Below are 56265 nucleotides of genomic sequence, written 5' to 3' on the forward strand. Positions count from 1 at the left end.
GCTGGATCGCCTGGGGCTGATTCGCGGCTTGCCCAAGACGATCCGCACCGACAACGGCAAGGAGTTCTGCGGCAAGGCGATGGTCGCCTGGGCGCACGAGCACGGTGTGCAGCTGCGCCTGATCGAACCGGGCAAACCGAACCAGAACGCCTACATCGAATCATTCAACGGCCGCCTGCGCGACGAATGCCTCAACGAACACTGGTTTCCCAGCCTGCTGCACGCCCGCACCGAGATTGAACGCTGGCGGCGGGAATACAACGAGGAGCGACCGAAGAAGGCGTTGGGCGGGCTGACACCGGCCGCCTACGCGAAGCAGTTAAAGTAATTCCGGACTCTAAACCGACCCGCTACTCAAAGCGGGGGGACGTCGGGTGGTCAGAAATCCTGGCCGTACTGCGCCTATAGTGCGAACGGTTTAGACGCAAAGCAGAGCTATTCAGGGGGGGGCGGTGAAAGTCATCAGCTTGATCAACATGAAGGGGGGCGTTGGCAAGACGACACTTGCCGTCAACATTGCTGATTGCCTGACGAGACAGCACGGTGCGTCAGTGTTGATGTTGGATGTGGATCCACAGTTCAACGGCACGCAGTGTCTTATGACGCCGGAGGACTACGTTGCGCATCGAACGGCGGGCAAGGACACCATGCTTGACTTGTTCGATAGGAAACGAGTTAAGGCATCTACTGTGCAAGGTTCGGCGGAAGTCAAGCCCAAGACGCTTGATGAAATTGAACTCATAGAGGCCCGAGGCAACTTCTACTTGCTCCCCGGGAGCCTCGACCTCTACCGGCTAGAGATGGCGCCCGGAGAGGGGCGGGAGAATCGCATCAAAGCCTACTTGTCAGCGATTTCTGCAGATGCCGACTATGACTACGTCGTTATCGACACACCGCCGACGCCTTCAGTCTGGATGACTAGTGCGCTCATAGCCAGCGATTACTACTTGATTCCGGTTCGCCCTGATCCTCTGTCTTTGACGGGCCTCGACCTTTTGAAAAGTGTCGTGGAAGACCGCAGGGAGAACTATGGGCTGTCGGTGCGATGCGCGGGTGTCGTCCTGACGATGACTAGGCAAGGCACTAATGTTCTCAGTGATGCTCGGGCTTACCTCTCCGGCGATAGCTACTGGAAAGACAAGGTCTTCACTACTGACGTGCCGCAGCGGGTGAAGTTTGCAAAGCAGCAGCTGGAGAATATTTTCATGCTTGACTCCGATGCTCCAGACATGAAAACAGCGATAATCAGCGTGACCAACGAGTTGGTGGTAAGGACTGCGTGATGGCGACGAAGAAGACAACCCGATCAGAAACCGAGGTGGCACTAAAGACGCTTGACCTGCTCCAAGAGCTTGTGTGGGCCATTCGCTCAAGAGAGGCGAATGAGCTTTCTAGCGGCGTGTCGTACCTCCGGAACCTCACGCTGCAGGAAAAGATGGAGAGGCGGAAATCGGAAAAGGGCTCCAAGGCGTCGCTTGTCGATAGGCGTCGCGACCTAAAAGCTCTAGTCGGATCGATGTCCCTCGTTCTTGCTGACGCTGAGCTGTTTCCTTCAAACGAGGACATCGCCAAGTTTGCGGAGGAAGCGTTGCGGATTCCCATTTCGAGGTGGGAGAAGCGTTCCCGCTACGAAATGATCGGTATGTTGGTCATGGAGTCGATGAGCGCGAGTCCTGCTCGGTTGAGGGAGGTGGCCGGTCTGCTAAATAAGATCAGCGAGGAGTCTGATTCGATGGATGAGATCAAGAGGAGCGCTCGTCAAACAGGATTCTCTTGGAACGAGGCTATTCGCAAGCTGTCGACATCCGTTGAATGAATGCGGCAACAAAACAGGATTTTGGGGCGTTTCTTGCCTACATTGATAGCTACTCTCTGAGTGCTGTCGGGCACGATCCCGCTAAAGTCGCGCACGTAAGATTGGCTCATGCGCAGTTTCTGGCGCTACTCACCATAGCCGCCGAGCTACTCTCGGATTCGGGTTCGGTGCGCGATGAGTTTGAGTCGTCGTATGGTGAGGCCGGAAAACGCTACTTCGGCGAGGTCGTTTCCGATTGCTCAGAGTTCGTCATGTGCATGTTGCAGGGGCTTTGCCGTTCGGCTGGTGGAACGCTGCGGTCAGGGATTGAATCCTACTTGAAAGCATTCTCAGCTGTTGAGAAGCCATCGATTCTTCAACGCACATCGGTGCCAGATGTATTCAACGATGCTGCTGGAACATTTTTCTTCTCAACTGTAGTGGGTAAGAAGGTTCTCGGCGACCTCAAAACGGTTTACGGCGAACTGAACTACTATGTTCATACCGTTTCGCCAGCGCAAATGTTTGGTGCGTTGGCTGTCGGTAGTTTCCCCCGCTGGTCTGACAAGAATGAGAGGCTGATTGACTTGTTTGTTCGGACAGTTCGTTTGTTCCTATATGGAGTGATAGGTGCTCGGCGAGACGTCTTTGACCAGTTCGATCATCGCAACAAAGTGATCGTGAACAGGTCGATGACTAGACAGCAGCGCCGGTCGGCGATGGGTGTTGACGACTAAAAGCTAACTGGGTCAGAGCCACTTAATTTCTTTCAGCTAACTGGGTCAGAGTGCACTTTACCCGCTGGTTGGGTTCTTGCGTGGCCGCCCGATCTTGAGCGGTCCGGCCGGCCGGGCGAGCTGGGCCTCGATGGCGGCACGACATCGATGGAATCCAAGCGCATGCTGTCGCTGCAGGTGCTGACAGATGGCTTCGGTGCCCTGTTCGGAGAGTGCGTCAATGATGGTCGGCGCGGGTGAAGAAGTGGAGCTGGCGATCGTTGCCGCGTTGGACGATATGCAGGGGGAATACAGGTAGGTCGATCCGGGGGCGGTGTGCCATGAGCGGCTCCTTGCGAAGGACGCTTACCATGCCGGGTTTCATCGTTCCGTCTGCCGTCGCAGGTTGACGAGACACTCAGGAAAATGCACTCCGTTTCCTGCAGACCCTTTGTGTCGATGTTTCTCGGTGTTGCTGTGTTCTTGGCCTTTTAGCCGAGTCCTGCTTCAAGGTCGTGTAGAGTGCTGTTTCCAAACTCACAGGGAGGAGAGTATGCGCATCTGTCTATTTGCCATGGCGATCTTGTTTTCGGTTGCCGCCTATGGGCAATCCATTTTCAAGTGCAGGCAGCCCAACGGAGTGACGGCGTATCAGGACCACCCGTGTCCTGGCGCGAAGAATAACCACCCGAACATGATCATCAAGCCGCTATCCGGTGATGGTTCGGACCCCGATTCAAGTTCAAGGCTATCTCCCCAGCAGCGAGCGCAGCTGATGGCTGGTCTGGAGCGTTTGCGGGCAGCACTCCAGAAAATCGATACCAGCCGCGCGGCAATGACTCGCTATGAAGCGCAGAGAATGGCGCAGCTTAGACAGCAAGAGCGCCAGCAACAGCTGGATAGGCGTCACGGAGGGACTTGACGCCGAGGCTGCCGTGCGTGTCGCAAGGTGGTGGCCTTGCGCAAGGAAGGCCGCATAAGGGGCGATCAGGCTGCAAGCTGAGGTTTGCGGAAGAACGATGCCCTGTCAGACAGGTGCCACGCCTTACCAGGTCAAGTCGTCCGGCACCTGGAACTGGGCGTAGTAGGCATCGTCTTCGCTGACGGGCGCGTCGGGGTCGCGGCGGCCGTGATCGAGGACGATGGTCTCGGCGTCGCGCTCGTAGATCTTCTCGGCGGCGCTGCGGGGGACCAGTTCGTAGCCCTGGTCGAATCGCGCGATCACCAGGGTGCCGTTGGCCAGCTGGCTGCGCAGGGTTTCGTTCACCAGCAGGCTCTTGATCGCCTTGCCGTCGCTGAAGCGGTAGTCGATCTCGCCGCTGCGCTTGATCTTGTGCGTCTCGACGATCTGGCGGACCTGCGCACGCAGCTCGGCCGCGCGTGCCTGGGCATTGCGCTCGGCAGACAGCGCGCGGTCGCGTTCGGCGCGCTCGGCCTGCAGGCGTTCGACGTCCACGCGCTCCTCGCCCGGCGCCGCCGCTGTCTGCTTCGCGTGCTTCTGCTTGTTCTGCTCGCGCGCCACCTGGTTGACCTTGGCTTTCTTGACCAGGCCGGCCTTGAGAAGTTGATCCTGCAGGGGATTGCGCATGGGCGGAACGTGTCGTGAGTCGGTCCGCCATTGTAGCGCCGGGGCCGGACGGAGCGGTGTCCGGTCCGGCTGACGCCCACGACGCTGGCGGGCACGGGATGCGCGAGGCAGGGCGGGTTGGATGTCCGGCACGGTTTCAACCTGTCGTTGCACCGGCCACGCCCGATGTAGCCGGTCCGTTTACGGCTCCGGCGATAGAGCCGGGCTGCACAGCTCGGCCAGCGACAGGTCGCACAGTTCGCCGATGTGGTCGATGACGCGGTCCGGTGGCGGCTCGATCACCGTATTGCGGACCGCGGCGGCGTAGTGGCCCTGGCGTACGAACACGCTGGTGAGCCGTGTGCCGAGTTCCCGTTTCATCGCGGCCAGCAACTGCGGTTTGTCGTCCACCATCACGTAGTGGTCGGCCGGCAGGCGGTGCTGCACGGCATGCAGCATGCGTTCCTTGTGCACGTAGACCAGCACGCGCCCGTCGACGGCCTGCCACAGGCCCGAGCGCTGGATCTTGCGCGGCTGGAAGATGATGTCGCCGTCGGAAAGGATGCCGGTGGTGCCCAGGCGGCCCAGGTGCGCCAGGGCTTCCAGCGCACGCGGATACAGGCGGTCGGCGAACGGGTAGTCGAGCAGGAAGGCGGACAGCCGCAGCAGGGCTGCTTCGTCGTCGCAGCCTTCGCGGAAGGTCTGCGCGGCGCCCAGGTAGTCGGCATAGCCCAGCTCGGTTCGCCGCGCTTCGTAGATGGCCTGGTAGCGCGCTTGTCCATCCGGGCCGAAGTCGCGTGTCAGGTGCGCGGCCAGGTCGGCGCCGAAGCGGTCGTTGTCCAGCAGGGTATCGTCCACATCGAGCAGGATCACCACCTTCGACGGCGTCGGCCCCTTCGATGACGTCAGCATGCGCGCTGTCCGGTCGATGGCGAGGTCGGACGCGATCTGCGGCTGGACGTGTGGATGTCGGTCATGGGCGCTCCTTTTGCGGCCACCCTAACCGATCGCGGGTGAATGGCGGTCGGCATGCCCGGGCCCGAAGCGGATCAGTGGCCGGGTTCGACGCGATGGACGCGATGCTTTGCAGGACTGATACGTCGACCGGGCATGCGCCTGGACCGCACAGAATTGCCTACCGGGCCGGCCCTTGCCCACCTGCCGCCAGAACGTAGTAGTCTTGCCGGATAGCTGTCGGTCTGACGGCTGTTGGTCGCTGAATCTGGTTCATTCTTGTCCATGTCACGAGCGGCGGAGTGCCGCGTGGTGTCAATCTGACGCAAGGGATGCGCAGTCGGAATGGGGTGCTACATGAACAGTCAGTTGCGCGCGTTGCTCGATCGGTTTGGTGCGATGGAAACACCGGCCTTGTTGTTGCGTTACCGCGCGGGTGGATTGGTCCCGATGGCCGAAGAGGCCCTGCTCGAAGTGCTGTCGGACCGCGGCTACGCCGGCGAGCGATTGCAGAACAGCGTGGCCAGGCTCGACGTGGGGCCGCAGCCGTCACCAGCCTGGCGCATGCCTTCGCATGCCGGGCACTCGCATCAGGCACTGCACGGATTCAACCTGGCACTTTGGCTGCCGGTCGCCCTGGTGGTGGCTTTCGCGGTGCTGCTGGCGATCCGTTTCTGGGCCACCGGCGGCGGCTGATTCGCACGGCTGCGACGGCGGCCCTGCGCAACGTGCTGTCAACGGACTCCGACTGAATCGAAGCGGTTTCTGGCCGGGCTTTGCCGTCCAGGGCAACATGCCCCGTCCGCGCGCCATGCGCGCGCAACCAGCACAAACCCGTGTTACTTCGCCGATAGTGCGATATCCCTGCGCGCCGCACTGGCAACGCATGGCTGAAAGGGTGGCCCGTCAGCGCCGCGTGCTGACAGTTGTCACTGCCGCGCCACGCGGCACTGGCCTATCGTGGCGTCAACGCAAGGGAAAAGGAGAAGTCCCGTGAATCAAGCTGATGATCGACCGCCCTACAGTGGCCCGCGCAGCATCTGGTCGGCCGTGCTGGTGATCGCCATAGGCGTGGCGCTGCTGCTGTCCAACTTCGACATAGGTTTTCCCTGGCTTCCGCTGCACAACGCGTGGGCGTTGTTCATCCTGCTGGGTGCAGTGCCGGCGCTGATCTGTGCGGTACGACGCTACCGCGCCCAGGGCCGCATCGACGGTGCGGTGTTCCATGACTTGTGTACTGCCGCGATCGTGGTGACGGTGGCGCTGTTTTTTCTTTGCGACCTGTCCTGGCAGCGCTGGTGGCCGGTGTTCGTGATCTACGGTGGGGTGTGCATGCTGGCGCCCCGCGGCCGGTGGCAGCGGGTGCGCTGAGGCGGTCGCCAAAAACTGGCGTGCCGGCGATCGATGGATGTCGCCGGCACGTTTCTGTACGGTGTCGCCGCCCCGGTCGGGGAGCGGCTTCAAACTGCGGTCAGGCCCAGAGTTGGCGACCGAAGAAGGTCAGGGTACGGTCCCATGCCTGCTCGGACCACACGGGGTCGAACTGCGTGCCGGCAATGCGGTGCGGTCCCACGGCGGTTTCGTTGGCGAAGGCATGGTGCGCCAGGTAGCGGTGGAAGTCGGTGGCCACGCCGGCCTGCTTCAACATGGCTTCCAGTGCGTCCACATTGGCGATCGGGAAGAACGCGTCCTGGGTGCCCCAGTGAGCCTGGATCGGCGCCTTGAACTTGCCGGGGTCGAGGTATTCCAGCGGCGGCGCGCCGTACCACACCACGCCGGCGGCCAGATCCGGGATCTGGTTCAGTGCCAGCAGGGCGAGCGCACCACCCATGCAGAAACCGGTGATGCCGACCTTGGCCGAATGCTGCTTGAGGTAGGCCACGGCGCCGGCGATGTCCTGCGACACCGCATCGCCGAAGTCCAGGCCGTCCATCAGGTGGTGGGCTTCCTCTTCCTCGACGGTGCTCTTGCCGCGGTACAGGTCGGGCACCAGGGCCAGGTAACCGCAGCGGGCGAGCCGGTCGGCCACGCCGCGGATCTGGTCGTTCAGGCCCCACCATTCCTGGATGACGACGATGGCCGGTGCGCCCTTCGGCTGGGCGGGGCTGGCCAGGTAGCCGTGGACCTCTTGGCCGTCCGGACGCTTGAAGCTGACCATGGATGAGTTGTTTGTCACGGGAATTCCTCGTTGCTTTGAAAGACCGAAGGCTGCCGGAGGCGATGACCCGGCACGGATCACGTCCGGCGGCATCGCCTGACCAGGCGGAACAGTCGGCACGGAGCAGTATGGGGTGCCCGCACCGCACCACAAGGACTCCGAATATACGGCGATGCGGACATTCCAGATGCATCACCTGCGGCCGGGTACCGGTCCATCGGGCCTGACCCGATCGGGCCTGATTCAATCGGCCCGATCCAACCGGCCTCATGTCCGGTCATGCATCGGTGGACTTTAGCAGGGCGCGCATCCCGGTGACCGGCACCGGGATGACCGGCCGGAGTGGTCGTAGTTTCCCGCTCGGATAAAACGGGGACAGCGGTTCGTGCCCGCTGTCCCCTGGGGGGCTTCTGCAGCCGTGGGGATCAGGGCACCAGCGAGCCGCTCACCTGATGGATGTCCGGTGGCGGTGGCAGCCACGAGCCGGAGGCCTGGTGGCCGTAGTCATACGTCGTGCTGTCGTGCATGGTGAACGAGTGCATCGGTGCGGCCTGGCAGACCACGTCCCTGGCCGGCATGACGCCGTAGTTCAGATAGGCGAACTCGACGTTGGCGGCACAGGCGTTGTGATCGAACATCACGCCATGCGTGGCCCCGTTGTTGATGTAGACCATGCGCACGGTGTCGCTGTTGACCCGCCGGTCCCTGAGCGCGCCCGAGTACGGCGTGGACGGATCGAACCCGTTCTGCACCATCAGCGCATGCACGCGGGTGCGCGACTCCAGCTTGCGATCGATGGCGGGCCGCCACGGCCAGTGCTGGCACTTGTCGATCAGGGTGGATGTGCCGATGGCCCAGTAGGTGTGCACGTCCTTGATCTTCTGCGCGATGCTGCGGCGATCGGTGGAGCCCGAGTCGTTGCACATCAGCACGTCGGACATGGGGTTGAAGCTGGTCTGGGTGCGCAGATCGGTGAAGGTCATCGCGGCCATCTGCTCGGCACTGGCAATGTCGGCCGGGCTGCCATCCAGCGCGGTGGACATCGCGCTGAGCGATGGAGACACCAGCAGGTCCCAGAAGATCCAGATGCCGGTCCCCTGCAACGAGCCCAGCGCCTGGTCGGGGGTGACGCTGCCCATGCGGTGCTGGGACGTGGCCAGATAGATCTGCCGGAAGGTGTCCAGCACCTCTGCGGGCGTGCTGCCCATGTGGAAGTGGTCGTCGTGCCTGGCGATGAACGGAATGAACGCCTGCTGCAGGTTGAGCTGGTCCATCTTCATCTGCCGGATCGCCTGCTGCTGCCAGTCCAGGTGTACCCAGTCCATGTTGCTGTCCAGCACCACGCGCTGGAAGCGGTCGGGAAACATGCGGTCGGCATAGGCCATCAGGCTGCTGCCGCTGGATACGCCCAGCAGGTCGGCATGCCGGTAGCCCAGCACGGCGCGCACCAGGTTCAGGTCGCGCACGTGGTCGGGCGTGTTGATGCCCTTGAGGAATGCCGCGTGCTGCTTCAGGCAGGCGCTGATGGTCCTGTTCCACCAGGCCTGCTGCGCCTGCACGCTCTGCACCGTCGGGTTGCGGCTGTCGCCGTCCATGAAGTTCTCGGCGCCGGTGCGGGGCGCGTCACTGCAGCTGACCTGGGTGCCCAGGCCGTCGCTGATCCCGCGCAGATCGACGCCGACCACCAGATGGTCCTCCTCGACCTGCGGCTGGTACTGCTCGAGCATCTCCGCCATGGACGCGCTGGAGTTGTCCGGGCCGCCCAGGTTCACCAGCAGCAGGCGGGCAGTGGAGGGCGCATTGCGCGGACGCGAGATGCCGATGGTGATGTCGCCGCGGGCAGGGTCGGACCAGTCGACCGGCACGGTGATCAGGGCGCACTCGATGGTGCTGCCGTTGGTGAACAGCGACTGCGGGCAACTGCCCCAGTGCACGGTCTGATGGTAGTACCGGGCATACGCCGGGTCGCCGCTGTGATCGTCGATACCCTGGGCGTTGGCCAGTCCGGTCAGCGTCACGCAGCCGATGATCGCCAGCAGTTTGCATCCAGACAACATTAGGCGCTTCATGCCGATGCCTCCTTCGTCAGTGGTGATGTGTCGAGCACATGCGGTCGGCCGGGTCCGGCGACCGGCAGGCGTAGGCGGGTGCAATGGGTTTCCCGAAGCCGGAGATTGCGGTGGGGCGCCGCGTGATCGGCGTCATGCCAACCGTGGCATCATGATTCGACAGGATGGGCCGGACGGTAAATGACCGGTTGTGGGCTTTTTCGATGTGACCACTTCGATTCACCACGGGGGCTGGGGATGCCGGGTACTCGGCAGGGCGACGAACCGATGTACGTGCAGATCGCCGGGTCGATCCGGCGGGACATCGATTCGGGGCGCTTCCAGATGGGCGCACGCCTGCCCGGCAGTCGTTCGATGGCGGTCGCGCTGGGGGTGTCGCGCACGGTCATTCTGATGGCCTACGACCAGCTGGAAAGCGAGGGCTACCTGGAGTCTCACTCCGGCAGCGGCACCTATGTCACGGTGCGTGACAGCGACCGGCCCGGACCGCAGGAACCGATCGCGGAACCGGCCACGGCACCGCAGGCCCCGCGGTTGTCCAGGCTTGCCCGCAGAGTCGGGTTACCTGCTGCCGCCGAGGCTCCGCTTGCTGCGCCGGGCGCGGATGTGATCGACCTCGCGCAGCCCCGCGTCAAATCCGACCCGCGCAGCCTGAAGGCCTGGGTGCACAACCTGATGGCGATGCTGCGTCGTCGCAACACGCCGCACTTTCCGGAAGTGCAGGGGGCGGTCGAACTGCGTCGGGCGGTGGCCGGCTACCTGGGCGTGGAGCGGGGCATCGAGATCGATCCGGACGACATCCTGATCGTCAGCGGCGAACAGCAGGCACACGACCTGATTGCCCGGGTCCTGCTCGACGAAGGCGATGCTGTCGCCGTGGAGGAACCCTGCCACTGGAGCGTGCGGCATACCTATGCGGCGGCAGGTGCGCGGACCGTGTGTTGCGAGGTGGGGTCACACGGCATGGACATCGACCGTCATGCGGCGGCGCTGGACGGTGTGCGGCTGGTTCACGTGGCGCCGTCCTTCCAGTTTCCGACCGGCGTGGTCATGCCGGAGGAACGGCGCCGTGCGCTGCTGCAATGGGTTCATGCGCACGATGCGTGCATGGTGGAGGACGACTTCGACAGCGAACACCGCTTCGGCGTGCACAGCCCGCCATCGCTGTGGTCGCTGGATCGCCACGGCCGGGTGATCCATGTGAGCAGCTTTGCGCGATCGATGTTTCCGGCCCTGCAGCTGGGCTACATGCTGGTGCCGCGTTCGCTGCGCGAGCGGTTTCTCGCGGTCAAGTGGCTGGCCGATCGCGGCAGCATATCGCTGCAGCAGCACGTGCTGGCCGCGTGCATCGCCAGCGGCCAGTACCTGCGCGACCTGCGCCGCATCGCGCATCGTCTGGCGCCGCGACACCGCGCCTTGCTTGGTGTGCTGCAGGCGCGCCTCGGCAGTGCCATGGAGGTGACCGGTACGGTGGCGGGCGGATCGCTGTTCGTGCACCTGCTGCGCTTGCCACGCAGTGACACCGGGGCATTGCTGGGCGAGGCGCTGGCGCGTGGCGTGCGGGTGCGTTCCGCCGAGCACTTCCACCAGCAGCCCCCGGACCACGTCACCCTGGTGCTGAGCTATGCCGGCGTGCCCGAGGCCAGCCTCAAGCGTGCCGGGGCGCGACTGGCGGAAGCGTATCTGGCGCTGATCGCGGAAACCGGCCGCCAGCAGGCCGTTTCCGGGTAGGCCGGCAGGCCTGTGCTGGCGGCGACGGGATGATGCAATACTCGACGAGGCGGACATCGTGCCGTCCCATTTCCTTGAATGCCTTGCCAGAGAACGCATCACCATGAATGACCGACTCATCCGCCGCATCGCCATCGTCGGTGGCGGCTCGGCGGGCTGGATGGCCGCCGCGGCGCTGGCCAATGCGCTGCAGGGCAGCTGCCGCATCGAACTGATCGAGTCCGAGGAGATCGGCACGGTCGGGGTGGGCGAGGCCACGCTGCCGCCGATCAAGGGTTTCAACCGCATGCTCGGCATCGACGAGAACGCGTTCCTGGCGGCCACCCAGGGCACCTTCAAGCTGGGCATCGATTTCCACCACTGGAGCCGGATGGGGCAGCGCTATTTCCACCCGTTCGGCGAGATCGGCGTGCCGTTCGATTCGGTGCCGTTCCACCAGTACTGGCTGCGCGAGCGCGCCCGCGGCGACGCCACACCACTGCAGGACTACGCCTTCGCCTGGGCCGCCGCGCGGCAGGGGCGTTTCGAGCGTCCGTCCGCCGATGCGCGCTACGTGCAGTCGAAGTTCGATTACGCCTACCACTTCGACGCCTCGCTGTACGCACGCTACCTGCGCGGCTATGCCGAACAGCGTGGCGTGGTGCGCACCGAGGGCAAGGTGGTGGATGTCGCGCTGCGCCCGCACGACGGCTTCATCCAGTCATTGACGCTGGCCGACGGCGGGATGGTGGAGGCGGACCTGTTCATCGACTGCTCGGGCTTCCGCGGCCTGCTGATCGAAGGCGCACTGCAGACCGGCTACGAGTCGTGGACGCAGTCGCTGCCATGCGACCGCGCGGTGGCGGTGGCCAGCGAGCATGCCGAGGCGCCGGTGCCATACACCCGTGCGACCGCGCGCGAGGCCGGCTGGCAGTGGCGCATTCCGTTGCAGCACCGCATGGGCAACGGCATGGTCTATTGCAGTCGCTACATCGGTGACGATGCGGCCGCGGACCAGCTGCTGGCGAACCTGGAAGGCAAGCCGTTGGGCGATCCGCGCCTGCTGCGTTTCGTGACCGGGCGCCGACGCCGATTCTGGAACCGCAACTGCGTGGCGCTGGGTCTGGCCGCCGGCTTCATGGAGCCGATCGAGTCGACCAGCATCCACCTTGTGCAGTCGTCGCTGCTGCGCCTGCTGGCGCTGTTTCCGGATCGCGATTTCGATCCGCTGGTGGCGCAGGAATTCAACCGCCTGACGAATGCCGAGTACGAGCGCATCCGCGATTTCCTGATCCTGCACTACCACGCCACCCAGCGCGACGACGCGCCGTTGTGGCGCGAGACCGGCAGCATGGCGATTCCCGACACGCTGCAATACAAGATCGACCAGTTCCGCAGCAGCGGTCGTACCGTGGCCAAGTCGCTGGAGCTGTTCCAGAACCCGAACTGGCTGGCGGTGCTGGTCGGCCAGGAAATACTGCCGCAGCGCCATGATCCGCTGGCCGACATGCGTACTCATGTCGATGCCGGCAAATACCTCGCCGATCTGCGCCAGGTGATCGGGCAGGCGGTGCAGGCGATGCCTACGCATGCGGACTACATCCGGCAGCATTGCGCCGCTGCGCCGGCCATGCCGGAACGGGCCTGAACCCGTAGCGCGTCACCGTGGCGCACTGCCTGCCAGCGAGGCGGCCGCCGATGCCGAGGTCGATGTGACGATCGCTTTCCGCGAGGTCGGCATCGGCGGGGTCATGCGATTGACCGTGCAGGTGAGCACGCAGCGTCGCGTGCGGGTGGCTCGCTCGCGCTGGGAGCCGCTCCGGCAACGGGTGCTGGAGAAATCGTGACCCTGCAGCCGGAATTGCCGCGGCTGGTGCGCGAGGCGCAGCTGGACTGCGCAGGGCCTGTGGTTTTCCGCAACGGCACGATGGTGGACTGAGAGCCAGTGCCGGGCGCGGACCGGCTCGCCGGCTCAGGCGGCCGGGCCTGCCGGCGCGCGTTGCGCCTGCACGTGCAGCAGCCAGGTCAGCGCCACCGCGAGCAGGGCGGCGACGGCGGCGAAAGCGTAGATGGCGGCGAACCCCATGCCGGCCGAGACCCAGCCGCCGAGCGGCCCGGCGATGGCCATGGCAACGTCCAGGAACACCGAGAACACGCCGATGGCGGCACCGCGGCTATGCGCCGGAATGCGCTGCACGGCTTCCACGCCCAGTGCCGGAAATACCAGCGAGAAGCCCAGCCCGGCCAGCGCGGCACCGGTCGCGGCGATCAGGGCGCTGCCGGCCAGCCACAGCACCAGCAGGCCCAGTGCTTCCACCACGAACGAGATCATGGCGACCCGGTAGCCGCCAAGCCTGGGGATGCTGCGGGCGAACACGAAGCGGCTGCCGACGAACATGATGCCGAACACGCTGAGGCTGCCGGCGGCGCCGGCCCAGCCGCGTTCGGCGAAGAACAGCGTGATGAAGGTGGCAATGCAGCCGAAGCCGATCGAACCCAGCGCGAGGCCCATGCCGTAGGGCACCACGTGCGCGGCCACCGCACGGAACGGTGAACGTTCGCCCACCGCTACCGCAGTGGCCGGGCGCCGGCGCGCCAACGGCAGCGCCAGCAGCATCAGCAGCACGGTGGTGGCGCCGATCGCGTCGAAGCCGAAGCGCTGCGCGATCAGCACGCCCAGCGGGGCGCCGGCCGCGAGGCCGCCATAGGTGGCCACACCGTTCCAGGAAATCACCCGGGCCGTGTGCTGGTGACCGACCTGGCCCATGCCCCAGGTAATCGCGCCGGTGCCCACGCAGCTTTCGGCGCAGCCCAGTGCCAGCCGCGACAGCAGGATCACGCCCAGGCTCAATGCCGCATGCTTCGCCAGCAGTGCGCCGGTCAGCAGCAGTCCACCACTCACCGCGCACAGCACCAGTCCGCTGAGCACGGTGAGCTTGGGGCCGAGCGAATCGGTCATGCGCCCCACATGCGGACGGCTGAGCAGGGTCGCCAGGTACTGCATGCTGATCGCCAGGCCGGCCAGGGTGGCGCTGTAGCCGAGCGTGTGATGGACGAAGCCCGGCAACACCGCCAGTGCCAGGCCGATGTTGATGTAGGTGGCGAAGCTGAACGACACGGTGCCGAGGATCGGCGCGATGACCGCGCCCCGACGCTGGGGCAGCGTCGCGGTGGAGGAGCAACTGTCGGACATGGGTAGCGTGACGATGGGACGTGGATGCGGGGAGGCCGATATCCGCCGCTTCCTGCAGCGGATATTGCGGCGCAGCATAGCATGCGCGGAGGCCGGAGCCGCTGCGCACGCATCGGCTCCCGACAGCTGGGGTTAACCCGGCTGTGTCAACCCAGGCCGCGCACGCGGAAGTTGCGTCCCTTGATCTTGCCGGCGCGCAGGCGTTCCAGTGCCTTGTTCGCCAGCGCACGGGTAATGGCGACGTAGGCGCGGGTGGCGAATACGTCGATCTTGCCGATGTCGCCGGCGGACAGGCCGGCGTCGCCGGTGAGCGCGCCGAGAATGTCGCCGGGACGCAGCTTGTCCTGGCGGCCCGCGTCGATCACCAGGGTCTTCATCGGTGCCAGGTGCAGGGTCTTGCCGCGCGGTGGGGCCAGTTTCAGCGGGCGCCACGGTAGCGCCTCGCCCAGCGCCTGTTCGATGTTGGTGGCCTTGGGCCGCTCGCGCGGCGTGCACAGGGTGATCGCCAGGCCGGACTGGCCGGCGCGGCCGGTGCGGCCGATGCGGTGGGTGTGGGTGTCCGGGTCGTGCGCGATGTCGTAGCTGATCACCTGGGGCAGCGCGGCGATGTCCAGCCCGCGTGCGGCCACGTCGGTAGCTACCAGCACGCCGCAGCTGCGGTTGGCGAAACGCACCAGCACCTCGTCGCGGTCGCGCTGTTCCATGTCGCCGTGCAGGGCCAGCGCGGAGAAACCGCGGCGGTCCAGCTCCTGCGCCACCGCATCGACGTCCTTGCGCATGTTGCAGAACACCAGCGCGTGCTGCTCGCGGTTGCTCGCCAGCAGCTGCGCCAGCGCGTCGAGCTTGTGCGCCGGCTCCACCTCGACGAACTGCTGCTCGATCGCCGGCAGGGCTTCGGCCGGTGTTTCCACGGTGACCTCGACGGGGGCCTTCTGCAGCCGTCGGCTGGCGCTGCGGATCGCGTCCGGATAGGTGGCGGAGAACAGCAGGGTCTGGTGGTGCTTGGCGATGCGTCCGATGATGTCGTCGATGGCCTCGCCGAAGCCCATGTCGAGCATGCGGTCGGCCTCGTCCAGCACCAGTACCTTGATGCCGCCGCCATGCAGGCTGCCGCGCTTCAGGTGCTCCTGCACGCGGCCGGGCGTACCCACCACGATGTGCGGGTCGTGCGAAAGCGATGCCAGCTGCGGCCCCAGCGGCATGCCGCCACAAAGGGTCAGCAGCTTCACGTTGGGGATGTTGGCGGCGAGCCGGCGGATCGCCTTGCTGACCTGGTCGGCAAGCTCGCGGGTGGGGCACAGCACCAGCGCCTGCAGCCGGATGGTGTCCACGTCCAGCGCCTGCAGCAGGCCGAGGCCGAACGCGGCGGTCTTGCCGCTGCCGGTACGCGCCTGGGCGATCACGTCGTGCCCGGCCAGGATCGGCGGCAGGCTCTGCGCCTGCACCGGAGTCATCGCGGTGTAGTCGTGTGCCTGCAGGCTGGCGAGCAGGGCGGGTTTGAGCGGTAGCGTGCTGAAATCGGTCATTCGCCATGATCGCACCAAATCGGCGTGCGAGCCCGGTTTGTCGTGATCCGTGCGTGGATTGCGAGGTGTCCGGCGCTTCGTTGTTGCTTTCCCGACCGTGCGCGGTTACACCTTTTTCGTGACATGGGGCGGAGACGGTGCGTGGACGACGAGGGCGGGATGCGACGTCATGGCGGCAGCCTGATGCATGGCAAGTGGCGCAGCCTGCTGGCCGTATTGCTGCTGACCATGCTGGCCGCGGGCTGCCTCGCGGGGCCGCCGTTCTTCACCGACGATCCGGGGCTGCTGCCGCTGCATACCGGCGAGGCCTACCTGTTCTCGGCCGGTACGCTGAGCGCCGGCGGCTTCGGCGCCGGCGCGTACCCGGGCGTGGAGGTCAATTACAGCGCCTTCCGCGACACCTTCTTCCACCTGGTCGTGCCGATGGCCTACAGCGCGCCCGACCAGGGCCGTTCGGCCTACGGTCCGGGCGATGTCGAGCTGGGCTTCAAGTGGCGTTTCATGGACCAGGCCGACGATGGCGTCGACGTGGCCACGTTCCCGCTGGCCGAAATGCCGACCGGCAACGCGCAGCAGGGTCTGGGCAATCGCCACGCCAGCTATTTCCTGCCGGTCTGGCTGGAAAAGGACTGGTGGCCATGGACCGCCTACGGCGGTGCCGGGCGTTGGTTCATGAACGCCCCGGGCCAGCACGACTGGTGGTTCACCGGCGTGTTGCTGCAGCGGCAGGTCACGCCCGCGCTCTACCTGGGCGGCGAACTGTTCCACGAAACGCCGCAGACGGTCGGTGGTTCCGCCGCGACCGGCTTCAATGTGGGCGGCGGATACACCGTGCACGGCCCCTGGCAGGTACTGTTCTCGGCGGGCCGCAACATCACCGACGTCGCCGACAACCGGTTCTCGTACTACCTGTCGCTGTATCGCACGTTCTGAGTGTGCGAGGTGATCCCGCCGCTTGCGCGGGACGCGCGCCGCGGCGCCTGTCGCTAAACTTGCCGGCATGAGCAGCCAGCCCCTTACCGACGACATCCGTGCACGTGCCGCCGACCTGCGTGCGCGCATTGAACAGGCCAATTACCAGTACCACGTGCTCGACGATCCGGAAATTCCCGATGTCGACTACGACCGCATGATGCGCGAGCTGGAAGCGCTGGAAGACGCCCACGCCGAGCTGGCGACCGCCGACTCGCCGACGCGTCGCGTGGGTGCGCGTGCCAGCGGCGGTTTTGCCGAGGTGCGTCACGCGATGCCGATGCTGTCGCTGTCCAATGCCTTCGAGCAGGATGGCGATGACGACCGCACCCGCTTCCAGGAGGTGGCCGATTTCGAGCGGCGCATCGAACAGACGCTGGATCGCCGCGATCCGCTGTTCTCGGTGGAGCCCAAGCTGGACGGTCTGGCGATCAGCCTGCGCTACGAGCATGGCGTGTTCGTGCAGGGCGCTACGCGCGGTGACGGCGAGACCGGCGAGGACGTGACCGCGAACCTGCGCACGGTGCGTGCGATTCCGCTGCGCCTGCGCGGCGAGGGCTGGCCGGAGGTGCTGGAGGTGCGTGGCGAGGTGATCATGCTGCGCAAGGACTTCGAGGCCTTCAACGAACATGCGCGCCGGCACGACGGCAAGACCCTGGCCAACCCGCGCAACGGTGCGGCCGGCTCGCTGCGCCAGCTCGATCCGGCGGTGACCGCGCGGCGCCGGCTGAGCTTTTTCGCCTATGCGGTGGGCGTGGTCGAAGGCGGCAGTCTGCCGCCGACGCACTCGGCCACGCTGCAGCAGCTGCGTGCCTGGGGTTTTCCGGTGTCGCCCGAGGTGGATACCGCGCGCGGTTTCGACGGCCTGATCGCCTACTTCCGCCGCATTGGCGAAAAGCGCGACCGGTTGCCGTACGACATCGACGGCGTGGTCTACAAGCTGGACGACTACGAAGGCCAGCACGCGATGGGTTTCGTGGCGCGTGCGCCGCGCTGGGCGATCGCGCACAAGTTCCCGGCACAGGAACAGACAACCTGCGTCGAGGCGATCGAGATCCAGATCGGCCGGACCGGTGCGGCCACGCCGGTGGCGCGGCTGGCGCCGGTGCAGGTCGCGGGCGTCACCGTGACCAATGCCACCTTGCACAACGCCGACCAGGTGGCGCGGCTGGATGTGCGCGTGGGCGACACGGTGATCGTGCGCCGCGCCGGCGACGTGATTCCCGAGGTGGTCCGGGTGATGCCCGAACAGCGCCCGCCGCACACGCAGCCCTGGCACATGCCGGCGCGCTGTCCGGTGTGCGGCTCGGCGCTGCTGCGCGAAGAAGGTGCGGCGGCCTTCCGCTGTTCCGGCGGCCTGTTCTGCGCGGCGCAGCGCAAGGAAGCACTGATCCACTTCGCCTCGCGCCGGGCAATGGATATCGATGGCCTGGGCGAGCGCTATGTCGACGCCTTGGTCGAGTTCGACATGGTGAAGACGCCAGTCGACCTCTACGCGCTGACCGTGGACGACTTCGTCGCCATGAAGCAGCGCGCCGACGAGCGCGATGGCACCGTCCCGGAAACGGTCAAGCAGGGCAAGATCGCCACCAAGTGGGCCGAGAACCTGGTCGAGGCGATCGACGCCAGCCGCAGCACAACGCTGGCGCGCTTCCTGTTCGGGCTGGGCATCATGCACATCGGCGAAAGCACCGCGAAGACGCTGGCCGCGTGGCTGGGCCGGCTCGAGTTCGTGCGCGGCATGCCGGCGCCGGTGCTGCGCGTCTTGCCGGATATCGGCAGCGAGGTGGCGGCATCGATCGCCGGGTTCTTCGCGCAGGCCGGCAACCAACAGGTGGTCGACGCGCTGCTCGCTGCCGGCATCCGCTTCATCGACGAGGGCGATCCCTCGCCGAAACTGCGCGAACGGCTGGACCTGGCGGTGCTGCTGGACATGGTCAATGTGTCCAAGCTAGGCCCCAAGAGCACGGCGCTGCTGGCCAGTCATTACCCCACGCTCGAGCGGCTGCTGCAGGCGGGGCAGGCGCACTGGATCGCCGCAGGCCTGCCGCAGGCGGCCGCGATCAACCTGGATGCCTATCTGGCCGACACCGCACAGCTTGATGCACTGCGCGATGCGGAGCAGGCGATGCAGCGCCTGCTCGATGCACTGCCCGAAGCAACCCAGGCCGACGGCTTGCCGCTGGAGGGGCAGACCGTGGTACTCACCGGCAGCATGGCTGTGCTCAGCCGCGACCAGGCCAAGGAGCGGCTCGAGGCGCTGGGCGCCAAGGTAGCCGGCAGCGTCTCGAAGAAGACCAGCTTCGTGGTGGCCGGCGAAGCGTCCGGTTCCAAGCTGGACAAGGCCAACGAACTCGGCGTGCCGGTCTGGGACGAGGCCGCCTTGCTGGCCCTGCTGGAATCGCATGGGGTGGCGCCGTGATGACCGGGTTCGATCTCGACGCACTGCATCGGCGCGCACGCCTGAACGCGCAGGTCCGCGCGTTCTTTGCCGAACGTGGCGTGCTGGAGGTGGAGACGCCGATCCTGTCGGCCGCGGGCAATACCGATCCGAATATCGAGAGCTTCGTGACGGGTTTCAGCGGGCACGTGGATGCCGGCGCGCGCGAACGCTGGCTGCGCACCTCGCCGGAATTTCCGCTCAAGCGCCTGCTCGCTGCCGGCGTGGGCGACTGCTACGAGCTGGGCCGCGTGTTCCGCAATGGCGAGGCCGGTGGTCGTCACAATCCCGAGTTCAGCATGCTGGAGTGGTACCGGGTGGGGTGGGACCATCGCGAGCTGATGCACGAGACGATCGACCTGGTGCAGGCCGCGCTGGTGTCGGAGGGGCGGCGTGCCGAGGTGCTGATCGAGGGGTACCGGCAGCTGTTCCTGGACGAACTGGGACTGGACCCGATGCACGCCAGCCTCGACGCGCTGCAGGCGCCGCTGGCCGGTTACGGGATCGATCCGGCCGGACTCACGCGCGACGACTGGCTGGACCTGCTGCTCACCCACAAACTGCAGCCGGCCTTTCCGCGCCAGCGCATCACGGTGATCCACGACTATCCGGCCAGCCAGTGCGCGCTGGCGCGGATCCGAGCGGGCGATCCGCCGCTGGCCGAGCGTTTCGAGCTGTATCTGGGGCCGTATGAACTGGCCAACGGCTACCACGAACTGAACGACGCGGCCGAGCAGCGCGCACGCTTCCAGCAGGACAACGAACGTCGCCGCCAGCGTGGCCTGCACGAAGTGCCGCCTGACGAACGCCTGCTGGCGGTGCTCGACGCGATGCCGGACTGCGCTGGCGTAGCGCTGGGCATGGAGCGGCTGCTGATGTGCCTGGCCGGCACCGATGCCATTGCTGACGTGCTGGCGTTCCCCTTTGCCGATGCCTGAGGCTCGCGCATCGACGGTCGCGTCGCGGCTTGCCGGCGCTCCGGCATGCGCCGATTGACTCGGGCGGTGCCGCCACGCACAGTGGTGCGCACCGAACCGTTGCCGCGAGATATCCGATGAAGCCCAGCGTACCCGGCCTTATTCTTGTCGTGATCGGCCTGCTGTTCCTGCTGCGCAACCTTGGCCTGGACCTGCACTTGGGCCATCTGTTCGCGGTGTGGTGGCCGGTGCTGCTGATCGCGGTGGGCGTCAGCATGTTCTTCAAACGCTGGCCGCGTGCCTGAAGGCTTCCGTCATGACGAGTGCGACTGACCGCGCGCCACTGCTGCGCGCGATCCATCATGTTGCGCTGATCTGTTCGGACTACCCGCGCTCCAGGGCGTTCTACAGCGAGACGCTGGGCCTGCGCATCGTGCGCGAGGTGTACCGGGAAGCGCGCGAGTCGTGGAAGTGCGACCTGGAAGTGAGTCCGGGCGTGCAGCTGGAGCTGTTCTCGTTTCCGGGTGCGCCGTCGCGTCCATCGCGCCCCGAGGCGCAGGGGCTGCGTCATCTGGCGTTCGCGGTAGTAGACCTGGGTGCCGCGATCGCCGAGCTGGCTGTACGCGGGGTGGATTGCGAACCGGTACGCGTGGACGAGCATACCGGTCGCCGTTTCACGTTCTTCGCCGATCCGGACGCGTTGCCGATTGAGCTTTACGAGGATTGATTGCACGTGGCGCGGCCATTCGGCCGCGCCACGTCGTAGTGCCGGTCAGGCCTGGTCGCCGATGATGTCGGGCTGTGCCGGACGGTCGCTCCACAGGTAACGGTAGACCAGTCCGCCGATCACGCCGCCGATGATCGGCATGACCCAGAAGAACCACAGCTGGTGCAGCGCCCAGCCGCCCTGGAACAGCGCCACGCCGGTGGAGCGGGCCGGGTTCACCGAGGTGTTGGTGACCGGAATGCTGATCAGGTGGATCAGGGTCAGCGCCAGGCCGATTGCGATGCCGGCAAAGCCGACCGGCGCGCTCTTGTGGGTGGCACCCATGATGATGAAGATGAAGAAGCCGGTCATCACCAGTTCGCACAGCGCGGCGGCGCCCATCGAATAGCCGCCTGGCGAATGTGCGCCGTAGCCGTTCGAGGCGAAGCCGCTGGCGGCTGCATCGAAGCCGGTTTTGCCCGAGGCGATGACGTACAGCACCGCCGCCGCGGCGATGCCGCCGATCACCTGCGCCACGATGTACGGCAGCACGTCCTTTGCCGGAAAGCGGCCGCCCGCGGCCAGGCCGCAGGTGACTGCCGGGTTGATGTGGCAGCCGGAGATGTGGCCGATGGCATAGGCCATCGTCAGCAGGGTCAGGCCGAAGGCCAGGGCCACGCCGGCGAAACCGATGCCGAGTTGCGGGAAGCCGGCGGCCAGCACGGCGCTGCCGCAGCCGCCCAGTACCAGCCAGAAAGTGCCGAAGAATTCGGCGGTCATACGCTTGCTGAGGTTGCCCATGGGGTACTCCTTGTCGATGGCATGTGGTGCGACGGCCGCGGATGGAATCGCACCCGTGGGTACACGCTTGAACCGGATCGAACGACGTTCTGCATTTCCCCTGGAATGACGTTGCGACTGCCTGCAGCGGTGGTGGCGTCATGGTCCGCACGGCGTCCTGCCGGGCAGCCGCAGCATAGGCGAAGCCGGGGTGATGTCCATAGGAATGTTCCCCGGCGGTGGCGGCTCGGCAGTCGAATTGCGCTATCGTGCCCGCTTCACCTGCACAGCCCGAAGGCATGCCGATGATCGAGAACCGCGCACCACCGGCACCCGCCACGGCACAGATCCAGCGGCCGCTGGATCGACGCGACATGCGTACGCTGCTGCTGTCGTCCCTGGGCGGTGCGCTGGAGTTCTACGACTTCGTGGTGTTCGTGTTCCTGGCATTGCCGCTGAGCGAACTGTTCTTTCCGCGCGACACACCGCCGTGGCTGGCGCAGGTCCAGGTCTACGGCATCTTCGCCGCGGGCTATCTGGCGAGGCCGTTGGGCGGCATCGTGATGGCGCACTTCGGCGATCGATCCGGGCGCAAGCGCATGTTCACCCTGAGCGTGTTCCTGATGGCACTGCCCACGCTGGCGATCGGGCTGCTGCCGGTCTATGCGCAGGTCGGGCTGCTGGCGCCGCTGCTGTTGCTGCTGCTGCGCGTGGTGCAGGGCATTGCCGTGGGCGGCGAGGTGCCGGGTGCATGGGTGTTCGTGGCCGAGCATGCGCCGTCCCGTTACACCGGGTTTGCCTGCGGCTGCCTGACTGCCGGCCTGACCGTGGGCATCCTGATCGGTTCGCTGCTGACCGCCGCGCTCGGTGCGCGGCTCGACGCATCGCACATGCTGGCGTGGGGATGGCGGGTGCCGTTCCTGCTCGGCGGCGTGTTTGGCTTCGTGGCGGTCTGGTTGCGGCGCTGGCTGGACGAGACACCGGTGTTCGTCGAGCTGCGCGAACGCCGGCAGCTGAGCCGTTCCATGCCGCTGGGGGTCGTGTTGTCGCAGTATCGCGGCAGTGTCGCAGTGTCGATGCTGGTGACCTGGATGCTGACGGCGGCGATCGTGGTGGTGATCCTGATGCTGCCCTCGCTGGCACAGCGGGTGTTCCATGTCGCGCCGGCACTGGCGGCGCAGGGCAATGTGCTGGCGGCGCTGGGGCTGAGCCTGGGATGCGTGCTCTATGGCCTGCTGGCCGACCGCTTCGGTGCCTTGCCGGTGTTGCTGGCCGGTGCGCTGGCATTGCCTGTCGGCACCTATGCGCTGTTCCTGGATCTTGCCGCCGGCGGCAGGTTGTTCCTACCTTTGTATGCGCTTGATGGCCTGCTGGTGGGAGTGGTCGGCGTAGTGCCGGTGGTGATGGTGCGTGCGTTTCCGTCGGCGGTGCGCTTTTCGGGGTTGTCGTTCGCCTACAACGTGGCCTATGCGGTGTTCGGCGCGGGCACGGCGACAGCGATCGGATGGCTGGCGGCGCGCGCCGGCCGCATGGCTCCGGCACATTACGTGGCGATTACGGCGCTGGTCGGCGCGGCCACCAGCCTCTGGCTGATGTGGCGGCGTGGCACGCGGCAGGAACTGGCGTAGGCGTTCTCTGGTCCGGGCGGCGCAGCGTTCGTGCTGCCGCACAGGTGCGTTGCCGGGTGCGACAGGCTTGCCATGTCGTCGCATCGGGCGTGGGTATGGAGGTTGCCGGGTATGGCGCGATCATCGCCTTCCGGTGTACGGGAAACAGGGGTGACCAGGTGTGGGCGGACGGGGCCCATGGTTCCGGGTAAATGAATGAGATGGATTTTCGCGGCGTCCCGCGTCGTGGAGTCGCGGCCGGCCCGAGGGCCCGGTTCCCTGCCGGTCGTGTGATGAAGCAAACAGCCGGAACATCACTTACGACACTCAGGAGAACGTTATGCATACCCGATTCGAACGCACCGGCCCGCTGACCGAGCTGAGCAGCTACCCGCAATGGGCGCAGGACATGGTGACCGATTGCGAGGCCACCCGCCGCAAGGTGCTGGGCCACGAAATCTGGGCACGTATGACCGCAATGGAGCTGGACGACGAGTCCACCTACAACTTCATGGCGGGCTTGTGGCCTTTCATCGAGCGTTTCCCGAGCTACATGGCGCTCAACCTGCTGAAGACGCGCTATGGCCGCAGCCCGGGCGACGACATGGCCCGGCGCTGGCTGGTACGCAACATCCGCGTCGAGCAGAACCATGCGGAGTACTGGCTGAACTGGGCCGAGGGGGCCGGCGTGCAGCGCGCGGACCTGCTGCACAAGCCCGCGCCGGCAGGTACCGACGGACTGTATCGCTGGTGCGAGGAGATCAGTGCCAGCGGCAGCCTGGCGGCCGGCATGGTGGCGACCAACTACGCCATCGAGGGTGCCACCGGCGACTGGTCGCACATGGTGTACGAGAGCATGAAGTACCGGGAAAGCTTTGCCCCCGAGGTGCGTGCCTCCAGCCTGCGCTGGCTGCACCTGCATGCGGCGTATGACGATACCCATCCGTGGGAGGCGCTGGAAATCGTCTGCACCCTGCTGGGCAACGCACCGACGTCGGCCGAAGTGGCGCACCTGCGCGAATGCATCGAGCGCAGCTACATGTGCATGGTGCTGCTGGGCGACCGTTGCATCCGCACGCATCGCGAGTCCCACCTGCTGGGCGAAGTCGCCGCCTGAGGTTCGGCGTGATGGCGGGTGCCCCCGACCCGTCGCGTGCCAGACAGGGATGGCCGGCGCGTAAATCCTGCATTGAGGCACCGGGAGAGCGTTCCGAGCGCTCTCCCGTTCTTCTTCAACTGCTCGTGTTTGCATACGTGGTATGCACACTTGAGCGGTCATGATCCCCGCTTGAGGCGAATGTGCGTACGCATGCGTCTTGTTTCTGACGTGAGACTGTCGAAAATTCGATCGTTACGCTAGTTGGCAACACATGCTCCTCATGATTTGGCACGATGTTGCCGATACATGGGAACAAGTGTGGGCGGACATCGGATATGCCTGGTCGCATGAAGCTTCGAGGCAGCTTGCCCCGGGCTTTCAATACAGGGGACGACATGCATTCGATTGCAAGCTTGCAGCAGCCTCTCTGGCGGCGACTCATGCCGTTGGCGTGGGGATTTGCTGTAGCTGTCGCGCTGGTGCTTGCGCTGGCCTGGGGAGTGTTCCAAGTCCAGGTGACGCTTGCCGGATTCCTGAGCAGCGAGAGTGTCTGGTCGAAGTCGCAGAAGCAGGCGGTGATCGACCTGGACAACTATGCCGCGCGCGGCAACCCGCACGACCTGGACGACTTCAAGCGCAACTACGCACTGCTCGAAGCCGACCGCTGGGCACGCGACGCGATCATCTCCGGTCATTACGACATGAAGAGCGTGCAGCGCGTCTTCAGGGCGGGCAACATCCTGCCTTCGGCCGATCGCGGCATGACCTTCATGCTCGAGCATCTTTCCGGCATGCCGTACATGGCCGGAGCGATCGGTGCCTGGCGTTCCACCGACGACTCGATCAGGCAGCTGGATGACATCGCCGGCCAGCTGCAGAGCGACTACGCGAACGGCAGTCCCAGTCACGCCGAGATCTCGCGTCAGCGTGCGCGGATCGACGCGATCAACGCCTACATCGAACCACGCACCAACTTTTTCGCGCTGCAGATGGTCAGTGGCGCGGTCTGGCTGGGGCGCCTGCTGTTCGGGGCGGTACTGCTGGCCCTGTTCACGGTGGCGCTGCTCTGGCTCAGCATGGCGCGGCGCGTGCTGGACCGGATCCGCGGCAGCGAGGAACGCTATCGCCTGCTGTTCGAAAGCGCCGCGGTGGCGATTGCGATGGTGGACGAAAGCACCGGCTGCATTCTCGATTCCAACCGGCTGGCCGCGGAATGGACCGGCCACGACCCGGACAGCCTGAACGGCGCGCGCTTCGACGATCTGTTCGTGTCCGGCTCGACCCATGCGGTGGGCCCGGCGCTGGTGGCCATGCTGCACGGTCCTGACGGCCTGCAGCGACCTGTGGAAATGCAGGTGAGCCACGCCGCCTGGGGCCGACGCACGGTGCGGCAGGTGATCATTCGCGACATTTCGGAGCGAGTCGCGCTGGAGCGCGAACGGCGCGTGGCGGCCGAGGCCCTGGCCAGCATTGCCGAGGGCGTCATCATCGCGGATGCGGACCGGCAGGTCATTTCGGTGAATGCGGCGCATATGGGCATCACCGGCTACAACGCGCAGATGCTGCAGGGGCGACGCTTCGACGAGTTGCGCCGCATGCCCGATGGCTCGCCGCTGCAGGCGGCGATCTGGTCCGGCATTGCCGGCGGCAGCCACTGGAGCGGCGAGGTGCTCGGCCAGCGTGCCGATGGCAGCACCTATCCCGAACAGCTCAGCATCAGTGCGATCCGCGATGCGCAGCACCAGGTGCTGCACTACGTGGCCGTCTTCAGCAACATCCAGGCACTGAAGGATCAGCGCCGCCGGCTCGAACACTTGGCCACCCACGATCCCCTGACCGGGCTGCTGAACCGGGCCGAGTTCGAGCGGCGTTGCGAGGCGGCCATCGCCGTGGCCTCGCGCATGCACAAGGCGGTGGCGATCCTGTTCGTCGACCTGGACGCGTTCAAGATCGTCAACGACAGCTACAGCCATGCGATCGGCGACCGCCTGCTGCAGAAAGTGGCCGAGCGCATCCGGCGACAACTGGGCGGCGGCGATGTGGCCGGGCGCATCGGTGGCGACGAATTCACCGTGCTGCTGGATCGCCTGGAGCTGCGTGAAGATGCCGGGGTGGTGGCCGGCCGCCTGCTGGCGAAGCTGTCCGAGCCGGTGGTGGTGGACGACTGCGAGATGGTGCTGAGTGCCAGCATCGGCATTGCCGGCTATCCGCTGGACGGTGCCGACGCGCTGACCCTGATCGCCAATGCGGATGCGGCGATGTACGCGGCGAAAAATGGCGAGCGCAACACCTTCCGCTTCTACACCCCGATCATGCAGGCCGATGCCCGCCAGCGTTTGCTGCTGGTCTCGGAGCTGCGCCGTGCGCTGGCCGAGAACGAATTCCGCCTGTGCTTCCAGCCCAGCATCGACCTGCGCAGTGGCCAGGTGGTGGCGGCCGAGGCGTTGTTGCGCTGGCAGCACCCGCGTCGCGGTGAACTGCTGCCGTCGGATTTCATTCCCGTCGCCGAAAGTCTTGGCCTGATCCGGCATATCGACGAATGGGTGCTGCAGGCGGCGTGTGCGCAGATCAAGGCCTGGGACGAGATCGGCATGTCGCCGATCCGGGTGGCGGTGAATGTGTCGGCCCGCTGGTTCGGCCATGCCGGTTTCGTCGAGCATCTCGACCGCACGCTGCGCGCGCATGGCGTGGCACCGGGCCGACTGGCACTGGAGATCACCGAGGGCACCATGCTGCGGCTCGGGGACGACACCGTGCGCACGCTGCAGGCCCTGCACGCGCTGGGCGTGGAAGTGGTGATCGACGACTTCGGTACCGGCTATTCGTCGATGGCCTACCTGAAGCTGCCATCGGTGTCACGCCTGAAGATCGACCGTTCCTTCGTTACCGGCTTGCCGCAGGACGCCAACGACGTGGCCATCGTCAAGGCGATCATGGCGATGGCGCGCAGCCTGGGCCTGGACGTCACCGCCGAGGGCATCGAGACCCAGGCCCAGCACGATTTCCTGTTGCTCGCGGGATGCAGTGAAGGTCAGGGTTACCTCTATGCGGCCGGACTGCCTCCCGCCGCGCTCGAGCGGATGCTTGGCGTGCGGCGACGCTCGGGAACGGCACCGCTGAGCCTGGTGCCGCCCAAGCACGGCAGCTGAGCCTTCAGAACTCCAGTTCCTGGGCGGCGCACAGGTAATCGATCATCGGTGCGACGCACTTGAAGCTGGCCAGCAGCCAGGGCAGCAGCTCGTCGGAGCAGGCCAGTGTCTCGTCGAAACCTTCGCCAGCGGCGAAGTCCTTGCGTTTGAGATCATCGATCAGCTCGTGGGCGGGGTCGAAACCGTGCGGCGGGCGTTTCAGCGACTCGCCCCAGAAGCCCATGCGTTCGCGGAACGCCTTGCTGCGGGTGGCGCGCTTCCATGCATCCGGATTGTCCGCGATGAAGGCGCGGATGCGCTTCAGCGCGTCGGGCTCGGGGTGCCACATGCCGCCGCCGGCAAAGCAGTCGCCGGGCTGGATGTGCAAGTAGAACGAGGGTGCCGGAATCTCGTGCCTGCGCTCGTGGAAGAAGCGCGCACCCTGCCACGGCTTGTACGGCAGCTTGTTGTTGGAGAAGCGCGTGTCGCGATGGATGCGGAACAGCGAGCCGCCGTTCTTGCGCGGGTCGGCGCGGTAATGCGGGCTGATCTTCGCCAGCGGGGTCTGCAGGTCGGTGATCAGTTCGATGAAGGGCTCGCGCACGTGGCGTTCGTAGTCGGCCTTGTGCTCGTGGAACCAATCGCGGCTGTTGTGGCGGTCCAGTGCGCGCAGGAAGCGGAACGTGGCCGGCGAGAAATAGGTTTTCTTGGGCATGATGAGGTCAGTGCAATGGAGTCGGTTCAGGCGGTCAGTCCGTATTCGGCAGCAAGCTCTTCGCCCCAGGCCTGCAACTGGTCGAGCAGCGGCAGCGCGGCCTGGCGGGCGGGGTCCTCGCGCAGTGCGGCAAGGTGCGCAAAGTACGCGTCCAGCGTCAGCGTGGTCAGTGCCGTGGGCCGGCTCAGCCGTTCGCGGCAGAAATGCTCCCAGCGCGCGTGTTCCTCGGCGCTGAGCGTCTCGGGCCAGTTGCGGGCGCGGTAGCGGAACAGCAGTTCGGGGTAGCGCGGGTCGCGGAACGGAAAGGGGCGGCTGCCGAGCTGGTCCGGTGGCGTGCTGCGCACCTCGCGCAGCAGGCGTTTGTCGGCATCGGGCAGGAACCCACCGTAGAGTGCCAGTTCCGGGTCGTCCGCGGGCGGCATTTCCGCGGCGCGGGCGAACACACTGCGCACCTTGTCGATCAGTCCGGGGGCTTCGCGCAGGCTGTCGCGGTGGGCCAGGCTGCGATCCAGGTCCAGTTGCAGCCGGTCCAGGTCCACGCCTTTCAGCGCTGACAACGGGGCGAGTGCCGGGCTGCGGTTGGCGCGGACCGTGCGCAGCGGGATGCGCTCGACGCCTTCGGGCAGGTCGGCGCGGGCGGTGAAGATGCGGTCGGCGATGTCGTCCTCGTCCAGCGACAGCCAGCTGGCCGGATCGGCGGCAAGGTCGTAGACGATGATTTCGCCCGGACGCGAAGGGTGCGGAGCCAGCGGCGCGATCACCGCCAGACAGTGGCGGCTGGCCGGGTAGCGCGAGGAGACGTGCAGCAGCGGCGTCATGCTGGTGGTGTCGAGCAGTTCGAACACGCGCTGCTTGCGGCGCAAGGCGAAGTGCCAGTCCCACAGGCGCGGCTGGCGGACCCGGATGAGTCGCGCCAGGTCGATCAGGGCATGCACGTCGGACAGCGCGTCGTGCGCCCGTTCCTGGGTGAGGTGGTTGGCGCTGGCCAGGTGTTCGAGCTTGAAGCTGGGCGAGCCGTCGTCGCGGGTGGGCCAGTGGATGCCCTCCGGGCGCAGCGCCTCGCACATGCGTACCAGGTCGATCAGGTCCCAGCGCGAGTTGCTGTTCTCCCACTCGCGGGCATACGGGTCGTAGAAGTTGCGGTAGAGCAGCTGCCGGGTCACTTCGTCGTCGAAGCGCAGCGAGTTGTAGCCCACGCCGCAGGTGCCCGGCTCGCCAAGCTGTTCGTGCACGCGGGCGGCGAATTCGGCTTCGTTCACGCCTTCGCGTTCGGCCTGCTGCGGGGTGATGCCGGTAATCAGGCAGGCCTCGGGATGAGGCAGACTGTCATGCGGAGGCTTGCCGAAGAACATCACCGGCTCGCCGATGATCTCCAGGTCCATGCTGGTGCGGATGCCGGCGAACTGTACCGGGCGGTCGCGGCGGGTATCGGCGCCGAAGGTTTCGTAGTCGTGCCAGAAGAAAGTCTGCATGACCGGATCATCGCACGGTACCGGACCATCGCACGGTACCGGACCATCGCACGGTGTGCTGATAGACTGCGCAGTCGAATTTCTGGCTTGACCGGCCAAGTCCTACAGGCTCCCAGGAGAACGCATGAGCCAAGCGAACGAAGACAACCTGATCTGGATCGATCTGGAGATGACCGGCCTCGATACCGATGCCGACTCGATCCTCGAAATCGCCACCATCGTGACAGACAAGCAGCTGAACGTGCTGGCCGAAGGGCCGGTGTTCGCGATACGCCACGAGCTCGACCGGCTCGAGTCGATGGATACGTGGAACCGCAACCAGCATGGTCGGTCCGGACTTTGGCAGCAGGTGCTGCAATCCACCACGGGCCATGCCGAGGCCGAGCAGGCCACGCTGGATTTCCTGCGTACCTGGGTGCCGCCCGGCAAGTCGCCGATGTGCGGCAATTCGATCTGCCAGGATCGCCGTTTCCTGCATCGGCAGATGCCGCGGCTGGAGCGTTTTTTCCATTACCGTAACCTCGACGTGTCCACACTCAAGGAACTGGCGCGGCGGTGGGCTCCGCTGATCGCCCGGGGCTTCAGCAAGGAGTCCGCGCATACCGCGCTGTCGGATATCCGCGACTCGATCGAGGAACTGCGCCACTACCGCCAGCACATGGGTGAACTGGCCGGACTGGACTGAGGAACTCGCGTGCTCGACGACATGTTCGCCACCGTGCTCGACTGCAACGGCCGCCCGCTCAAGCTCGACCGGCCGCGTGTCGTGGGCATCCTCAATGTCACGCCGGACTCGTTTTCCGACGGCGGCACCCATGCCGATGTGGCATCGGCGGTCGCGCATGGCCTGGCCATGGTCGGGCAGGGTGCCGACATGCTCGACGTGGGCGGCGAATCGACCCGTCCCGGCGCCGCCGACGTGACGGTGGAGGACGAGCTGAGCCGGGTGATTCCGGTGATCGAACAGCTGGTCGCCCAGACACAGGTGCCGATTGCCGTCGACACCTCCAAGCCGGAGGTGATGCGTGCGGCGGTGGCGGCTGGCGCCGGCATGATCAACGACGTCTATGCCCTGCGCCGGGACGGCGCGGTGGAAGCCGCGGCCGAACTGGGTGTGCCGGTATGCCTGATGCACATGCAGGGCGAACCGCGCGGCATGCAGTCGGACCCGCATTACGACGACGTGGTCGGCGAGGTGCACCGCTTCCTGACCGACCGGCTGTTCGCCTGCGAGCTGGCCGGCATCGACCGGCGCAAGGTGATGGTCGATCCCGGCTTCGGTTTCGGCAAGACGGTGGAACACAACCTTGCCCTGCTGCGTGCGCTGGAGCATTTCGCCGACCTGGGCAGCGGCATCTATGTGGGCATGTCGCGCAAGTCGATGATCGGTGCGTTGACCGGGCGCACGGCGCCGCTCGACCGCGTCGCGGGTTCGGTGGCCGCCGCGTTGATCGCGGTTCAGCGTGGTGCGCTCATGGTGCGTGTCCACGATGTCGCCGCGACGATGGACGTGCTGGCGGTGTGGCAGGGCGTGAAGGCCGGGGACACGGTACCGCGCAAGGCGTCGAAACCGGCCGCCCCGCGCTGGCCCGACGACGACTGACACGACACAGGGAAGAACGTGCCGGGCGTTCCATGGCGCCACCGGCATCATCATCGGTTGGAAGCATTCTCAGAAGGGCACGCGCATGAGCCAACGCAAGTATTTCGGTACCGACGGCATCCGCGGTCGGGTAGGCCAGTGGCCGATCAGCGCAGACTTCATGCTGAAACTGGGGCGCGCGCTGGGTGCGGTCCTGGCCGCACGCGAACGGCGCGGCGGAGCTCATCCGCTGGTGCTGATCGGCAAGGACACGCGGGTTTCCGGCTACATGTTCGAGTCCGCGCTGGAGGCCGGTCTGGTGGCGGCGGGTGCCGATGTCAGGCTGCTCGGGCCCATGCCCACGCCGGCCGTGGCCTTCCTCACTCGCAGCCTGCGCGCGGATGCCGGCATCGTCATCAGTGCCTCGCACAACCCGCATCACGACAACGGCATCAAGTTCTTCTCCGCCAGTGGCGAGAAGCTGGCGGACGAGGTGGAGCTGGCGATCGAACGCGAGGTGGATGCCGACTTCAGCACGGTCGAGTCCGACCAGCTCGGCAAGGTGGTGCGCATCAGCGATGCGGTTACCCGCTACGCCGAGTTCTGCAAGACGACGGTCGGCGAGGACTTCAGCCTGGCCGGTATCCGGATGGTGCTGGACTGCGCCAATGGCGCCACCTACCAGGTCGCACCGAAGGTCTTTGCCGAGCTGGGAGCGGATGTGACCGTCATCGGCGACCAGCCCGACGGCTTCAACATCAACCGGGACGTCGGCTCCACCCATCCGCAGGCACTGCAGGATGCCGTCGTGGCGCAACAGGCCGACCTGGGCATCGCCTTCGACGGTGACGGCGACCGTGTGCAGCTGGTGGATCGGCATGGCGTGCTCGCCGATGGCGACGACATTCTTTACGTACTGGCCCGGAGCTGGCACGGCCGCGGCCTGCTGCGAGGGCCGGTAGTCGGCACGCTGATGAGCAATTACGGTCTGCAGCAGGCGCTGGATGCACTCGGCACCACGCTGGTGCGCGCCAACGTGGGCGACCGCTACGTGCTGCAGCAGCTGAAGGAACATGGCGGTGTGCTGGGTGGCGAGACGTCGGGCCACATCCTGTGCCTGGACCGCGCGTCCACCGGCGACGGCATCGTGGCGGCGCTGGCCGTGCTGGAAGCGCTGTCGCTGGCCGGCGAGGACCTGGCCGAGGTGCGCAAGGGGCTGCACAAGTTGCCGCAGATCATGCTGAACGTGCGCGCCGAGGGGGCACGCCAGGCGCTGTCCAGCGACGCCGTGCGCGAAACCCTGGCCGAGGTCGAGCGCATCCTGCACGGACGTGGCCGGGTCGTGCTGCGCCCCTCGGGTACCGAGCCGCTGGTACGCGTGACCGTGGAAGCGGCCGATGCGGTCGAAGTGCAGCAGATGGCGAAGCGCCTGGCCGACGTCGTAAAATCGGAAGCAGAACGCTCGTGAACCAGCAGGCGCCGCGCGCCTGCCCCATGACAGCCCGGACCAGGTCGCCAAGGATTGGCCCGACGTGCACCGCCCCTGCGGTGGCGGATCACAAATCGACCGCACGCCTACCTGGACTTGAGCCCATGAAAAACGTTCCGACCCTCGACATCCGTCGTTACGACACCGACCGCGACGCCTTCGTCGCCGAGCTGGGTGCGGCCTATCGCGAGTTCGGCTTCTGCTGCATCAGCGGTCACGGTATCGAACCGTCGCTGGTCGACGGGGCCTACGATGTCTTCAAGCGCTTCTTCGCGCTGCCGGCCGAAACCAAGATGAAGTATCACGTGGCCGGTTCCGGCGGCGCACGCGGCTACACCCCGTTCAAGGTGGAGACGGCCAAGGACAGCCGCTATCCGGACCTGAAGGAGTTCTGGCACGTCGGGCGCGAGATTCCGCGTGACTCGAAATTCGCCGCGTTGATGCCGGCCAACCTGTGGCCTTCCGAGGTGGACGGTTTCCGCGAATACGGCTACGGCCTGTTCGACGCGCTGGACCGGCTCGGCAGCCGCGTGCTGCGTGCGCTGGCGCTGCATATCGACTTGCCCGAGACCTATTTCGAGGACAAGACCGACCAGGGCAATTCGATCCTGCGACCGATCCACTATCCGCCGATCACCGAAGACAACCTGCCCAACGTGCGTGCCGGTGCGCACGAGGACATCAACCTCATCACCCTGCTGGTCGGTGCCAGCGCGGAAGGCCTGGAGGTGTTCACCCGCGAGGGCGAGTGGCTGCCGATCACCACCGAAGGCGATGCCATCGTGGTGAACATCGGCGACATGCTGCAGCGGCTGACCAATCACGTGTATCCGTCCACCACCCATCGCGTGGTGAATCCGCCGAATGCCAACGCGCGCAAGCCGCGCTATTCGGTGCCGTTCTTCCTGCATCCGAACCCCGACGTGATGCTCGATCCGCTGCCGCAGTGCGTGACTCCAGACAACCCGTCGCGCTACGACACCTCGATCTCGTCGCACGAGTACCTGCTGCAGCGCCTGCGCGAGATCAAGCTGATCTAGTGCCGTCGGCTGGCGCGGACGTGTCCATTGCAGGCTACTCGTCGAACTGGCGATAGCGCTTCGCCTGGCGTGCCGAGAGTGCGCGCGCCAGGCGGTCCGGCACCAGCTTGAAGATGGCCTTGATCGTGCGGTTGACCCGACCGGTGACGTGTACCGCGTCACCGTGTTCCACCGCCGCGATGCCTTCGGCCACCACGGCCTCCGCGCTCTGCCACATGAAACCGGGCAGCTTGTTCATCAAGGTGCGGGTACCGGTGACGTCATGGAATTCGGAATAGGTGAAGCCGGGACACAGTGCGCAGACATGCACGTTGCGGTCGCGGTTTTCCAGCGCCAGCGATTCGGAAAAGCGGATCAGGTAGGACTTGCTTGCCGCGTACAGCGTATGACCTGCCGTGCCCGGCACGTGGCCGGCCAGCGAAGCCACGTTGACGATGCGGCCGTAGCCGCGCTCGCGCATGCCGGGCAACAGCAGCCAGGCCAGCTCGGTCGGTGCGGTCAGCAGCACCTGCAGGAAGTCCGCATGGATCTGCCAGGCGTTGCCCGTGAAGCTGCCGGGTACGCCATAGCCGGCGTTGTTGATCAGCCAGTCGACGGCCAGGCCACGCTGCTGCAACGCTTCGCATAGTGCCTTCGGTGCGGCGGGGGCGGCCAGGTCGGCGGCAAGCACCGTCACCTGGCATGCGTGCGACTGGCGCAATGATTCGGCCAGCGCTTCCAGGCGATCGGCCCTGCGCGCGGTCAGCACCAGATCGTGTCCGCGTGCGGCGAGGGCCTGGGCAAAGGCGGCGCCGATACCGGACGAGGCGCCGGTGACTAGACTCAGTGGGCGATCTTGCGACATGGTGGTATCCGCAGGGACAGGCGGGCATCATCGCATGGCCACCTGCCTGATTGCCCGAAACCGGGACGCTGGGTACCCTTCGCGCTTTTCTCGCTACGGAATATCGCATGCGCAAGAAATTGGTCGCAGGCAACTGGAAGATGCATGGCAGCCATTCGATGGTTGCCGGCCTGGTCGACGAGCTCCTTGCCGGTGCTCCCTCGGGCATCGACGTCCTGTTGTTTCCACCCTTTCCCTACCTTTCCGACGTGGTGCAGCGCTGCGCGCAGGCAGGGTTCGGGGTGGGTGGTCAGGATGTCAGCGCCCATGAAGGGCAGGGTGCCTACACCGGCGAAGTCTCCGCCGCGATGCTTAAGGACGTCGGCGCCGGCTGGACGCTGGTGGGACATTCCGAGCGGCGCCAGTACCACGCCGAGAGCAGCGAGCTGGTAGCACGCAAGTTCGCTGCGGCCCGGGCGGCCGGGTTGACGCCGATCCTGTGTGTCGGCGAAACCCTTGCGCAGCGTGAAGCGGGTGAGACCGAAGCCGTGGTCGCGGCCCAGTTGCAGGCCGTGCTGGCACTCAATGGCATCGCCAGTTTCGACACGGCGGTCATCTCCTACGAGCCGGTGTGGGCCATCGGTACCGGACGCACCGCCACACCCGAGCAGGCACAGCAGATGCACGCGTTCATCCGTAGCCAACTGGCGAAAGAGGATGTTATGATTGCCGGTCTGACGCGGCTGCTTTATGGCGGCAGCGTGAAGGCGGCAAATGCCGCGGAACTGTTCGCGCAGCCGGACGTGGATGGCGGGTTGATCGGCGGTGCCTCGCTTGTGGCTTCCGACTTCCTGGGTATCTGCGACGCGGCGCGTTGAGCGCTACGGATTACACCATGTTCGTTATCTTCAGCGTCTTCTACATCCTGATCGCCGCGGCGATGATCGTGCTGATCCTGATGCAGCGCGGTGCCGGCGCGGATGCCGGTTCGGGCTTCGGCGCGGGTGCCTCCGCGACCGTGTTCGGTGCCCGCGGATCGGCCAACTTCCTGTCGCGTGCCACCGCGGTGCTCGCTACGCTGTTCTTCCTGCTCAGCCTGGGTATGGGTATCTACCTGAAGGTGAGCGGCGCGCCGGCGCAGAGTGCCAACAACAGCCTCGGTGTGATGGCGGGGGTTGGCAATCAGCCCGCAAAGTCGCAGAATGCGCAGCCCACGAAACCGGCCGAGTCGTCCAAGACGGCAGTGCCGGCGGCAACCAGCAACAACAGCGATGTCCCGGCAGCACCGGCGACGAAGCCCGCATCGACTGTGCCGAGTGCTCCGGTCAAGCACTGAGATCAAGCAAGACACCTGCCCAGGTGGCGGAATTGGTAGACGCACTACCTTGAGGTGGTAGCGCCGAGAGGCGTAGGGGTTCGAGTCCCCTCTTGGGCACCAATACATAGTCCGGCAACGTCCAATACGGACCAGAAAGACTAGGAAAACCCGCCACTTAGGCGGGTTTTTTATTGCCTCGTCGTCTAGTGTCGTCCGGGTGTTGGCGCTCGCCGAAAACTGACCACCTCTGCGCGTTGAAAATTGACCAGGGATGGAAGCCGAGGGAGAGGTCCCTCGGCGTGGTTGGAGTGTAGCGTCGGTTGGGTTCGGATCAGAGCGGTTCGTCGGTGCCCTCCGTACTGGTCCGCTCCCTGGCCTGTTCCCGCGACTTGATCCGCGCCTTGGCCTGATGGCTGCTCTGCCGGAAGCGGTAGCTGTCGTTGCCGGTTTCGATGATGTGGCAGTGGTGGGTGAGCCGGTCGAGCAGCGCGGTGGTGAGCTTGGCGTCGATGAAGACGTTGGCCCACTCGGCGAACACCAGGTTGGTAGTGATGATCACGCTGGTGTGCTCGTAGAGCCGTGAGAGCAGGTGGAAGAGCAAGGCGCCACCGGCTTGCGAGAACGGCAGGTAGCCGAGCTCATCGAGGATCACCAGATCCAGGTGCATCAGCTGGTTCGCGAGCCGCCCGGCACGACCGGCCGCCTTCTCCTGTTCCAGTTGGTTCACCAGCTCGATCGTCGAGAAGAAGCGCGCACGCTTGGCATGCTGGGTGATGGCCTGGACGCCGAGGGCGGTGGCCAGATGCGTCTTGCCGGTGCCGGTACCACCGATCAGGACGATATTCTCCGCACGCTCGGTGAAGGCGAGTGTCGCGAACGGCTCGATCTGGCGCCGATCGACCTTGGACTGCTCGAAGTCGAAACCGGCCAGGTCGCGGTGGATCGGGAAGCGTGCGGCCTGCATCTGGTAGCGGATCGAGCGCAGACCGCGGTCGGTCTGCTCGGCCTGGACCAGATGCCGCAAGAGCCACTCGGTCTGCTGCAACTCCACGTTGCTGCCGTTCTGCAGGGCCTCGGCGTAGCCATTGGCCATGCCGTATAAACGTAGCCCCTTGAGCGCGGTGATCAGGTCAGTCATGGGTCACCTCCGTGTGCAGCGCGTCGTAGCGCTGGGTGTCGCAGGTCGGGGCGACCGCGACGGTCAGGGACGTTGCGACGGGTGACGGTGGCGGACCTTCGCGCAGGCGCGCCAGGAGATTCAGCACATGCTCGGCGCTGGGCCGGCCGGACTCCAGTACCAGTTCGACGGCTACCAGCACGGCCTCCAGGCCGTGCTGCGGGACGGCGCCCAGCACCTGGGCCATGACTCGGTCACCGCCCTGGCGGCGCAGCAGGGCACGGCTCAACTGCTTCAACGGGTCCGGCATCTCCGCAAAGGGGGCGCCATTGCGCAACGCGCCCGGCTTGCGCTCCACCAACGGCACGTAGTGCCGCCAGTCGTACACCACATGGTCGCGTTCGATGGCGCGTGGATGCTCGGCAATCACTGCCTGCTCGGCCACGACGACGACCCGCTCGGGATACAGCCTCACGCTGACCCGATGCCCGGCCCAGGCACAGGGGACCGAGTAACGGTTGCGCGCCACCGTCACCAGGCAGGTGCTCGATACCCGCGCCGGCGACTCGATGTAGCCATCGAAGGGCGCGGGCATCGGCATCAGGTGGGCCTGCTCGTGCTCCAGCGCTTCGGCGATGGTCATGCCTGGATGTTCCGGATGCGCCGCACGGCGTGCTTCGATGCAGTGCGTCGCCAGCCAGACGTTGAGCTCGGCGAAGCTGGAAAAGCGCTGTTCCAGGGCGGCCTGCCAGATCCGCCGCCGGCTGTCCTAGACGCCCTTCTCGACACGGCCCTTCTCCCAACCGCTGGCCACGTTGCAGAAGTCCGGATCGATCAAATAGTGCGCGGTCATCGCGGCGAAACGGGCGTTGACGATCCGCGCCTTGCCGCGCCCTGGCACGCGGTCCACCGCCGTCTTCATGTTGTCGTAGATCCCGCGCCGGGCAATGCCACCCAAGCCCGTCAGGCAACGCAGGTGGGCATCGAACAGCATCTCGTGACTCTGCGTCGGATACGCCACCAGCCAGAACGCTCGCGAGGCACAAAGCTTCATGTGTGCCAGCTGGATCTTGCGCCAGACGCCGCCGATCACGATCCCTTCCTCGCTCCAGTCGAACTGGAACGCCTCGCCCCACTCGAACTGCAGCGGGACGTAGGCCGCGCGGGCCGTCACCGTTCCCGCCTCCGCCCGCCAGGCTCGTATCGCCTCGGTTACCCGACTGTAGCTGCCGGTGAAACCCTGGGCCTGAAGCTGGGTGTAGAGGAACAACGCCGTGCGCCGTTCCTTGCGCGGACGCCGCGCGTCGGTCTCTACCGCTTGCCGTAGCCACTCAATGTGTCCATCAAGCTTCTTGGGACCGGCCTGGCGCCGGTAGGCCATCTCGCTACGTACCGGGTCCCGCTGTCGACTCCCCGTAATCTTGATCCAGGCATAACTGGAGGTCTCCGGGCAAACTAGCCCCAAGGAGACCGAAGATGCGCAAGAGCAAGTTCACCGAAAGTCAGATCGTCGCGACGCTGAAGCAGGTCGAAGGCGGTCGGCAGGTCAAAGATGTGTGCCGCGAGTTGGGCATATCGGACGCCACGTACTACGTGTGGAAGTCCAAGTATGGCGGGATGGAAGCGTCCGACATACAGCGGCTGCGCGACGTCGAGGCGGAGCACGCCAAGCTCAAGCGGATGTATGCCGAGCTGGCGATGGAGAACCACGCGCTGAAGGATCTGATTGCAAAAAAGTTGTAGACCCGGCGCACAAGCGCCCGCTGCTGACGTGGTTGATGAATCACTACGGCTGGAGCGAGCGCCGGGCTTGTTCGGCGATGGGCTTGTCGCGATCAACGGCGCGTTACCGCCGCCGACCGGATCGGGACGAGGAAGTGATTGCGCTGCTCGCTGAACTGGCGGAACGGTTTCCAGAGCGTGGCTTCGGCAAGCTGTTTCAGCTGATTCGACGCCGCGGTCTGGTGTGGAACCACAAGAGGGTGTGGCGCGTGTATTGCCGGATGCAACTCAATCGCCGCCGACGCGGCAAGAAGCGTGTACCGAACCGGCATCCGATGCCCTTGGCGGCTGGCGAGCAGATCAACGCTAGTTGGTCGATCGACTTCATGTCCGACGCCCTGTGGGATGGGCGGCGCTTCCGGACGTTCAACGTGATTGACGACTTCAGTCGCGAAGCACTGGCCATCGAGGTCGACCTCAACCTGCCCGCCACGCGTGTCATCCGCACGCTGGAGCGGATTGCGGCCTGGCGCGGCTATCCGGCCAAGCTTCGCCTGGACAACGGGCCGGAATTCATCGCACTGGCGCTGGCCGAATGGGCCGAGCGCAAAGGCATCACTCTGGACTTCATCGAGCCCGGCAGGCCCATGCAAAACGGCTTCATCGAGCGTTTCAACGGCAGCTTCCGCCGTGGCGTGCTCGACATGTACATCTTCCGCACGCTCACCGAAGTACGTGAGCACGCGGAACGGTGGCTGGCCGACTACAACAACGAGATTCCCCACGACAGCCTCGACGGGCTCACGCCCGTCGAATTCCGACTTCAGAACGACCCGGCAACCTCTAATTTAGCTTGGCACTGATTTACGGGGAGTCGACACGAGTGCTCGGTTGCAGTCTCATGCGGGATCGACTGACGACGAATAAATGCCCTTGGCGGGGCAAATCGGAGCGCTCTCATTTCACGCAGTAACAGACTGTCGGGTATCAGGGATGTCATTGCATGTCGGTGCACCTGATACCCCGAGCCGTACCCCCTAGTAGGCTCAAGGGCTCCGCTTCGGCGGAGCCCTTATTTTTTTCCGGGTCTTGGTGATGCGCATGCCTTAGGCGTGGGCGCCAGCGTGACGCCCGGGTCCTGACGTTTGTAACGCGCAAGCACCTTCCGAAAGGCCGGTGCGAGGCGCGAGCTTATCGATAAGGTTCAATAGCTTGCGTCATGCTGACGGATCCGAAGATTTTATATGGCATTAAAAGCGAATCATCCCCGCTAAGTGTTGAAACGCATTAAGCTCGATCCAAGCAAGTCAGCGGCGAAAGGCATGCAAGTAAGCATGTCGGCGATCTCCTACGCGCTATGTCAGCGCGGCGGGTGCCAAGGCAGGGGGAAGGTCGCCTTGCACTGGGTATGCGGCCATGCCTACCTTGCCAATGCCTGATCTAGGGAGAGGACGAGCAATGATCAATGTTGTACTGGTCGACGATCACGAACTGGTCCGCACCGGTTTCAGGATGATCCTGCAGCAGCAGTCAGACATAGAGGTATGTGGCGAAGCGGGCACTGCAGAAGAGGGGTTGCGCCTGATTCGTTCGTTGTCGCCGGACATTGCCCTGGTCGACGTGCACATGCCCGGCATGAGCGGTATCGAACTGACTGAGAGGGTGGCGCGGGCCAATCTGAATACCCATATCGTTGTCGTCACTGTGGTCGACGATGCGCGCTTTCCGAAGCGACTGCTGGACGCGGGGGCGCTTGGCTACCTGACCAAGGGTTGTACCGCCGAAGAATTGCTTGGAGCCGTGCGTCAGGTAGCAGGTGGGCGCCGATATCTGGCGCCCGCGGTGGCGCAGCAGCTTGCTCTGGCGACGCTGGACGGTGACAACTCGCCGTTCGATGCTTTGTCGACGCGTGAACTGGAAGTAGCCATGATGCTGGTGCGAGGCAAGCCCCTGACCTCGATCGGTGAGCAGCTCAGCCTGAGCCCGAAAACCGTATCGACCTACAAGCAGCGCCTGATGGAGAAGCTGCAGGTGGATCACGTGATCAGTCTGGCGCACCTGATGACGATCCATGGGCTGCTGGATACGCACAACCAGCAGGTCGGAAGTTAGCCAGGGCAGCAGGATGCCTCCACGAAAAAGGCCGGACAAATGTCCGGCCTTTTCTGCTTATGGCCTCAGCCTGCTGATCAGGACTGCGACGGCGTGCCTGGGCTGGCGGTTCCGTCCGCGTGAGGCTTTTCTGCTGTGCCCGTTGTCGATGACGTCGTCGTGTGGCGGGGCTCACCAAGCAGGTCGCCTTGTGCCGGCTTAGCCGCCGGGTTCGGTGCAGGGGCCGAGACCGGAGCCGGAGCCGGAGCCGGAGCCGAGACCGGAGCCGGAGCCGGAGCCGAAACCGGAGCCGAGACCGGAGCCGAGACCGGAGCCGAGACCGGAGCCGAGACCGGAGCCGAGACCGGAGCCGAAACCGGAGCCGAAACCGGAGCCGAAACCGGAGCCGAAACCGGAGCCGAAACCGGAGCCGAAACCGGAGCCGAAACCGGAGCCGAAACCGGAGCCGAAACCGGAGCCGAAACCGGAGCCGAAACCGGAGCCGAAACCGGAGCCGAAACCGGAGCCGAAACCGGAGCCGAAACCGGAGCCGAAACCGGAGCCGAAACCGAAACCTCCGGCTTGGTCGGCCTGCTTGTCTCGGTTGTGGCCAACGAAGGTGCGGCTACCGGCGCGGCCGATGCTGGTGCAGCAGCCGACGGGATCGGCGGAAGCGTGGGCAACTGGAAGCTGGCCGGTGCGCTGGCCGGAGCCGGTCGTGGCGAGGTGTCGCGTGGCTGCTGCTCGGCCTGATCGGCTGGCTTGGGTGCTGGAGTCGACGCTTGCGTGGCTGCAGCGGGTGCGACTGAGACATCGGCCTCAGCGGCTGGCTTGCTGGCGCGGGGCGTGCTTGCGCGTGCCTCGTTGCGCGGGGCACTGTCCGCAGTGGGCGCGGTGCCATCGCGATCTTCATCGTCCAGCGCTTTGGCCTGCTCGGTGTCCAGCGGTGCTCCGGCGATGGCGCTCTCGTCATGGCGGCGGCGGCGGCGGCCACCGCGGCGGCCACGGCGGCGACGCGACGTCGAGCCTTCGTTGTCGGCCGGGGCCTCGGCACTGCCGGGTGCTGCCTCGACAGCGGCTGGCTTGGCCGCGTCGACCGGCTTGCTGTTGTCGGCCGGGTTGACGGCAGCTGGGGCAGGTGCGGCCTGACGCGGCTCGGCTGCAGGTGCCGCACGCGGGGTGCGTTCCGCCTTGGGCTGCGCATTTGGCTGCTTGCGTTCGGTGTTGTTGCCCTGGCTCTCGGTAGCCGCCTTCGGCTGGCGTTCCTGCTTGGTGCCGGCCTGCTGGCGCGTACCCGACGCCTGGTTCGCATTGCGCTGGCGCGAGTTGCGACCACCACCCTTGGTGTTGCCGGACGCATCGCTTTCGCGACGGGGCTGGCGCTGGGAGCCAGCTTCGGAACCCTTGCGGCGTTCGTCGTTGCGTGCGTTGCGGTTGCGACCGTCACTCTTCTCGGCGGGCTTTTCCGTCTTCTCGACCGGGGTGGTCGTGGTGTCGCTGCCGCGGAACCAGCCGAGCAGGCGCGAGATCACACCGCCCTGCGGAGCCGTGCTGGCGGGCGCCGGTGCGGCACGGCGGGGGGCGGGCTTGGGCTGTTGCTGTACCGGGGCTTCCTCGCGGATGGGTGCGGGCGAGGCCGGAACCACGCCGGAGACGGCAGGCTGCTCGGTGCTGCCCAGTGTCTGGCCCATCTTCGGAATCGGTGCTTCCTCGACCGTGGTTAGCCGCTCGTAGCTGGGCTTGCTGTGCTCGCCCATCTCCGCTTCCTTGATGCGCTGGATGTGGATGTGCGGCGTTTCCAGTTTGTCGTCGGAGACGATGACGACGTGCACCTTGTTGCGCAGCTCGACCTCGACCACGCTGGCGCGCTTCTCGTTGAGCATGAAGTTGGCGACGGTCGGCGGTGCCTGCACCAGCACCTGGCCGGTGTTGTCCTTCATCGCGTGTTCTTCGATCAGGCGCAGGGTGGACAGTGCCAGCGATTCCACGCTGCGGATCTGGCCATGGCCTTCGCAGCGCGGGCAGACGATCTGGGTGGCTTCACCCAGGCTCGGGCGCAGGCGCTGGCGCGACATCTCGAGCAGGCCGAAGCGGCTGATCCGGCCGATCTGCACGCGGGCACGGTCGAGCTTCAGCGCGTCGCGCAGCTTTTCCTCGACCTCGCGCTGGTGGCGCGGGCTGTCCATGTCGATGAAGTCGATGACGATCAGGCCGCCAGCGTCGCGGATGCGGCACTGGCGCGCGATCTCGACAGCTGCTTCGCAGTTGGTGTTGAAGGCGGTTTCCTCGATGTCACCGCCCTTGGTCGCCTTGGCCGAGTTGATGTCGATCGCGGTCAGCGCTTCGGTCTGGTCGATCACGATCGAACCGCCGGAAGGCAGACGCACCTGGCGGTCGAACGCGCTTTCGATCTGCGTTTCGATCTGGAAGCGCGAGAACAGCGGGGTGTCTTCCTTGTACAGCTTCAGCTTGCGCAGGGCGTTGGGCATCACCTGCTGCATGAACTCGCGGGCATCGTTGTAGAGCGATTCCTCGTCGATGAGGATTTCGCCGATGTCGTTGCGCAGGTAGTCACGCAGGGCGCGGATGAACAGCTTCGATTCCTGGTAGATCAGGAACGGAGCCTTCTTCGCCTCGGCCGCGCCGGAAATCGATTTCCACAACTGCAGCAGGTAGTCGAGATCCCACTGGAGTTCCTCGGCGTCACGGCCCATGCCGGCGGTGCGCACGATCAGGCCCATGTCGTCGGGTACCGTGAGGTGGTCCAGCGCTTCCTTCAGCGCCTGGCGGTCCTCGCCCTCGATCCGGCGCGACACCCCACCGGCCTTCGGGTTGTTCGGCATCAGCACCATGTAGCGGCCGGCAAGGCTGATGTAGGTGGTCAGCGCCGCACCCTTGTTGCCGCGCTCCTCCTTCTCGACCTGCACGACCACTTCCTGGCCTTCCTTGAGCAGCTCGCGGATGTTCGCCTTGTGCGGGTCCAGGCCCGGCGTGAAATAGCTGCGGGCGATTTCCTTCAGCGGCAGGAAGCCGTGGCGTTCGGCGCCGTAGTCGACGAAGCAAGCTTCAAGGGATTGTTCGACGCGAGTGATGCGGCCCTTGTAGATATTGGCCTTTTTCTGTTCGCGGGAAGGGATTTCAATATCGAGATCGTAGAGGTTCTGGCCATCGACGATGGCCACACGCAACTCCTCACGCTGAGTTGCGTTGATCAACATGCGTTTCATTTGTAGGTTTTCCTCGGCTTGCCGCGCGTCGCGTGCCACGGTGGCGCCTTGGGGGCGGCCTGCCGGAGATCGCGCCGCTGCGGTAAAGCGGCAAAATAACGGTGCCGTTACCGGCCCCGGGGTGATTCGTGGCTTCGCGCCAGCCGCCCGCAGCGATAAGGCTGCGGACAAACGGCAACCCGAACCGTTACGATGAAAGGGAGAGCAGCGACCGGCTGCCGGGGAAGGCGACCGGCGCAATCCTCGCCGACGTCACGGATGGGCGTACCACGCCGCCCAAGATGCGGCGGGGGTATAGCGCCGGCCGAGTATCCTATTTCGCCAAGGTTTTTTCAATGCAGACGGTAACTTCCCCTGACGCACCTCACGGTGTACGTCAAGTCGAGATCGGCCCCGAGCGCGACGGCCAGCGGATCGACAACGCCCTGATGACCCTGTTGAAGGGCGTACCCAAGAGCATGATCTACCGCCTGCTGCGCACGGGCCAGGTGCGCGTGAACGGCAAGCGGGCCAAGCCGGATACCCGTCTCGCGCTGGGTGATACGTTGCGGCTGCCGCCGGTGCGGGTCGCCGAAAAGCCGGTCGAACGTGGGCCCTCGCAGGAGCAGATGGCCGAACTGACTGACCGGGTGATTTTCGAGGACAAGCACTTTCTGGTCATCGACAAGCCCTCGGGCGTGGCCAGTCACGGTGGCAGCGGCATCACGCACGGCGCGATCGAGCTGATGCGGGCGGCGCGACCGAACGAGTCGCTGGAGCTGGTCCACCGGCTGGACCGGGATACCAGCGGCGTGCTGGTGTTCGCCCGCACCCGGGCCGGCCTGGTGGGCTTGCAGGCGGCGATCCGTGCCGGCGAGGTGACCAAGCAGTATCTCTGCCTGATGGTCGGGCACCCGTCCAAGGCGAAGTTCGACGTCAACGCGCCATTGCGCAAGTCGGTGTTGCAGGGTGGTGAGCGGATGGTGCGGGTGGCGGACGACGGCAAGCCGTCGCTCACCTTTTTCCGCGAGATGGAACAGTACCCCGGCGCGCGTCTGATGCAGGCGACCCTGGGAACCGGGCGTACCCACCAGATCCGCGTGCATGCCGCGCACATCGGCCATCCGCTGGCCGGCGATGCCAAGTATGGCGACAAGGACGCGAACCGCCGTTTCCGCGAGCATGGTCTGCAGCGCCTGTTCTTGCATGCCTCGCACATGAGCTTCGAGCTGGACGGGCGCAGTTACGGCTTTTCGGCACCGCTGCCGGATGATCTGAAGCAGTTTCTGGATACCCTTGCCAGCGAGGGCAAGCAACCACCGGCGCGTGCCCGGGGGCGTTTCCGCCCCGATTGACCGGGGCGCAGAGGCCCGGGATCAGTGCTCCAGCAGGGCCTCGACGCGGGCGGCGCAGATGAAGTCGTTCAGCGACAGGCCGCCGACATCATGGGTGGACCACAGCAGGTGGCAGTGACCGTAACCGGCCTCGATGTCCGGATGGTGGTCCTCGTGATTCGCCATGAAACCCACCGCATTGATGAAGCCCAGTGTCTGGTGGAAATTCCCGAAGCGGAAATCCTTGACCAGAGCCTTGCCGTCGTCGCTCAGGGTCCAGCCCGGAAGCTGCGGCATCAGTTCGGCGATGGTGGCTGGTTCGAGTGCGTTTTCCTTGCCCTTGCGAGGCTGGCAGTGCTGGGTGGCGAGACGGGAGGTGTCCATGCGGTTCTCCGTAGCAGTAAAGAAGGTCGCAAAGCGTCGAAGCTTGCCGCCGAAAAGTCAAAGTCGGGCACGTCCGGTGAAACTGGACTAAAATGGTGCTGTTTTGGCCGTGCCTCTGGCGTGGCCTGCCTACAAGCGTCATTGATGGAACCGGCATGATTGATATTTCCGAACGCGCGCAGCAGCACTTTCGTCGCCTTCTCGCCCAGCAGGACATCGCTGGCCTGAGCATCCGGCTGCGCGTGACCACGCCTGGCACGCCCACGGCGAACTGTGAGCTGGAATTCTGCGAGCCTGCCGAACTGAGCGGTTCGGAATGGACGCTGGAGTGCGAGGGTTTCGAGTTTCACATCGAGGGCGACAGCGCCCGCTGGCTGGATGGCGCCAGCATCGATTTCGAGCCGGACCGGACCGGCGGGCAGCTCAATATCCGGGCGCCGAAGATCAAGGGCGAGGTGCCGGGCATGGAGGCTGGCGTGATCGAACGCGTCCGCTATGTGCTGGAGGCCGAGATCAACCCGCGACTGGCCTCCCATGGTGGCCGGGTCACCCTGCTTGAGGTGGATGCCGATGGCGTGGTGCTGCTGCAGTTCGGCGGCGGCTGCCACGGTTGCGGGATGGTCGATGTGACGCTGAAGCAGGGCGTGGAAAAGACCCTGTGCGAACGCGTGCCCGAAGTCACCGCGGTGCGCGATGCCACCGATCATGCCGGTGGCAGCAACCCCTATTACAGCAAGCACGAAGGTCGTTCGGCGCTCGACTGAGCTTGCCGGGTCGCCCTGCGAAAAGCCCGCCAGGAAGCGGGCTTTTCGTGGTGGGGACGGCTCAGTCGCCTTGTATGTGTCCCTTCAGCGTGTCCAGCTTGGTGGGCAGGCTGGAAAAATAGGCGGCGATGTCCTCGATGTCCTGATTGGACAGCGTCGCGGCCATGCCCTTCATGATCGGGTTGTTGCGGCGGCCATCCTTGTACTCATGCAGCGCCTGCTGCAGGTATTCGTCGTACTGGCCGGCCAGCCGGGGGTACTGCGGGTCCACCGCATTGCCATCGACGCCATGGCAGGCGAAACAGGTGGTCGCCTTGGTCTTGCCGGCAGCGATGCTGCCGCCGGCCAGCAAGGGTGCCGATGCCAGCATCAGCGCGGCGGTGCACGAGAGCAGAGTGAGCGCACGTTTCATGCAGATTCCTTGGTCCACGGAATTACTTGATCGGCTTCAGGCTGGACAGATAAGCGGCAATGTCCTCGATGTTCTGCTCGGATAGGCTTTGCGCCTGCGCCATCATGGTGGGGTAGGTGCGGTCGCCGCTCTTGTATTCGTTCAATGCATTGATGATGTACTGCTCGTTCTGTCCGGCGATCTTCGGCACCGGATAGTCCGGGTAGGCGTTGGTGTATCCGGGGATGCCATGACAGCCAGCACAGGTGTAGACGAGCGTGCGTCCCTTGGACGCGTTGCCGGTCGCCTGTGCGTTACCAACGATGAGGAAAGCGGAAACTGCAGCGAGGCCCAGCCAGTGCAATCGATTCATCGAGCGGATTCCCATGGTTGCGATGGGTACACCCTTCGAGTATAGACGCAGCGCGAGAACGGGAACAACACGCCCCCCGGCATCCGGACACGGTGCCGGCGGCGGGTACCGGAAGTGGCTGCAGGCGCCGCCCTGAATCGACCTGTCGACCCTCGCGCGGGGTGTCTGGCGGGGTGTTTGGGTCGGGGCGGCGGATCTCAGAACACGCTGTGCAGGATATGGATGCCGGCGCTGTACTCGCCCACGATCGTGCCCATGCTCACCAGGAAGAAGTTGAGCAGGGTGCGCGCCACACGGTTTTTCCACCAGCCTTTCCAGTGCCCGATGTCGTCGCGCAGCGCGTCGAAGTCGGCGACGCGGGGACGGCGGACCCAGGCCTCGGTCATGGCGCTGATGCCGCCCGCCGGGATGCCCGGCCGGAACGGTTTGATCGGTGCCGCAATGAAGGCGGAGACGATACTGGCCGGGTGGCCTCCCGCGATCAGGGCGCCCAGTGCTGCAAAGCCGCCAGTGAACAGGACCCATGCCAGCAGGGCCTGGGTTCCCAGTGCGGTATTGCGATGGAAGGCCCAGGCGATGGCCGCGAACACCACCAGCACCAGTCCCGCGGCCAGCCACTTCGGCCAGCGTGCCTTGGGCGGTGTGCGCGAAAGCTCGGCGGCTTCGGCGGCGGGGTCGGTGCGGTCGTTGCGAAGGTGCTCGCACAGGCCCTTGAGGTGCCCGGCGCCGATCACCACCAGCACGCGGCGCAGGGTGCCGTCGGTGGTTCCTGCGGCCTCCTCGCGCAGGCGCGCGCTCATGAACGCGTCGCGCTCGGCGATCAGGCTGCGGTAAAGCGGTGCCGATTCGCTGGCGAATTCGCTGAAGGCGCTTTCGAGCATGTCGCCCTGCTTCAGCTTTTCGATCTCGCTTTCTTCGATGTCCTCGCGCTCGAACACGCTGGCGAGCAGGCCGCCAAGCAGGCCGAAACGCTGCCAGAAGCCCACGCTGTGCCAGGCCCGTTTCAGTGTGGTGCCGACTTCTCGATCAATCAGCCACAGCGGCAGGCCACGGCTGTCGGCGCCCTCCATGGCTGCCTTCATTTCGGCGCCGGGCTGGATGCCGTACTGGTCGGCCAGGCGTTTCTGGAACGAGGACAGCACCAAGCTGGCGGCGACCATGCCGGCCTTGCCCTGGCGGATGATCTGGAACAGGTCCATCTGCTTGAAAGCTTCGGGGTCGCGCATGCCCTGCGCACGGCTGGCGCACAGTTCCACTGCGACGGCGTCGAACGACTCGCGTTCAAGCAGGGTCTGCACGGCTTCCATGCTGCTGCGCGAGACATGTGCGGTGCCCAGCACCACGAACTCCACGCCGTCGCGATGCACGCGTTCGATGGGCTGGTCGTGGAGCGCGTCCTGCGCAATGGGTTCGATGGTGGATTCCAGGCTCATGCGTCGTGCGTACCGTTGAAGAGTGTTTCCTGCATGGGGACGGTCGTGCGCGCGGGCAACCGATGCGCGCATGCCGGTTCAGCTGCGGTCCTGCGCTCTCAATCGCGGAACCGTTTCAGCAGGTCGCCGTAGGCATCGATGCGGCGGTCGCGCAGGAAGGGCCAGATGCGCCGTACATGCTCGCTGCGCTGCATGTCGATTTCCACGATCAGCAGCTCGCGTGCGTGGGTGCCGGCACGGGCCAGGAATTCGCCCTGCGGGCCGGCGACGAAGCTGGTTCCCCAGAACTGGATGCCGTCGCCGACACCGGAGACGTCCTTTTCGTGGCCGGTACGGTTGCAGGCCAGCAGCGGCAGGCCGTTGGCGACTGCGTGGCCGCGCTGCACGGTCACCCACGCTTCGCGCTGGCGGTCCTTTTCGTCCTGCGTATCGTTCGGGTCCCAGCCGATCGCGGTCGGGTACAGCAGCAGCTCGGCACCGGCCAGCGCCATCAGGCGGGCCGCTTCCGGGTACCACTGGTCCCAGCACACCAGTACGCCCAGACGGCCGATCGAGGTGTCGATCGGTTCGAAACCCAGGTCGCCGGGGGTGAAGTAGAACTTCTCGTAGAACGCCGGATCGTCCGGAATGTGCATCTTCCGGTAGGTACCGGCGATGGCGGCTGAGCGGTCGAACACCACGGCGGTGTTGTGATACAGCCCGGCCGCGCGCTTCTCGAACAGCGAGGCGACCACTACCAGTTTCAGTTCCGCGGCCAGCGCGCCGATGCGTTCGGTGCTGGGGCCGGGAATGCGTTCGGCACGGTCGAATTCGTCCACCGACTCGTGCTGGCAGAAATACGCGCCATTGTGCAGTTCCTGCAGCAGCACCAATTCGGCGCCGGCGCCAGCGGCTTCGCGCAGGCCCGCTTCGATGGCGTCGAGGTTGGCGTCGCGGCTGCCGCGATCGGTTTCCTGCAGCAGGGCGACCTTGAGAGGCTTGCGGGTCATGCCGGTGATTCCTGTCGCTACCAGTGTCTAAAGCGTCGATTGTAGCGGACGAGGCGTGATCTGCCGTGACACCTGACGTCGCTAGCGGCCATAGGTCAGCGTGGCGCGGGCCTGGCCCAGCGCATGTCGGCGGATGGCTGCATCGGCTGTCGTCGCGCTGGCGCCGGATGGCAGCGGCAACACGTCGACGTCGAGTGCGTACACAGTGAATACGTAGTGATGGGGTGCGTCGCCCGTCGGTGGGCAGGGGCCGCCCCAGCCAACAGGGCCGAAGTCGTTGTGCGACGAGCGCGACGCGGCCGGTACGGGTGCTCCGGACGACAGCCCATGCAGGCTACGGGGCAGGTCGAACACCACCCAGTGCCACCAGCCGGCGCCGCCGGCATCCGGGTCGTGGACGGTGATGGCAAAGCTGCGGGTCGCCGCTGGTGCACCGGTCCAGCGCATCGCCGGCCGCTGGTTGTCGCCGTGGCAGCCGGCACCGTCGAAGCTGTTGCGGACAGTCAGTGGACCTTTCACCTGCAGGTGAAAGCCGTGGGCATGGGCCTGGCCGGCAAGGACGGTGGCGAATGTCAGTGCTAACAATCGCAGCATGCTCGGGTTCCTTCGTGCATGGAAGGCCGACCCGGGCAGGGGCCGGCGTGGTTCAGTCCGCCAGTCCGGCGGGCAACTGCATGGTGATGCAGTGCAGGCTGCCGTTCTGCCAGATCAGCGGGCGGCAGGGCACCTGGACCACCTCGCGGCCCGGATGGGCCTCGCCGATGATGCGCGCGGCTTCGTCGTCTGCCGCGTCGCCATAGGCGGGCACCAGTACGGCACCGTTGACGATCAGGTAGTTGGCGTAGGATGCCGCCAGACGCCGGCCCTGATCGAGGATCGGCTGCGCCCAGGGCAAGGGATGCAGCGTGTAGGGCTGGCCGTCGCGGGTGCGCAGCGCGGCCAGCTCGTCGGCCATGTGCTGCAGCTCGGTATGGTGCGGATCGCTGGCGTCGTCGCAGGCCTGGAACACGATGTGCTTGGCGGGGGCGAAGCGGGCGAGGGTGTCGATGTGGGCGTCGGTGTCGTCGCCCTCCAGGTAGCCGTAGTCGAGCCACAGGATGCGTCCGGCATGCAGCCCGTCGAGCAGGATGGCGTCCATCGCTTCGCGGGTCTGTTCGGGATGCCGCTGGTGCAGGCAGCGCCAGGTGGTCAGCACGGTGCCTGCGCCATCGCTTTCGATGCCGCCGCCTTCCAGTGCCCAGTCGATGCGCCGGTGCGAGGCCTGGCCGAACACGCCTTCGCGCACCAGGCCGGCGATCAGTGCGTCGTCGCGCTCGGCGCCGAACTTGCCGCCCCAGCCGGTGAAGCGGAAGTCGGTGAGCTGGAACAGGCCGTCGTCGTCGGTCAGCGTGATCGGGCCGGAGTCACGCAGCCAGGTGTCATCGTAGGGCTGCTGGACGAAGCGGATGCGCGCGGTATCGACGCCAGCTTCCTGCAGCAGGGTCCGGGCCTGTGCATGCACGGGGTCATCGGCCACCACGATGACCAGCGCCTCGAAGCGCACGATGGCGGCCGCCAGTGCCACATAGGTGGTTTCCACCTCGCCCAGTCGCTCGGCCCAGTCGGTGCCGGCATGCGGCCAGGCGATCAGGACGGCGGATTGCGGCTCCCATTCGGCGGGCAGGCGCAGGGAAGGTAGGGCGGTCATGCGTGCACTCGTGTCGGGTTGGCCCGGAAGGGCGAAAGCGCACAGTGTATAAGCCCCGGACCGGCTACGCTTGGTTTCGGCGCACAGCGAAACGCCCGGCGCGTGCCGGGCGTTGTATGCGGGGCTATCCCGGCTGCGGTCAGTGCACGCGGTTGGGGTGCAGGTTGTTGCCGGCCGGCGTGTTCAGCACGGAATGGATCACGCGGTTGCGCTGGAAGTAGACGATGAACCGCGGGTACTCCCAGCGGTTGATCACCGGGTGCAGGCGGGTGTCGCCGCCGCGCGGCTGCAGCTTGCGCAGCGGGGCGCCGTAGCGCTTTTCCACCTGGACCATGGTGAGCCCGCGCTCCGGCAGGTGCATGCTTTTTTCCTGATGCACCCGCTGGATGAGCAGGTTGTCGCCGCGGGTGGTCTGCGGCGCGGCAAGGCAGCTCGCACTCAGGACGAATGCTGCTAGCAAGGGCAGGCTGAAACGGTACTTGAACATGGTCCCCTCTCCGCACAAGGCGATACCGTTCCGTTTTAGCAGAACCACGGGCGCCGATCCACGGGCAGGCGCAGCGGATGTGATGCCCGCAACCGTTATCATGCACGGCCGACCACCTGCCTGAAGTGTCCCGAATGATCGCGTTCCGCCATTTTGCCCTGCGCCGCGGCAGTCGCCTGCTGCTATCCGATGTGGACCTGGTGATCCAGGGAGGCTGGCGCCTGGGCGTGATCGGGCGCAACGGCTGCGGCAAGTCCAGCCTGTTTGCCGCGCTTCAGGGCCAGGTGGAGCCGGACGCCGGTGACCTGGACATGCCGGCGAAGCTGCGGCTGGCCTCGGTGGCCCAGGAAACGCCGATGCTGCCCGACGCGGCGATCGATTATGTGCTGGGCGGCGACGAGGAGCTGGCGGCGGCGCTGCGCGACGAGGCCGATGCGCAGTCGCGTGGCGATACCGAAGCCATGGCGATGGCGCATCACCGGATCGAGGAGCTCAACGGCTACGACGCGCGCGCCCGTGCCGGCCGCCTGCTGCACGGCCTGGGCTTTGCGCCGGAGACGCACGAGCGTGCGGTGAAGGATTTCTCCGGCGGCTGGCGCGTACGCCTTAACCTGGCGCGCGCGCTGATGGCACCGTCCGAGCTGCTGCTGCTCGACGAGCCGACCAACCATCTGGATCTCGATGCCGTGCTGTGGCTGGAGGAATGGCTGCGCCGCTATCAGGGCACGCTGCTGATCATCTCGCACGACCGCGAGTTCCTGGACGGCGTGATCGACCACACCCTGCACCTCGATGGCGGTGGCGCGAAACTCTATACCGGCAACTACAGCGCGTTCGAGCGCCTGCGTGCCGAACAGCTGCGCCAGCAGCAGATCGCGCATGACCGCGAACAGGTCGAACGCGCGCACCTGCAGTCGTTCATTGACCGCTTCAAGGCCAAGGCAACCAAGGCCAAGCAGGCGCAGTCGCGCATGAAACGGCTGGAAAAGATGGCCGGTACCGAGGCGGTGCGTGCCGAGCGGCCGTTCCACTTCGAGTTCGTGCGCCCCGAGCGGGTGCCGGATTCGATGCTGCAACTGGAAGAGCTGGCGGCAGGCTACGTCAGCGAGCACGGCGGCGAGCCAGCCACCATCCTGCACGACGTGCGCTTTCGTCTCGAAGCCGGCGAGCGCATCGGCCTGCTCGGCCCCAACGGCGCGGGCAAGTCGACCCTGGTCAAGACGCTGGTGGGTGAGCTGTCGCCGCTGGGCGGCGAACGCAAGGCGCACAAGGATCTGCAGATCGGCTACTTCGCCCAGCACACCGTGGAAAGTCTGCGCGAAGGTGCCAGTCCCTATGACCATCTGCAGGACAAGGCTCCCGGTGCGTCGGCGCAGGTGCTGCGCGATTTCCTCGGTGGCTGGAATTTCGCCGGCGACCGCGCGTTCGAGTCGGTCGATGGGTTTTCCGGTGGCGAGCGCGCGCGCTTGGCGCTGGCCCTTATCGCCTGGGACAAGCCCAACCTGCTGCTGCTCGACGAGCCGACCAACCACCTCGACCTGGACATGCGCGAGGCCCTGGCCGATGCGCTCGCCGGTTTCGATGGCGCGCTGGTGCTGGTGTCGCACGACCGGCATCTGCTCGGCATGGTCTGCGACAGCTTCTGGCGCGTCGCCGATGGCGTGGTCGAGTCCTTCGACGGCGACCTCGACGACTACGCACGATGGCTGCGTTCGCGCGGCAGCGCGCCGCGCAAGGCTGCCGAATCCGAGGCGGTGCCGACGGAATCCGCGGCGGATCGGCGCCGGGCGGCGGCGCGTCAACGCGAAAACGAGAAAGCCACGCGCCAGCGCGTGAAGAAGATCGAAACCCGGGTCGCCGCGATCGATGTCGAGCTGACCGCGCTGGAAGCGCGCCTGTCCGATCCGGCGACCTATGAGGGCTCCACCGCCGAACTGATGAAACTGGGTCAGCAGCAGGGCCAGTTGCGCAGCGAGAAGGAAACCCTCGAAGCGGAGTGGCTGGAGTTGTACGAGCAGCTCGAAGCCTGAGGTCGAACGATGAGCGATTCCGACGATCGTCCGCTGGAAGTCTGGTTGCCCGCGCTGGAGCGGTTCAGTCCCGCGCATCCGCTACAGGCGCTGCTGGCACGTGCCGACCGGCTGGACAACGGCCCGGCCGGCTACATGCAGGGTCTGGACGGCTATTTCGAGGCCGGGGTGTCGCCGCTGCCGGTCGCTGCGCTGACCCGAGAACTTCTGGCAAGCGATGCCGGCACCGCGACCTGGCTGTGTGCCGATCCTGCCTGGGTGCAGCCGGACATGAGCGGTGCCCGACTGCTCGCCTGCGGCCGCATGCCGTTGAGCATGGACGAGGCGGTTGCGTTCGCCGATGCGCTGCAGCCGGTGTTCGAGGAAGCCGGTATGCGGCTGGAGGTCTCGACGGCGGACCGGTGGCACGTGCGGCTGCCGCAGGGCCTCGATCTGCCGGTTTTTGCGTCGCCCGAGCAGGCGCTTGGCGAAGACCTTTACACGCACTTGCCGCAGGGAAGTGAGGGGCGGCGCTGGCGCGTGTTGTTCAACGAAGCGCAGGTACTGCTGCACCAGCACCCGCTGCAATCCGTGCGCGCAGCCCATGGTTTGCCGCCAGTGAACAGCCTGTGGCTGTGGGGGGCGGGCGTGTTGCCCGCACGGGTGCGCACGTCGCTTGCCGGCGTGATCGGCGACGACCTGCTGCTGCAGTCGCTGGCCAAGCAGGCGGGAGTGCCGCATGCCGGGCGCACGCCGGAAGCGCTGGCGGCGGCAGCTGCCGGCTGGCTGGTCGACCTGCAGGATCTGCCGGTCGACGAGATCGCCAGCGGCATGGCTACTGCGTTGCAGGCACAGGCACGGCGCCAGCCGGTCCGGCTGGCCTTCGCCAGTGGCGAGCGCTGGCTGCACCGCCCCTCGCATCGGCTGCGCTTCTGGCGCAGGACGCGTCAGTGAGCGCTGATGGTGTGTGCCAGATTGCTCTGCAGCATCGTGCCGCGCAGGGCTCACCGAAGAACTGGCCGCACGATGTGCACCCGGTGCTGCAGCGGGTTTATGCCGCTCGTGGCGTGCTGAACCCCATCGACGCCGAGCACCGGTTGCAGCGACTGCTTCCGCCGGACACGCTGGGCGGTCTGGCAACGGCGGTCGAACTGCTTGCCGAGGCGATCCGGCTGGATCATTCGATCGTGATTGCCGGCGATTACGACTGCGACGGCGCCACGGGCGCGGCGGTGGCCGTGCGTGGCCTGCGCATGCTGGGCGCGCGACGGGTGGCCTATGCGATTCCCAATCGCTTCGTGCACGGTTACGGCCTGACGCCTGAGCTGGTCGCCTCGCTGCAGCCGGCACCCGACCTGATCGTCACCGTCGACAACGGCGTGGCCAGCGTGGCGGGCGTGGCGGCGGCGAAGGCGCGGGGTATCCGGGTCATCGTCACCGACCATCACTTGCCCGGTGAGCAGTTGCCTGCCGCCGATGCGCTGGTGAATCCGAACCTGGCCGGCGATGGCTTTCCGAGCAAGGCGCTGGCCGGCGTGGGGGTGATGTTCTACCTGCTGCTGGCGCTGCGGGCGAAGCTGTACCCGGGTGGCTCCGCGGATCGCAGCGATCGGCCGCAGCAAGGCCGGCCCGATCTTTCCACCTTGCTCGACCTGGTCGCGCTGGGCACCGTGGCCGACCTGGTGCCGTTGGACTTCAACAACCGCGTGCTGGTGGCGGCAGGCCTGCGTCGTATTCGCGCGGGGCGTGCCTGCGCCGGGGTGACGGCGCTGGTCGAGGCGGGCAAGCGCAGCCTGGCGACCCTGTGTGCCAGCGATCTCGGCTTCGTGGTCGGGCCGCGGCTCAATGCAGCGGGGCGGCTGGAGGACATGCGGCTGGGCGTGGAGTGCCTGCTCACGGATGACCCGGTCCAGGCCCGTCGCCATGCCGCGCAGCTGAGCACGATCAACCAGGAGCGGCGCGATCTGCAGGCGGCGATGGTGGCCGAGGCGGAATCGATGGTGGCTGGAACCACCTCTACCGATGCGGTCGGGGTGGCCTTGTACGAGCCTGCCTGGCACGCCGGGGTGGTGGGGCTGGTGGCCTCGAAACTGAAAGAGCGGCTGCATCGGCCGGTGGTGGCCTTCGCACCGGCCGGTCCGGACGAGGCGGGAGGCCCGTCGACGGATGCGGCCATGCTGAGGGGCTCCGGTCGATCGATCGCCGGGTTCCACCTGCGCGATGCCCTGGCCGCGGTGGATGCGCGGCATCCGGGTCTGATCGAACGTTTCGGCGGTCATGCGATGGCGGCCGGTCTGAGCCTGAAGGCTACCGACTTCGAGCGCTTTGCGGCTGCCTTCGACGCCGTGGCGCGCGAGTGGATCGCGCCGGAGCGTCTGCAGGCGGTGCTGAATACCGACGGTGCCTTGCCCGTCGATGGCTTCACCCTGGAGCTGGCCCGCCAGCTGCGCGATGCCGGTCCGTGGGGGCAGGCGTTTCCCGAGCCCGTGTTCGACAACACCT

General features: G+C 66.0%; 51 protein-coding genes, 1 tRNA gene and 1 pseudogene (2 of these 53 cut by a window edge). 32 read left to right on the forward strand and 21 right to left on the reverse strand.

Going from position 1 to position 56265, the window contains the following annotated elements; translation table 11 throughout:
• From RA164_RS05930 to RA164_RS05950, 5 genes are all read left to right on the forward strand, one after another.
• The gene (locus RA164_RS05930; RefSeq protein WP_412731025.1) for an IS3 family transposase occupies window positions 1–328 on the forward strand; it begins 751 nt to the left of the window's first position. Within the gene, window positions 1–328 belong to an annotated coding region that runs on past the window's edge; the region does not span the whole gene.
• 124 nt (window positions 329–452) lie between these two features.
• Window positions 453–1283 (forward strand): ParA family protein, encoded by an 831-nt coding sequence (locus RA164_RS05935; RefSeq protein WP_329743043.1) that lies wholly within the window; start codon window positions 453–455, stop codon window positions 1281–1283.
• Window positions 1283–1816, forward strand: coding sequence for a hypothetical protein (locus tag RA164_RS05940; protein WP_329743044.1), 534 nt, complete (start codon window positions 1283–1285; stop codon window positions 1814–1816). The genes RA164_RS05935 and RA164_RS05940 overlap by 1 nt, the downstream gene beginning before the upstream one ends.
• A complete protein-coding gene (locus tag RA164_RS05945; protein ID WP_329743045.1) occupies window positions 1813–2532 on the forward strand; it encodes a hypothetical protein in 720 nt (239 codons plus the stop codon). Before RA164_RS05940 ends, RA164_RS05945 begins: the two co-directional genes overlap by 4 nt.
• A 532-nt stretch (window positions 2533–3064) precedes the next feature.
• Window positions 3065–3433: a DUF4124 domain-containing protein gene (locus RA164_RS05950; protein ID WP_329743046.1), complete on the forward strand. Its 369-nt coding sequence runs from the start codon at window positions 3065–3067 to the stop codon at window positions 3431–3433.
• Between the two features lie 123 nt (window positions 3434–3556).
• Here the strand turns inward: RA164_RS05950 and RA164_RS05955 are convergent, their stop codons facing one another.
• Both RA164_RS05955 and RA164_RS05960 read right to left on the reverse strand, forming a co-directional pair.
• A complete protein-coding gene (locus tag RA164_RS05955) occupies window positions 3557–4099 on the reverse strand; it encodes a DUF2058 domain-containing protein (protein WP_329743047.1) in 543 nt (180 codons plus the stop codon).
• Window positions 4100–4279: 180 nt separating this feature from the next.
• A complete protein-coding gene (locus RA164_RS05960; protein WP_329743048.1) occupies window positions 4280–4990 on the reverse strand; it encodes an HAD family hydrolase in 711 nt (236 codons plus the stop codon).
• Window positions 4991–5389: 399 nt separating this feature from the next.
• On the opposite strand from RA164_RS05960, the gene RA164_RS05965 reads away from it, so the two are divergent.
• Both RA164_RS05965 and RA164_RS05970 read left to right on the forward strand, forming a co-directional pair.
• Window positions 5390–5728, forward strand: a complete 339-nt coding sequence (locus tag RA164_RS05965) for a hypothetical protein (protein ID WP_329743049.1) — start codon at window positions 5390–5392, stop codon at window positions 5726–5728.
• Between the two features lie 297 nt (window positions 5729–6025).
• A complete protein-coding gene (locus RA164_RS05970; RefSeq protein WP_329743050.1) occupies window positions 6026–6403 on the forward strand; it encodes a LiaF transmembrane domain-containing protein in 378 nt (125 codons plus the stop codon).
• A gap of 100 nt (window positions 6404–6503) precedes the next feature.
• Here the strand turns inward: RA164_RS05970 and RA164_RS05975 are convergent, their stop codons facing one another.
• Both RA164_RS05975 and RA164_RS05980 read right to left on the reverse strand, forming a co-directional pair.
• A complete protein-coding gene (locus tag RA164_RS05975) occupies window positions 6504–7208 on the reverse strand; it encodes a dienelactone hydrolase family protein (protein WP_329743051.1) in 705 nt (234 codons plus the stop codon).
• 407 nt (window positions 7209–7615) lie between these two features.
• Complete coding sequence (locus tag RA164_RS05980; RefSeq protein ID WP_329743052.1) at window positions 7616–9259, reverse strand: alpha/beta fold hydrolase; 1644 nt, start codon at window positions 9257–9259, stop codon at window positions 7616–7618.
• 237 nt (window positions 9260–9496) lie between these two features.
• Here RA164_RS05980 and pdxR point away from each other — a divergent pair, with 237 nt between their 5' ends.
• The 3 genes from pdxR (at window position 9497) to RA164_RS05995 (ending at window position 12816) form a co-directional block, all read left to right on the forward strand.
• Complete coding sequence (gene pdxR, locus RA164_RS05985; protein ID WP_329743053.1) at window positions 9497–10990, forward strand: MocR-like pyridoxine biosynthesis transcription factor PdxR; 1494 nt, start codon at window positions 9497–9499, stop codon at window positions 10988–10990.
• Between the two features lie 103 nt (window positions 10991–11093).
• Window positions 11094–12617, forward strand: a complete 1524-nt coding sequence (locus RA164_RS05990; RefSeq protein WP_329743054.1) for a tryptophan halogenase family protein — start codon at window positions 11094–11096, stop codon at window positions 12615–12617.
• A 64-nt stretch (window positions 12618–12681) separates the two neighbouring features.
• Window positions 12682–12816 (forward strand): hypothetical protein, encoded by a 135-nt coding sequence (locus RA164_RS05995; RefSeq protein ID WP_329743055.1) that lies wholly within the window; start codon window positions 12682–12684, stop codon window positions 12814–12816.
• A 125-nt stretch (window positions 12817–12941) separates the two neighbouring features.
• On the opposite strand, the gene RA164_RS06000 is transcribed toward RA164_RS05995, so the two are convergent.
• Entirely contained in the window at window positions 12942–14162 is a 1221-nt protein-coding gene (locus RA164_RS06000; protein WP_329743056.1) for an MFS transporter, read from the reverse strand.
• Between the two features lie 146 nt (window positions 14163–14308).
• Window positions 14309–15688, reverse strand: a complete 1380-nt coding sequence (dbpA, locus tag RA164_RS06005) for an ATP-dependent RNA helicase DbpA (protein ID WP_329743057.1) — start codon at window positions 15686–15688, stop codon at window positions 14309–14311.
• A gap of 141 nt (window positions 15689–15829) precedes the next feature.
• Here dbpA and RA164_RS06010 point away from each other — a divergent pair, with 141 nt between their 5' ends.
• From RA164_RS06010 to gloA2, 5 genes are all read left to right on the forward strand, one after another.
• Window positions 15830–16621, forward strand: coding sequence for a hypothetical protein (locus RA164_RS06010; RefSeq protein WP_329743058.1), 792 nt, complete (start codon window positions 15830–15832; stop codon window positions 16619–16621).
• Between the two features lie 67 nt (window positions 16622–16688).
• Entirely contained in the window at window positions 16689–19082 is a 2394-nt protein-coding gene (gene ligA, locus RA164_RS06015; protein ID WP_329743059.1) for an NAD-dependent DNA ligase LigA, read from the forward strand.
• Complete coding sequence (epmA, locus tag RA164_RS06020; protein WP_329743060.1) at window positions 19082–20038, forward strand: EF-P lysine aminoacylase EpmA; 957 nt, start codon at window positions 19082–19084, stop codon at window positions 20036–20038. Before ligA ends, epmA begins: the two co-directional genes overlap by 1 nt.
• Before the next feature lie 116 nt (window positions 20039–20154).
• Window positions 20155–20322, forward strand: coding sequence for a LiaI-LiaF-like domain-containing protein (locus RA164_RS06025; RefSeq protein ID WP_329743061.1), 168 nt, complete (start codon window positions 20155–20157; stop codon window positions 20320–20322).
• Between the two features lie 11 nt (window positions 20323–20333).
• Window positions 20334–20744, forward strand: a complete 411-nt coding sequence (gene gloA2, locus RA164_RS06030) for an SMU1112c/YaeR family gloxylase I-like metalloprotein (RefSeq protein ID WP_329743062.1) — start codon at window positions 20334–20336, stop codon at window positions 20742–20744.
• A 45-nt stretch (window positions 20745–20789) separates the two neighbouring features.
• Here the strand turns inward: gloA2 and aqpZ are convergent, their stop codons facing one another.
• Entirely contained in the window at window positions 20790–21524 is a 735-nt protein-coding gene (gene aqpZ, locus RA164_RS06035) for an aquaporin Z (protein WP_329743063.1), read from the reverse strand.
• Window positions 21525–21808: 284 nt separating this feature from the next.
• On the opposite strand from aqpZ, the gene RA164_RS06040 reads away from it, so the two are divergent.
• From RA164_RS06040 to RA164_RS06050, 3 genes are all read left to right on the forward strand, one after another.
• On the forward strand, window positions 21809–23131 hold the full coding sequence (locus RA164_RS06040; RefSeq protein ID WP_329743489.1) for an MFS transporter: 1323 nt from the start codon (window positions 21809–21811) through the stop codon (window positions 23129–23131).
• A gap of 319 nt (window positions 23132–23450) precedes the next feature.
• A complete protein-coding gene (locus RA164_RS06045; RefSeq protein WP_329743064.1) occupies window positions 23451–24227 on the forward strand; it encodes a TenA family transcriptional regulator in 777 nt (258 codons plus the stop codon).
• 422 nt (window positions 24228–24649) lie between these two features.
• Window positions 24650–27358: a putative bifunctional diguanylate cyclase/phosphodiesterase gene (locus RA164_RS06050; RefSeq protein ID WP_329743065.1), complete on the forward strand. Its 2709-nt coding sequence runs from the start codon at window positions 24650–24652 to the stop codon at window positions 27356–27358.
• A gap of 4 nt (window positions 27359–27362) precedes the next feature.
• On the opposite strand, the gene RA164_RS06055 is transcribed toward RA164_RS06050, so the two are convergent.
• On the reverse strand, window positions 27363–28052 hold the full coding sequence (locus RA164_RS06055) for a DUF2461 domain-containing protein (protein ID WP_329743066.1): 690 nt from the start codon (window positions 28050–28052) through the stop codon (window positions 27363–27365).
• 26 nt (window positions 28053–28078) lie between these two features.
• A complete protein-coding gene (sbcB, locus tag RA164_RS06060; protein ID WP_329743067.1) occupies window positions 28079–29524 on the reverse strand; it encodes an exodeoxyribonuclease I in 1446 nt (481 codons plus the stop codon).
• Between the two features lie 124 nt (window positions 29525–29648).
• Between sbcB and orn the strand changes: the two genes are divergently transcribed.
• From orn to RA164_RS06080, 4 genes are all read left to right on the forward strand, one after another.
• Window positions 29649–30209: an oligoribonuclease gene (orn, locus tag RA164_RS06065; protein WP_329743068.1), complete on the forward strand. Its 561-nt coding sequence runs from the start codon at window positions 29649–29651 to the stop codon at window positions 30207–30209.
• Window positions 30210–30230: 21 nt separating this feature from the next.
• Window positions 30231–31127: a dihydropteroate synthase gene (gene folP / locus RA164_RS06070; RefSeq protein ID WP_329743490.1), complete on the forward strand. Its 897-nt coding sequence runs from the start codon at window positions 30231–30233 to the stop codon at window positions 31125–31127.
• An 85-nt stretch (window positions 31128–31212) separates the two neighbouring features.
• Window positions 31213–32574 carry a phosphoglucosamine mutase gene (glmM, locus tag RA164_RS06075; protein WP_329743069.1) on the forward strand — a complete coding sequence of 454 codons (1362 nt, stop codon included), beginning with the start codon at window positions 31213–31215 and terminating at the stop codon, window positions 32572–32574.
• Between the two features lie 125 nt (window positions 32575–32699).
• Window positions 32700–33635, forward strand: coding sequence for an isopenicillin N synthase family dioxygenase (locus tag RA164_RS06080; RefSeq protein WP_329743070.1), 936 nt, complete (start codon window positions 32700–32702; stop codon window positions 33633–33635).
• Window positions 33636–33669: 34 nt separating this feature from the next.
• On the opposite strand, the gene RA164_RS06085 is transcribed toward RA164_RS06080, so the two are convergent.
• Window positions 33670–34479, reverse strand: a complete 810-nt coding sequence (locus RA164_RS06085) for an SDR family NAD(P)-dependent oxidoreductase (RefSeq protein ID WP_329743071.1) — start codon at window positions 34477–34479, stop codon at window positions 33670–33672.
• 107 nt (window positions 34480–34586) lie between these two features.
• Between RA164_RS06085 and tpiA the strand changes: the two genes are divergently transcribed.
• The 3 genes from tpiA (at window position 34587) to RA164_RS06100 (ending at window position 35896) form a co-directional block, all read left to right on the forward strand.
• The gene (tpiA, locus tag RA164_RS06090) at window positions 34587–35336 is read left to right on the forward strand and encodes a triose-phosphate isomerase (protein WP_329743072.1); all 750 of its coding nucleotides are present in this window, start codon (window positions 34587–34589) and stop codon (window positions 35334–35336) included.
• 17 nt (window positions 35337–35353) lie between these two features.
• Window positions 35354–35794, forward strand: a complete 441-nt coding sequence (secG, locus tag RA164_RS06095) for a preprotein translocase subunit SecG (protein ID WP_329743073.1) — start codon at window positions 35354–35356, stop codon at window positions 35792–35794.
• Window positions 35795–35811: 17 nt separating this feature from the next.
• Window positions 35812–35896 (forward strand) — tRNA-Leu (locus tag RA164_RS06100).
• A 211-nt stretch (window positions 35897–36107) separates the two neighbouring features.
• On the opposite strand, the gene istB is transcribed toward RA164_RS06100, so the two are convergent.
• Together istB and istA are read right to left on the reverse strand one after the other, a co-directional pair.
• Window positions 36108–36914: an IS21-like element helper ATPase IstB gene (gene istB, locus RA164_RS06105; RefSeq protein ID WP_329743074.1), complete on the reverse strand. Its 807-nt coding sequence runs from the start codon at window positions 36912–36914 to the stop codon at window positions 36108–36110.
• Window positions 36907–38289, reverse strand: a pseudogene (gene istA, locus RA164_RS06110) (IS21 family transposase); the annotation flags it as partial. The pseudogene istA and the gene istB, both read right to left, overlap by 8 nt.
• 80 nt (window positions 38290–38369) lie before the next feature.
• Here istA and RA164_RS06115 point away from each other — a divergent pair.
• A protein-coding gene (locus tag RA164_RS06115; protein ID WP_329740557.1) for an IS3 family transposase occupies window positions 38370–39478 on the forward strand; the annotation gives its coding sequence in 2 pieces (ribosomal slippage) (window positions 38370–38631 and window positions 38631–39478; 1110 coding nt in all).
• A gap of 595 nt (window positions 39479–40073) precedes the next feature.
• Entirely contained in the window at window positions 40074–40727 is a 654-nt protein-coding gene (locus tag RA164_RS06120; protein WP_329743075.1) for a response regulator, read from the forward strand.
• Between the two features lie 77 nt (window positions 40728–40804).
• Here the strand turns inward: RA164_RS06120 and RA164_RS06125 are convergent, their stop codons facing one another.
• The gene (locus tag RA164_RS06125) at window positions 40805–43933 is read right to left on the reverse strand and encodes an Rne/Rng family ribonuclease (protein ID WP_329743076.1); all 3129 of its coding nucleotides are present in this window, start codon (window positions 43931–43933) and stop codon (window positions 40805–40807) included.
• 335 nt (window positions 43934–44268) lie between these two features.
• On the opposite strand from RA164_RS06125, the gene RA164_RS06130 reads away from it, so the two are divergent.
• Window positions 44269–45267 (forward strand): RluA family pseudouridine synthase, encoded by a 999-nt coding sequence (locus RA164_RS06130; RefSeq protein WP_329743077.1) that lies wholly within the window; start codon window positions 44269–44271, stop codon window positions 45265–45267.
• A gap of 21 nt (window positions 45268–45288) precedes the next feature.
• On the opposite strand, the gene RA164_RS06135 is transcribed toward RA164_RS06130, so the two are convergent.
• Window positions 45289–45630, reverse strand: coding sequence for a 4a-hydroxytetrahydrobiopterin dehydratase (locus RA164_RS06135; RefSeq protein ID WP_329743078.1), 342 nt, complete (start codon window positions 45628–45630; stop codon window positions 45289–45291).
• Window positions 45631–45785: 155 nt separating this feature from the next.
• Between RA164_RS06135 and RA164_RS06140 the strand changes: the two genes are divergently transcribed.
• A complete protein-coding gene (locus RA164_RS06140) occupies window positions 45786–46394 on the forward strand; it encodes an NfuA family Fe-S biogenesis protein (RefSeq protein ID WP_329743079.1) in 609 nt (202 codons plus the stop codon).
• Between the two features lie 61 nt (window positions 46395–46455).
• On the opposite strand, the gene RA164_RS06145 is transcribed toward RA164_RS06140, so the two are convergent.
• The 7 genes from RA164_RS06145 to RA164_RS06175 all read right to left on the reverse strand — a co-directional run bounded on the left by RA164_RS06145 (window position 46456) and on the right by RA164_RS06175 (window position 51754).
• Window positions 46456–46806, reverse strand: coding sequence for a c-type cytochrome (locus RA164_RS06145; protein ID WP_329743080.1), 351 nt, complete (start codon window positions 46804–46806; stop codon window positions 46456–46458).
• A 22-nt stretch (window positions 46807–46828) separates the two neighbouring features.
• Window positions 46829–47158, reverse strand: coding sequence for a c-type cytochrome (locus RA164_RS06150; protein ID WP_329743081.1), 330 nt, complete (start codon window positions 47156–47158; stop codon window positions 46829–46831).
• Between the two features lie 197 nt (window positions 47159–47355).
• Window positions 47356–48591: a TraB/GumN family protein gene (locus RA164_RS06155; RefSeq protein ID WP_329743082.1), complete on the reverse strand. Its 1236-nt coding sequence runs from the start codon at window positions 48589–48591 to the stop codon at window positions 47356–47358.
• A gap of 98 nt (window positions 48592–48689) precedes the next feature.
• Window positions 48690–49580, reverse strand: coding sequence for a carbon-nitrogen hydrolase (locus RA164_RS06160; RefSeq protein WP_329743083.1), 891 nt, complete (start codon window positions 49578–49580; stop codon window positions 48690–48692).
• Window positions 49581–49661: 81 nt separating this feature from the next.
• On the reverse strand, window positions 49662–50174 hold the full coding sequence (locus RA164_RS06165; protein WP_329743084.1) for a YbhB/YbcL family Raf kinase inhibitor-like protein: 513 nt from the start codon (window positions 50172–50174) through the stop codon (window positions 49662–49664).
• 52 nt (window positions 50175–50226) lie between these two features.
• Window positions 50227–51267, reverse strand: coding sequence for an agmatine deiminase family protein (locus tag RA164_RS06170; protein WP_329743085.1), 1041 nt, complete (start codon window positions 51265–51267; stop codon window positions 50227–50229).
• A 139-nt stretch (window positions 51268–51406) separates the two neighbouring features.
• On the reverse strand, window positions 51407–51754 hold the full coding sequence (locus tag RA164_RS06175; RefSeq protein ID WP_329743086.1) for a hypothetical protein: 348 nt from the start codon (window positions 51752–51754) through the stop codon (window positions 51407–51409).
• Window positions 51755–51888: 134 nt separating this feature from the next.
• Between RA164_RS06175 and abc-f the strand changes: the two genes are divergently transcribed.
• The 3 genes in view from abc-f to recJ are tightly spaced (at most 9 nt apart) and all read left to right on the forward strand, a layout consistent with a single transcriptional unit that may run on beyond the window.
• Window positions 51889–53784, forward strand: a complete 1896-nt coding sequence (abc-f, locus tag RA164_RS06180) for a ribosomal protection-like ABC-F family protein (RefSeq protein ID WP_329743087.1) — start codon at window positions 51889–51891, stop codon at window positions 53782–53784.
• 9 nt (window positions 53785–53793) lie between these two features.
• Entirely contained in the window at window positions 53794–54717 is a 924-nt protein-coding gene (locus RA164_RS06185; RefSeq protein ID WP_329743088.1) for a phosphoglycerate mutase, read from the forward strand.
• Window positions 54714–56265: the 5' portion of a single-stranded-DNA-specific exonuclease RecJ gene (recJ, locus tag RA164_RS06190; protein ID WP_329743089.1), read on the forward strand. Its footprint extends 221 nt past the window's final position; 1552 of the gene's 1773 nt are visible here — the first part of the coding sequence; the start codon lies at window positions 54714–54716; its stop codon lies off the right edge, out of view. Before RA164_RS06185 ends, recJ begins: the two co-directional genes overlap by 4 nt.

Origin of the sequence: Dyella sp. A6, from assembly GCF_036320485.1 — a bacterium.
GTDB lineage: Bacteria > Pseudomonadota > Gammaproteobacteria > Xanthomonadales > Rhodanobacteraceae > Rhodanobacter_A > Rhodanobacter_A aluminiiresistens.

Excerpts from the sequence above, each read along its gene's own strand:
- RA164_RS06155 (WP_329743082.1), bottom strand. The coding sequence starts at position 48,591 with ATGAGCCTGGAATCCACCATCGAACCCATTGCGCAGGACGCGCTCCAC.
- RA164_RS06055 (WP_329743066.1), bottom strand. The coding sequence starts at position 28,052 with ATGCCCAAGAAAACCTATTTCTCGCCGGCCACGTTCCGCTTCCTGCGC.
- sbcB (WP_329743067.1), bottom strand. The coding sequence starts at position 29,524 with ATGCAGACTTTCTTCTGGCACGACTACGAAACCTTCGGCGCCGATACC.
- abc-f (WP_329743087.1), top strand. The coding sequence starts at position 51,889 with ATGATCGCGTTCCGCCATTTTGCCCTGCGCCGCGGCAGTCGCCTGCTG.
- RA164_RS05955 (WP_329743047.1), bottom strand. The coding sequence starts at position 4,099 with ATGCGCAATCCCCTGCAGGATCAACTTCTCAAGGCCGGCCTGGTCAAG.
- RA164_RS06045 (WP_329743064.1), top strand. The coding sequence starts at position 23,451 with ATGCATACCCGATTCGAACGCACCGGCCCGCTGACCGAGCTGAGCAGC.
- RA164_RS06135 (WP_329743078.1), bottom strand. The coding sequence starts at position 45,630 with ATGGACACCTCCCGTCTCGCCACCCAGCACTGCCAGCCTCGCAAGGGC.
- dbpA (WP_329743057.1), bottom strand. The coding sequence starts at position 15,688 with ATGACCGATTTCAGCACGCTACCGCTCAAACCCGCCCTGCTCGCCAGC.
- epmA (WP_329743060.1), top strand. The coding sequence starts at position 19,082 with ATGACCGGGTTCGATCTCGACGCACTGCATCGGCGCGCACGCCTGAAC.
- RA164_RS06085 (WP_329743071.1), bottom strand. The coding sequence starts at position 34,479 with ATGTCGCAAGATCGCCCACTGAGTCTAGTCACCGGCGCCTCGTCCGGT.
- RA164_RS05940 (WP_329743044.1), top strand. The coding sequence starts at position 1,283 with ATGGCGACGAAGAAGACAACCCGATCAGAAACCGAGGTGGCACTAAAG.
- pdxR (WP_329743053.1), top strand. The coding sequence starts at position 9,497 with ATGCCGGGTACTCGGCAGGGCGACGAACCGATGTACGTGCAGATCGCC.
- tpiA (WP_329743072.1), top strand. The coding sequence starts at position 34,587 with ATGCGCAAGAAATTGGTCGCAGGCAACTGGAAGATGCATGGCAGCCAT.
- RA164_RS06185 (WP_329743088.1), top strand. The coding sequence starts at position 53,794 with ATGAGCGATTCCGACGATCGTCCGCTGGAAGTCTGGTTGCCCGCGCTG.
- RA164_RS06150 (WP_329743081.1), bottom strand. The coding sequence starts at position 47,158 with ATGAATCGATTGCACTGGCTGGGCCTCGCTGCAGTTTCCGCTTTCCTC.
- orn (WP_329743068.1), top strand. The coding sequence starts at position 29,649 with ATGAGCCAAGCGAACGAAGACAACCTGATCTGGATCGATCTGGAGATG.
- RA164_RS06000 (WP_329743056.1), bottom strand. The coding sequence starts at position 14,162 with ATGTCCGACAGTTGCTCCTCCACCGCGACGCTGCCCCAGCGTCGGGGC.
- RA164_RS06050 (WP_329743065.1), top strand. The coding sequence starts at position 24,650 with ATGCCGTTGGCGTGGGGATTTGCTGTAGCTGTCGCGCTGGTGCTTGCG.
- RA164_RS05950 (WP_329743046.1), top strand. The coding sequence starts at position 3,065 with ATGCGCATCTGTCTATTTGCCATGGCGATCTTGTTTTCGGTTGCCGCC.
- RA164_RS06130 (WP_329743077.1), top strand. The coding sequence starts at position 44,269 with ATGCAGACGGTAACTTCCCCTGACGCACCTCACGGTGTACGTCAAGTC.
- RA164_RS06160 (WP_329743083.1), bottom strand. The coding sequence starts at position 49,580 with ATGACCCGCAAGCCTCTCAAGGTCGCCCTGCTGCAGGAAACCGATCGC.
- RA164_RS06145 (WP_329743080.1), bottom strand. The coding sequence starts at position 46,806 with ATGAAACGTGCGCTCACTCTGCTCTCGTGCACCGCCGCGCTGATGCTG.
- RA164_RS05945 (WP_329743045.1), top strand. The coding sequence starts at position 1,813 with ATGAATGCGGCAACAAAACAGGATTTTGGGGCGTTTCTTGCCTACATT.
- RA164_RS06140 (WP_329743079.1), top strand. The coding sequence starts at position 45,786 with ATGATTGATATTTCCGAACGCGCGCAGCAGCACTTTCGTCGCCTTCTC.
- RA164_RS06165 (WP_329743084.1), bottom strand. The coding sequence starts at position 50,174 with ATGCTGCGATTGTTAGCACTGACATTCGCCACCGTCCTTGCCGGCCAG.
- secG (WP_329743073.1), top strand. The coding sequence starts at position 35,354 with ATGTTCGTTATCTTCAGCGTCTTCTACATCCTGATCGCCGCGGCGATG.
- RA164_RS06170 (WP_329743085.1), bottom strand. The coding sequence starts at position 51,267 with ATGACCGCCCTACCTTCCCTGCGCCTGCCCGCCGAATGGGAGCCGCAA.
- RA164_RS05990 (WP_329743054.1), top strand. The coding sequence starts at position 11,094 with ATGAATGACCGACTCATCCGCCGCATCGCCATCGTCGGTGGCGGCTCG.
- RA164_RS06125 (WP_329743076.1), bottom strand. The coding sequence starts at position 43,933 with ATGAAACGCATGTTGATCAACGCAACTCAGCGTGAGGAGTTGCGTGTG.
- istB (WP_329743074.1), bottom strand. The coding sequence starts at position 36,914 with ATGACTGACCTGATCACCGCGCTCAAGGGGCTACGTTTATACGGCATG.
- RA164_RS06025 (WP_329743061.1), top strand. The coding sequence starts at position 20,155 with ATGAAGCCCAGCGTACCCGGCCTTATTCTTGTCGTGATCGGCCTGCTG.
- folP (WP_329743490.1), top strand. The coding sequence starts at position 30,231 with ATGTTCGCCACCGTGCTCGACTGCAACGGCCGCCCGCTCAAGCTCGAC.
- RA164_RS05965 (WP_329743049.1), top strand. The coding sequence starts at position 5,390 with ATGAACAGTCAGTTGCGCGCGTTGCTCGATCGGTTTGGTGCGATGGAA.
- aqpZ (WP_329743063.1), bottom strand. The coding sequence starts at position 21,524 with ATGGGCAACCTCAGCAAGCGTATGACCGCCGAATTCTTCGGCACTTTC.
- glmM (WP_329743069.1), top strand. The coding sequence starts at position 31,213 with ATGAGCCAACGCAAGTATTTCGGTACCGACGGCATCCGCGGTCGGGTA.
- ligA (WP_329743059.1), top strand. The coding sequence starts at position 16,689 with ATGAGCAGCCAGCCCCTTACCGACGACATCCGTGCACGTGCCGCCGAC.
- gloA2 (WP_329743062.1), top strand. The coding sequence starts at position 20,334 with ATGACGAGTGCGACTGACCGCGCGCCACTGCTGCGCGCGATCCATCAT.
- RA164_RS06040 (WP_329743489.1), top strand. The coding sequence starts at position 21,809 with ATGATCGAGAACCGCGCACCACCGGCACCCGCCACGGCACAGATCCAG.
- RA164_RS06175 (WP_329743086.1), bottom strand. The coding sequence starts at position 51,754 with ATGTTCAAGTACCGTTTCAGCCTGCCCTTGCTAGCAGCATTCGTCCTG.
- RA164_RS06080 (WP_329743070.1), top strand. The coding sequence starts at position 32,700 with ATGAAAAACGTTCCGACCCTCGACATCCGTCGTTACGACACCGACCGC.
- RA164_RS05960 (WP_329743048.1), bottom strand. The coding sequence starts at position 4,990 with ATGCTGACGTCATCGAAGGGGCCGACGCCGTCGAAGGTGGTGATCCTG.
- RA164_RS06120 (WP_329743075.1), top strand. The coding sequence starts at position 40,074 with ATGATCAATGTTGTACTGGTCGACGATCACGAACTGGTCCGCACCGGT.
- RA164_RS05980 (WP_329743052.1), bottom strand. The coding sequence starts at position 9,259 with ATGAAGCGCCTAATGTTGTCTGGATGCAAACTGCTGGCGATCATCGGC.